At 36.2% G+C, this 57,671-nt stretch carries 52 protein-coding genes and 4 tRNA genes (2 of these 56 cut by a window edge); 28 read left to right on the top strand and 28 right to left on the bottom strand.

Translation table 11 applies throughout. From position 1 onward, the window contains the following. A protein-coding gene (locus ACLMCG_RS20365; protein WP_413960967.1) for a hypothetical protein crosses the window boundary here: on the top strand, positions 1-2,547 show its 3' portion. It extends 165 nt beyond the left edge of the window; the window shows 2,547 of its 2,712 coding nt (coding positions 166-2,712); its start codon lies beyond the left edge, outside the window; the stop codon is at positions 2,545-2,547. Positions 2,548-2,598: 51 nt separating this feature from the next. On the opposite strand, the gene ACLMCG_RS20360 is transcribed toward ACLMCG_RS20365, so the two are convergent. Continuing rightward, on the bottom strand, positions 2,599-3,096 hold the full coding sequence (locus ACLMCG_RS20360) for a DinB family protein (RefSeq protein ID WP_047380021.1): 498 nt from the start codon (positions 3,094-3,096) through the stop codon (positions 2,599-2,601). A 184-nt stretch (positions 3,097-3,280) separates the two neighbouring features. On the opposite strand from ACLMCG_RS20360, the gene ACLMCG_RS20355 reads away from it, so the two are divergent. The 8 genes from ACLMCG_RS20355 to ACLMCG_RS20320 all read left to right on the top strand — a co-directional run bounded on the left by ACLMCG_RS20355 (position 3,281) and on the right by ACLMCG_RS20320 (position 12,619). Then, complete coding sequence (locus ACLMCG_RS20355; protein WP_413960966.1) at positions 3,281-4,180, top strand: GLPGLI family protein; 900 nt, start codon at positions 3,281-3,283, stop codon at positions 4,178-4,180. A 133-nt stretch (positions 4,181-4,313) separates the two neighbouring features. Next, complete coding sequence (locus ACLMCG_RS20350) at positions 4,314-4,568, top strand: FeoA family protein (RefSeq protein ID WP_047421995.1); 255 nt, start codon at positions 4,314-4,316, stop codon at positions 4,566-4,568. After that, positions 4,568-6,601, top strand: coding sequence for a ferrous iron transport protein B (gene feoB, locus ACLMCG_RS20345; protein WP_413960965.1), 2,034 nt, complete (start codon positions 4,568-4,570; stop codon positions 6,599-6,601). Before ACLMCG_RS20350 ends, feoB begins: the two co-directional genes overlap by 1 nt. Positions 6,602-6,818: 217 nt before the next feature. Next, positions 6,819-7,835, top strand: a complete 1,017-nt coding sequence (locus tag ACLMCG_RS20340) for a DUF4421 family protein (RefSeq protein ID WP_413960964.1) — start codon at positions 6,819-6,821, stop codon at positions 7,833-7,835. A gap of 68 nt (positions 7,836-7,903) precedes the next feature. Next, positions 7,904-9,286: a phosphoglucosamine mutase gene (glmM, locus tag ACLMCG_RS20335; protein ID WP_413960963.1), complete on the top strand. Its 1,383-nt coding sequence runs from the start codon at positions 7,904-7,906 to the stop codon at positions 9,284-9,286. A 46-nt stretch (positions 9,287-9,332) separates the two neighbouring features. Continuing rightward, positions 9,333-9,914, top strand: a complete 582-nt coding sequence (locus tag ACLMCG_RS20330) for a Crp/Fnr family transcriptional regulator (RefSeq protein WP_413960962.1) — start codon at positions 9,333-9,335, stop codon at positions 9,912-9,914. Positions 9,915-10,057: 143 nt separating this feature from the next. Further along, positions 10,058-11,029 (top strand): quinone oxidoreductase family protein, encoded by a 972-nt coding sequence (locus tag ACLMCG_RS20325; protein ID WP_413960961.1) that lies wholly within the window; start codon positions 10,058-10,060, stop codon positions 11,027-11,029. Positions 11,030-11,236: 207 nt separating this feature from the next. After that, positions 11,237-12,619, top strand: coding sequence for a tetratricopeptide repeat protein (locus ACLMCG_RS20320; RefSeq protein WP_047421987.1), 1,383 nt, complete (start codon positions 11,237-11,239; stop codon positions 12,617-12,619). A gap of 46 nt (positions 12,620-12,665) precedes the next feature. On the opposite strand, the gene ACLMCG_RS20315 is transcribed toward ACLMCG_RS20320, so the two are convergent. The 4 genes from ACLMCG_RS20315 to ACLMCG_RS20300 are packed head-to-tail and all read right to left on the bottom strand — an operon-like array spanning position 12,666 to position 15,536. Next, positions 12,666-13,532 (bottom strand): hypothetical protein, encoded by an 867-nt coding sequence (locus ACLMCG_RS20315; protein ID WP_413960960.1) that lies wholly within the window; start codon positions 13,530-13,532, stop codon positions 12,666-12,668. Positions 13,533-13,579: 47 nt separating this feature from the next. Further along, positions 13,580-14,458, bottom strand: coding sequence for a DMT family transporter (locus ACLMCG_RS20310; protein WP_223598139.1), 879 nt, complete (start codon positions 14,456-14,458; stop codon positions 13,580-13,582). Continuing rightward, positions 14,445-15,098, bottom strand: coding sequence for a leucyl/phenylalanyl-tRNA--protein transferase (aat, locus tag ACLMCG_RS20305; RefSeq protein WP_413960959.1), 654 nt, complete (start codon positions 15,096-15,098; stop codon positions 14,445-14,447). The genes ACLMCG_RS20310 and aat overlap by 14 nt, the downstream gene beginning before the upstream one ends. A gap of 60 nt (positions 15,099-15,158) precedes the next feature. Next, positions 15,159-15,536, bottom strand: coding sequence for a DUF3127 domain-containing protein (locus ACLMCG_RS20300; RefSeq protein WP_413960958.1), 378 nt, complete (start codon positions 15,534-15,536; stop codon positions 15,159-15,161). Positions 15,537-15,715: 179 nt separating this feature from the next. Here ACLMCG_RS20300 and ACLMCG_RS20295 point away from each other — a divergent pair. The 5 genes from ACLMCG_RS20295 (at position 15,716) to ACLMCG_RS20275 (ending at position 17,192) form a co-directional block, all read left to right on the top strand. Continuing rightward, positions 15,716-15,797 (top strand) — tRNA-Leu (locus tag ACLMCG_RS20295). A 74-nt stretch (positions 15,798-15,871) separates the two neighbouring features. Continuing rightward, positions 15,872-15,955: transfer RNA gene (locus tag ACLMCG_RS20290), tRNA-Leu, on the top strand. Between the two features lie 120 nt (positions 15,956-16,075). Next, positions 16,076-16,157: transfer RNA gene (locus ACLMCG_RS20285), tRNA-Leu, on the top strand. 74 nt (positions 16,158-16,231) lie between these two features. Continuing rightward, positions 16,232-16,315 (top strand) — tRNA-Leu (locus tag ACLMCG_RS20280). Between the two features lie 172 nt (positions 16,316-16,487). Then, positions 16,488-17,192, top strand: coding sequence for a hypothetical protein (locus tag ACLMCG_RS20275; protein WP_413960957.1), 705 nt, complete (start codon positions 16,488-16,490; stop codon positions 17,190-17,192). Positions 17,193-17,305: 113 nt separating this feature from the next. Here the strand turns inward: ACLMCG_RS20275 and ACLMCG_RS20270 are convergent, their stop codons facing one another. The 11 genes from ACLMCG_RS20270 to ACLMCG_RS20220 all read right to left on the bottom strand — a co-directional run bounded on the left by ACLMCG_RS20270 (position 17,306) and on the right by ACLMCG_RS20220 (position 30,014). Next, positions 17,306-19,510, bottom strand: a complete 2,205-nt coding sequence (locus ACLMCG_RS20270) for a peptidase domain-containing ABC transporter (RefSeq protein ID WP_413960956.1) — start codon at positions 19,508-19,510, stop codon at positions 17,306-17,308. Continuing rightward, the gene (locus tag ACLMCG_RS20265) at positions 19,507-22,608 is read right to left on the bottom strand and encodes a lantibiotic dehydratase (RefSeq protein WP_413960955.1); all 3,102 of its coding nucleotides are present in this window, start codon (positions 22,606-22,608) and stop codon (positions 19,507-19,509) included. Before ACLMCG_RS20265 ends, ACLMCG_RS20270 begins: the two co-directional genes overlap by 4 nt. Next, positions 22,589-23,536, bottom strand: coding sequence for an LLM class flavin-dependent oxidoreductase (locus tag ACLMCG_RS20260; RefSeq protein ID WP_413960954.1), 948 nt, complete (start codon positions 23,534-23,536; stop codon positions 22,589-22,591). The genes ACLMCG_RS20265 and ACLMCG_RS20260 overlap by 20 nt, the downstream gene beginning before the upstream one ends. Before the next feature lies 1 nt (position 23,537). Next, positions 23,538-24,695, bottom strand: coding sequence for a lanthionine synthetase LanC family protein (locus ACLMCG_RS20255; protein ID WP_413960953.1), 1,158 nt, complete (start codon positions 24,693-24,695; stop codon positions 23,538-23,540). Continuing rightward, a complete protein-coding gene (locus ACLMCG_RS20250) occupies positions 24,695-25,867 on the bottom strand; it encodes a lanthionine synthetase LanC family protein (protein WP_413960952.1) in 1,173 nt (390 codons plus the stop codon). Before ACLMCG_RS20250 ends, ACLMCG_RS20255 begins: the two co-directional genes overlap by 1 nt. Positions 25,868-25,948: 81 nt before the next feature. Then, positions 25,949-26,119, bottom strand: a complete 171-nt coding sequence (locus ACLMCG_RS20245) for a class I lanthipeptide (RefSeq protein ID WP_174774463.1) — start codon at positions 26,117-26,119, stop codon at positions 25,949-25,951. A 58-nt stretch (positions 26,120-26,177) separates the two neighbouring features. After that, a complete protein-coding gene (locus ACLMCG_RS20240; protein ID WP_223598131.1) occupies positions 26,178-26,357 on the bottom strand; it encodes a class I lanthipeptide in 180 nt (59 codons plus the stop codon). A gap of 49 nt (positions 26,358-26,406) precedes the next feature. Continuing rightward, a complete protein-coding gene (locus tag ACLMCG_RS20235; RefSeq protein WP_223598130.1) occupies positions 26,407-26,586 on the bottom strand; it encodes a class I lanthipeptide in 180 nt (59 codons plus the stop codon). A 52-nt stretch (positions 26,587-26,638) separates the two neighbouring features. Next, complete coding sequence (locus ACLMCG_RS20230; RefSeq protein WP_076595230.1) at positions 26,639-26,818, bottom strand: class I lanthipeptide; 180 nt, start codon at positions 26,816-26,818, stop codon at positions 26,639-26,641. Between the two features lie 88 nt (positions 26,819-26,906). Then, positions 26,907-29,303, bottom strand: coding sequence for a TonB-dependent receptor domain-containing protein (locus ACLMCG_RS20225; RefSeq protein WP_413960951.1), 2,397 nt, complete (start codon positions 29,301-29,303; stop codon positions 26,907-26,909). 66 nt (positions 29,304-29,369) lie between these two features. Beyond that, complete coding sequence (locus ACLMCG_RS20220; RefSeq protein ID WP_223598128.1) at positions 29,370-30,014, bottom strand: hypothetical protein; 645 nt, start codon at positions 30,012-30,014, stop codon at positions 29,370-29,372. Positions 30,015-30,139: 125 nt separating this feature from the next. Between ACLMCG_RS20220 and ACLMCG_RS20215 the strand changes: the two genes are divergently transcribed. Beyond that, positions 30,140-30,898, top strand: coding sequence for a response regulator transcription factor (locus tag ACLMCG_RS20215; protein ID WP_223598127.1), 759 nt, complete (start codon positions 30,140-30,142; stop codon positions 30,896-30,898). 12 nt (positions 30,899-30,910) lie between these two features. On the opposite strand, the gene ACLMCG_RS20210 is transcribed toward ACLMCG_RS20215, so the two are convergent. Together ACLMCG_RS20210 and ACLMCG_RS20205 are read right to left on the bottom strand one after the other, a co-directional pair. Beyond that, a complete protein-coding gene (locus tag ACLMCG_RS20210) occupies positions 30,911-31,657 on the bottom strand; it encodes a ThiF family adenylyltransferase (protein ID WP_223598126.1) in 747 nt (248 codons plus the stop codon). A 204-nt stretch (positions 31,658-31,861) separates the two neighbouring features. After that, positions 31,862-32,482, bottom strand: a complete 621-nt coding sequence (locus ACLMCG_RS20205) for a helix-turn-helix domain-containing protein (protein ID WP_413961023.1) — start codon at positions 32,480-32,482, stop codon at positions 31,862-31,864. A gap of 203 nt (positions 32,483-32,685) precedes the next feature. Here ACLMCG_RS20205 and ACLMCG_RS20200 point away from each other — a divergent pair, with 203 nt between their 5' ends. The 3 genes from ACLMCG_RS20200 to ACLMCG_RS20190 are packed head-to-tail and all read left to right on the top strand — an operon-like array spanning position 32,686 to position 35,011. Next, positions 32,686-33,054, top strand: a complete 369-nt coding sequence (locus tag ACLMCG_RS20200; RefSeq protein WP_413960950.1) for a hypothetical protein — start codon at positions 32,686-32,688, stop codon at positions 33,052-33,054. A 41-nt stretch (positions 33,055-33,095) separates the two neighbouring features. Beyond that, positions 33,096-34,514 carry a PLP-dependent aminotransferase family protein gene (locus ACLMCG_RS20195; RefSeq protein ID WP_223598123.1) on the top strand — a complete coding sequence of 473 codons (1,419 nt, stop codon included), beginning with the start codon at positions 33,096-33,098 and terminating at the stop codon, positions 34,512-34,514. 11 nt (positions 34,515-34,525) lie between these two features. Further along, entirely contained in the window at positions 34,526-35,011 is a 486-nt protein-coding gene (locus ACLMCG_RS20190; protein WP_413960949.1) for a GNAT family N-acetyltransferase, read from the top strand. A 73-nt stretch (positions 35,012-35,084) separates the two neighbouring features. Here ACLMCG_RS20190 and ACLMCG_RS20185 read toward each other — a convergent pair whose 3' ends face one another. The 6 genes from ACLMCG_RS20185 to ACLMCG_RS20160 form a co-directional block, all read right to left on the bottom strand. Next, complete coding sequence (locus ACLMCG_RS20185) at positions 35,085-36,938, bottom strand: alkaline phosphatase family protein (RefSeq protein ID WP_413960948.1); 1,854 nt, start codon at positions 36,936-36,938, stop codon at positions 35,085-35,087. 415 nt (positions 36,939-37,353) lie between these two features. Further along, positions 37,354-38,022 carry an HAD-IA family hydrolase gene (locus tag ACLMCG_RS20180; RefSeq protein WP_413960947.1) on the bottom strand — a complete coding sequence of 223 codons (669 nt, stop codon included), beginning with the start codon at positions 38,020-38,022 and terminating at the stop codon, positions 37,354-37,356. A 7-nt stretch (positions 38,023-38,029) separates the two neighbouring features. Next, positions 38,030-39,184 (bottom strand): TIGR03364 family FAD-dependent oxidoreductase, encoded by a 1,155-nt coding sequence (locus tag ACLMCG_RS20175; protein ID WP_413960946.1) that lies wholly within the window; start codon positions 39,182-39,184, stop codon positions 38,030-38,032. Between the two features lie 11 nt (positions 39,185-39,195). Beyond that, positions 39,196-40,506, bottom strand: coding sequence for a DUF5690 family protein (locus ACLMCG_RS20170; protein ID WP_413960945.1), 1,311 nt, complete (start codon positions 40,504-40,506; stop codon positions 39,196-39,198). Between the two features lie 9 nt (positions 40,507-40,515). Continuing rightward, on the bottom strand, positions 40,516-43,341 hold the full coding sequence (locus ACLMCG_RS20165) for a TonB-dependent receptor (RefSeq protein ID WP_413960944.1): 2,826 nt from the start codon (positions 43,339-43,341) through the stop codon (positions 40,516-40,518). A 565-nt stretch (positions 43,342-43,906) separates the two neighbouring features. After that, positions 43,907-44,476, bottom strand: a complete 570-nt coding sequence (locus ACLMCG_RS20160; protein WP_413960943.1) for a helix-turn-helix domain-containing protein — start codon at positions 44,474-44,476, stop codon at positions 43,907-43,909. A gap of 192 nt (positions 44,477-44,668) precedes the next feature. Here ACLMCG_RS20160 and ACLMCG_RS20155 point away from each other — a divergent pair, with 192 nt between their 5' ends. The 10 genes from ACLMCG_RS20155 (at position 44,669) to ACLMCG_RS20110 (ending at position 54,069) form a co-directional block, all read left to right on the top strand. Further along, positions 44,669-45,376, top strand: a complete 708-nt coding sequence (locus ACLMCG_RS20155; protein WP_149834323.1) for a response regulator transcription factor — start codon at positions 44,669-44,671, stop codon at positions 45,374-45,376. A 3-nt stretch (positions 45,377-45,379) separates the two neighbouring features. Then, the gene (locus ACLMCG_RS20150) at positions 45,380-46,792 is read left to right on the top strand and encodes an ATP-binding protein (protein ID WP_413960942.1); all 1,413 of its coding nucleotides are present in this window, start codon (positions 45,380-45,382) and stop codon (positions 46,790-46,792) included. A 234-nt stretch (positions 46,793-47,026) separates the two neighbouring features. Further along, positions 47,027-47,521, top strand: a complete 495-nt coding sequence (locus tag ACLMCG_RS20145) for a hypothetical protein (protein WP_413960941.1) — start codon at positions 47,027-47,029, stop codon at positions 47,519-47,521. 27 nt (positions 47,522-47,548) lie between these two features. Continuing rightward, positions 47,549-48,376, top strand: coding sequence for a YoaK family protein (locus tag ACLMCG_RS20140; RefSeq protein WP_413960940.1), 828 nt, complete (start codon positions 47,549-47,551; stop codon positions 48,374-48,376). Between the two features lie 314 nt (positions 48,377-48,690). After that, positions 48,691-50,481: a DNA mismatch repair endonuclease MutL gene (mutL, locus tag ACLMCG_RS20135; RefSeq protein ID WP_223598114.1), complete on the top strand. Its 1,791-nt coding sequence runs from the start codon at positions 48,691-48,693 to the stop codon at positions 50,479-50,481. A 6-nt stretch (positions 50,482-50,487) separates the two neighbouring features. Further along, positions 50,488-51,216, top strand: coding sequence for a rhomboid family intramembrane serine protease (locus ACLMCG_RS20130; protein ID WP_413960939.1), 729 nt, complete (start codon positions 50,488-50,490; stop codon positions 51,214-51,216). A gap of 9 nt (positions 51,217-51,225) precedes the next feature. Next, a complete protein-coding gene (locus tag ACLMCG_RS20125) occupies positions 51,226-52,218 on the top strand; it encodes an endonuclease/exonuclease/phosphatase family protein (protein WP_413960938.1) in 993 nt (330 codons plus the stop codon). Between the two features lie 73 nt (positions 52,219-52,291). Further along, positions 52,292-53,263 (top strand): endonuclease/exonuclease/phosphatase family protein, encoded by a 972-nt coding sequence (locus ACLMCG_RS20120; RefSeq protein WP_223598111.1) that lies wholly within the window; start codon positions 52,292-52,294, stop codon positions 53,261-53,263. Between the two features lie 4 nt (positions 53,264-53,267). Then, the gene (locus ACLMCG_RS20115; protein WP_413960937.1) at positions 53,268-53,630 is read left to right on the top strand and encodes a hypothetical protein; all 363 of its coding nucleotides are present in this window, start codon (positions 53,268-53,270) and stop codon (positions 53,628-53,630) included. Between the two features lie 28 nt (positions 53,631-53,658). Beyond that, positions 53,659-54,069: a hypothetical protein gene (locus tag ACLMCG_RS20110; protein ID WP_047421955.1), complete on the top strand. Its 411-nt coding sequence runs from the start codon at positions 53,659-53,661 to the stop codon at positions 54,067-54,069. A 58-nt stretch (positions 54,070-54,127) separates the two neighbouring features. Here ACLMCG_RS20110 and ACLMCG_RS20105 read toward each other — a convergent pair whose 3' ends face one another. The 4 genes from ACLMCG_RS20105 to ftsZ form a co-directional block, all read right to left on the bottom strand. Next, positions 54,128-55,645 (bottom strand): GH3 auxin-responsive promoter family protein, encoded by a 1,518-nt coding sequence (locus ACLMCG_RS20105; protein WP_413960936.1) that lies wholly within the window; start codon positions 55,643-55,645, stop codon positions 54,128-54,130. Positions 55,646-55,750: 105 nt separating this feature from the next. Continuing rightward, entirely contained in the window at positions 55,751-56,161 is a 411-nt protein-coding gene (locus ACLMCG_RS20100) for a BrxA/BrxB family bacilliredoxin (protein WP_034693910.1), read from the bottom strand. Between the two features lie 456 nt (positions 56,162-56,617). Then, positions 56,618-57,064, bottom strand: a complete 447-nt coding sequence (locus ACLMCG_RS20095; RefSeq protein WP_047379989.1) for a GatB/YqeY domain-containing protein — start codon at positions 57,062-57,064, stop codon at positions 56,618-56,620. A 100-nt stretch (positions 57,065-57,164) separates the two neighbouring features. Then, positions 57,165-57,671 carry the final stretch of a cell division protein FtsZ gene (ftsZ, locus tag ACLMCG_RS20090; protein WP_413960935.1) on the bottom strand. 1,407 nt of this gene lie beyond the right edge of the window, so 507 of the gene's 1,914 nt are visible here — the last part of the coding sequence; its start codon lies off the right edge, out of view; its stop codon occupies positions 57,165-57,167.

The following is a 57,671-nucleotide window of genomic DNA, read 5'->3' as shown; positions in this document are numbered from 1 at the left end:
ACCAATTCTAAAGGGGAATATAAAGTAACCTTCACTTCCGGAGAGGCCAATGTGGATCTAAAAGTGAAAGCATTTAATCAGAAACCTCTCACAAAGCAAATCAGTAACAGCGACCAGACTCTGAATTTCAAAATGCAGTCTGAAGCGACAGAAATTAAAGAAGTTCAGCTGAAAACAAAAATGATTACAGCCAGAGGTGATACCATTTCATATGACCTTAAAGCTTTCAATTCCAAAAATGATAGGACTCTTGCTGATGTTATGAAAAAAATTCCGGGAATTGAAGTAAACAATGACGGAACAATTCTATATCAGGGAAATGCCATTAATAAATTCTATGTCAACGGAAAAGACTTGATGGAAGGCGGTTATGGAACGATTAACAATTCCCTTCCAAAAGATGCTGTACAGAAAGTAGAAGTACTGGAAAATCACCAACCGGTAAAAATCCTGCAGGATAAAGTCCCTTCAGACCAGGCCGCTATCAATATAAAGCTTAAAAACTCTGTAACCATGACAGGGAGAGGAGAAGTGGGAACAGGTTTCGGAGATCCCTGGCTTTGGAATGTAAAACTTACCCCTATGTTCTTTGGACAAAAAAGCCAGTGGGTAGTCAATTACAAAACAAATAACATGGGTGAACAGGTAGAAAATGAAGGAAACATTTTGGCATTTGGTAGCTCTTGGGAGGGAAGAAGAAGCAATATTTCTCAAAATAATTGGCTAAATGTAGAAAATGCAGAGACTCCTAATCTTCCGGTGAAAAGATATTTGATGAACAACGTTCATTACCTCTCAGCGAATTATCTCACCAATATCGATAAAAAGAAGGAATGGGAACTCAAAGCTAACGCGAACTATACTAATAATGCAGTGGAAAGAGAGTCCAATAGCGTTACCAGAGACATCCAGCAAGGAACGCAATATACAACAAGATTCCTGAACAATTTCTATACAGATAAATTGAAAGGAGAATTAATATTTACTAAAAATGCTAAAAAAGGATTCTTCAAGAACACAACCACATTCTCTCAATTCTGGAATGGGGACAGGGCTTTTGCAGAAAGAAATGATAAGCAAGGGTACAGAATAGGAAACGAGGCGCTTGAATCACCTACTACATCTTTTCAAAACTCTTTGAGTACAATCATTCCATGGAAAGAAAAAATGGTGAATTTCAAATCCTATATCAGCTATCAGAATGACAAACAGATTTTAGAAATTTCTCCAGCTAATTATTTGCAGTTTCCTTACAAAGAACCTGGAAGTAAGGATTTTACTACAATACAATTCACACCTGGAAGTACGGCTTTACAGTATTTCAGAATCAAATCTTTAGATACATCACATTCTGCAAACATAAGTTTCTCATCAAAAGGATGGACATTTACACCACAGGTAGGATTTGATCTTTCAACTGATAACCTGACAACAAACTTTGATGGAAGCACTGTAGGTAATAAACCTGATTTTGCAACATTAGCTTATGAGAATGATCTCAAGTTCACTAGAATTAATCCGTCGGCTTCTGTAGGGATTAATTATAAATCTGAGTCATGGAGTTTATTTTCAAGTTTCCCTGTAAACTTCAATAATATTAAAGCTGAAGATGCATTTAGAAATGTTTCCAAATCTTTGAGTAAAGTAACATTTACTCCTAATGTTTTTGCTCAATATTCATTTGCTTCATTCTTCAAAGCGAGTGTGAATGGAGGAATCAGTAACAATTTTGGAGATATTCAAACTGCTTATGCGGGCTATATTCTGACAAGCCCGGGAGGATTCAATGTGATGAATCCTAATAACCCGATCCCTGAAACCAATACAAAAAATGGAGGTGTAAGATTGGAATACCGAAACCCGTTGAATAATCTTTTCTTTAATGTAGGATATAGAATAAGTGATGCAAAAAATAACCTTATTGCTTCAAGTGTCGTAAATGAATCAGGTTTCAGAGTAACGGAATATTTAGAAAGAGAAAATAAAAGAACCAGCAATACTTATTATGTAGAAATAGGAAAATATTTTCCTAAGTTTAAAACTAATGCATCATTAAGTTATAACAACTCAATATCTAAGTCACAATCTATAAGAAATGATGATGATATAGATAATAAAACGAACGGAAATACTCTTGGGGTTAAATTTAACAATACCTATTTCTCATGGATGAGTGTAGACTTTAATGCTTCTAAAACATGGAATAAGACATCCAATATTTTCCTTACGGGAAATAAAGGAAAAACAGAAGGATATACCCATAACCTAAACGTTTTCTTTTATCCTTTAGAAAACCATATTATAGGATTTTATTGGGATCAGATCAATTCAAAGTCTGCAGATGTAAAATATAACAATGGATTCTTTGATCTTTCTTATCAGTTCTCATGGACAAAAAAGAAAATTGATTTCGAGTTGAAATGGATGAATATTGCCAACAAAAAAGTATTTGAAAGAATAGAAATTGATAATACTACAATAACACAGACCACGATGCAACTTAGACCTAGTCAGGTGATGTTAAGCGTAAAATTCAATTTTAAATAACAAGAAAACCAATCCATTAGGATTGGTTTTTTATTGAGATATAATAACGTATTAAAAGCTTTGCTGGTCGGCCGAAGGCCCATAGCTTCCCGGCAAAGGAATATTGTTTAATCTGTAATACACGCCCAATTGTGCTCTGTGATGGGTAATCTGATTTAAAGCATGTCGGATCGCCCCATACTTACTCCAGCTTGCCAATTCATGACCGTCATTTTTAATAGTCCAGCTGGGATTCAGATCGTCTTCAGTACTGTTTTCCAATGCAGTCTTTGCTGACTGATAATCATCCTCCAGTTTTTTCATAAGATCATCTTTTGTAGAAAGAACTGTCGGTTTGTAGTCGCCTTTACCAAAATCCAGTTCAGAAGTTTTCAAAATAGTGTTCGGCCATTCAAAAACTTCTACGAGATGGGTGGCAAGAGGCATCATTTTCATGCTTTTTTCATGGGGAGCGAAGTCATTTTTTCCTTCAGGGAACAATTCAATAAACTTTTTTGTGGTTTGAAATTCTCCCTCCAATTCGGATTTTAATTGAGATAAAGTGTCCATAATATTTTGTTTTTTAGAAACTTAAAGGTAAGAGTTTTGAAAATGAAAATGTTTTAAGAGAATCATAATTTTTCACTTGCCCTACACAGTCTGGAATACACCGATAGATTCTTAAAAAAATAAAATTTGAAAAAAATTGTAACAAAATCACAACAACCGGTACTTATTATATAAACTTGCTACAATGAAAAAGTTATTCTCCGTATTTCTTATTGCTCTTTTTGCTTTTGCAGGAGCTCAGGAGTCAAAAGAAACAGCTAACCGTTTCTTTTATGAACTGACTTTTAAACCGAAGAAAGATTCAGCCAGAATGGATAAAATAATAACCATTCTCGATATTACACCTAAGAAATCAATATACCAGGATTATACAATGCCGGCTCAGGATTCTATCATTAAAATACAGATAGAAGAAATGGAGAAAACCAAATCTTTTAAGGACATGACTAAGCTGATTAAATGGCCTAAATTTTCCTATAAAATCATCAAAAACTATCCGGATATGAAAGTGCAGTATGTAGATAGAATCAGCAGAAATCTATTCTCATATGAAGATGATCCGAAATTACAATGGAACATTTTACCTGAAAAACAAAAAGTGGGAGAATATAATGCTCAGAAAGCTACAACAGAGTTTGGAGGAAGAAAATGGACTGCATGGTTCAGTTCAGATATCCCTTTTCAGGATGGACCGTATAAATTTAAAGGACTTCCAGGCCTTATTGTAAAAGTTGAAGATGCCGATAAAAACTACTCATGGCAGCTAAGCGGAAATAAAAAAATAGAGAACTACGACGAATTATCTTATGCTGATAAAATCAATGCTAAGATGGGAATGATGAGCAATACGGTAACTCCTACCAGCAAAGAGAAATTCCTTAAATCTTACGAAGGTTATAAGGCGGATCCGTTTGCTGAGTCGCGCCCATATATGACCGCTGAAAATATGAGCAGACCAATGCCGGGCACAGATGGAACAGTAGGAGATTTCATGAAGAGGCTGGAAAAACAGGTGAAAGATTTCTTCGGATCCAATGATAATCCAATAGAAAAAGAACAGCCTTCTGACAAGAAGAAAAAATAAGCATTCATATCAACTAAATTATATTTTGAATCACCCCAGATACAGCAATGTGTTTGGGGTGATTTCTTTTATGTCAAAACGTTATTTAGATTAAATTTAAATAGCGTATATTTGCAGGACTAAAAATTAGGCTTTGAAAGAGAAAGGATTACATAAATTAAGTGGATTCCCTAAAAACAAAATGGGGAAGATATTGGGGTATGATAATGACCATCTTAAAATGCCCAATAAAATCATTGAAATGGGGCTTCTTCCGGAAACCGCTTTCAGGATTTTGTATCAGGCTCCGTTCAATGGGCCCATGTATGTAGAATTTGGAGCAGAAAAAAGCCGGATTGCTCTTCGCGAGGAAGAAGGAGATTACATCATTGTTGAAGAATTGAATTAATGCAGGAAAACAAGAAAAAACAGATACTTTTAGTCGGAAATCCTAATGTAGGAAAGTCAACGGTTTTTAATACGCTTTGCAACAAAAAGCAGAAGACCGGAAACTATGCCGGCGTTACCGTTGCAAGCCATTCTGGGAACTATACCTATAAAGATCAGGATGTTGAGGTTATTGACCTTCCAGGTTCTTACAGTGTATATCCGAGCTCAGAAGATGAAGCTATTTTTTCCAAATACCTTATTGATGAGCAGAAAAACTATGCAGGTGTTGTTTATATTCTTGAAGCATTAAGTTTAAAAAGAGGACTGCTTCTGTTTCAGCAGATTCAGGACCTTGGTATTCCAATGATTTTGATTGTCAATCAGATTGATCAGGCAGAAAGAAGAGGGATCACCATCGATATTCAAAAATTTTCCGAAGCATTAGGCATTAAAATTATCCAGACCAATGCCAAAGAGCAGATCGGAATAGATGAAGTAAGAGAAGCTGTTTACAATAATGAGTTTGTAACAACAAATAAAGTTTCTTTTGAAACACCGAACGAACACAGAGATTTTATTCAGAAACTGGCAGCACATAAAGGTTTCGATAATGAATATAAAGCCTGGATGAGTCTTTCACTGGGTACAGACCTGGGTAGAATAAGTTCTGTAATGGAACAGCTGAATGAAGCAGATACAAAAAGCCTGGTTCCAAAAAGATTACAGGTTCAGGAAACAGTAAGAAGATATCAGAATGTAGACAGAATACTGGAAGATGTAATTTCTAAAAAAGTCCAGTTCAAAGAATTATTAACCGAAAAACTGGATAAAGTTTTAGTACATAAATTCTGGGGATATGTAGTCTTTTTAGCCATTCTATTGATTATTTTCCAAAGCGTTTTCTTTCTTGCAGAATATCCGATGAACTGGATTGAAAGTACCTTCTCATGGCTGGCAGCATTCACTAGCGAACACCTTCCTGAAGGACCTATAAATTCATTGATTTCAAACGGAATCGTTCCGGGAATCGGAGGAATTGTCGTTTTTGCACCGCAAATTGGAATCCTGTTGTATTTCCTTTATTTACTGGAAGACTCAGGATATATGGCAAGAGTTGTATTTCTGATGGATAGATTGCTTCGCCCGTTCGGCCTTAATGGAAAAAGTATTGTTCCGCTGGTATCAGGAACGGCTTGTGCTATTCCGGCTGTGATCTCAACAAGAAACATTGAAAATGTAAAAGAAAGATTGCTGACGATATTGGTAACACCATTTATGACATGTTCTGCGAGACTTCCGGTGTACAGTATTATTATCGGGCTGATTATCTCAGAAGGAACATTTTTAGGGATAAAATATAAAGCACTGGTTCTGATGGGGATGTATCTTCTGGGCTTCCTGGTTGCTTTATTCTCAGCAGCAATCCTTAAAAGATTTATTAAAAGTAAAGGAAAAACATATTTGGTAATGGACCTTCCTGCTTATAAAAAACCACTTTTCGGGTATGACTTTAAAATGGTTTTAGGAAAAGTATGGGATTTCATCACGGGAGCAGGGAAAATCATTTTCATTGTAAGTGTCATCATCTGGTTCCTGAGCTATTTCGGACCAAGCCAGAAAACAAATGAACTGGTCGCTACGGACGTTCATCTGGATCATTCTTACCTTGCCAAAATGGGTAAAGGAATAGAACCTGTTATTGCTCCTCTGGGCTACGACTGGAAGATGGGAGTAGGAATTCTTACAAGTTTCGTGGCAAGAGAAGTGTTTGTGGGAACAATGTCTACCCTTTACAGTCTTGAGGATGATGCTCCGGAAGTAAAAGTAATTGATAAAATGAGAAGAGATGTGAAACCAAACGGAGAAAAAGTCTTCAGCTTTGCAACCGGAATCTCGGTTCTTCTTTTCTATGCATTTGCAATGCAGTGTGTTTCTACACTTGCAGTAGTCTACAGAGAAACCAAAAGCTGGAAATGGACCGGCTTTCAGGTGGTCATGATGACAGGTTTGGCATATTTTGTGTCGATGATAGTATATCAGATTTTAAAGTAATGGAATCATCATTAATTATTCAATATGTACTTATTGCATTAATTGTAGCATTCGCTTGTTACTCTTTATTTAAAGTACTTAAAAAGAATTTCGCCCCTAAGAAATTCAGCTCCAAAAGAACAAACTGCGATAAAGATTGTGGCTGTTCTTAATATTAGGTTCATCAGGTAATTGAAAAAAATGTAGTAAATTCATCTTTCTAATGTAAATTATTAATTTGAATTTCTTAAAAACAGGTTCTCTAGTCTTATTTTCTTTATTTGGGGCTCAGGGTAAAGCACAATCTGATACCACAAATACCAAGTCTTATGCAGACCAGGTAATGATTCGTGTGAATCTTGATACCAATATCGAGAACTATGTTTTTTCATCAGGAGAAGGTAAAAATGCCTTCGAAATGGACCTGTCAATCAACAATAAAACCAAAACATCATTTTCAGTTGATTATAGAATAATAAGTGCGACTATATCATTTGCTCCCAGATTTTTAGATGGAAATAATGATGATGAAATGAAAGGGGAGAGTTCTTATACCGATTTTAGTTTCAGGTTTTTTCCCGGAAGATTTATCCAGAATGTTTATTATAAAAATGTAAGTGGTTTTTATGTAGAAAACATGAAAGACCTATCTCCGGAATGGCAGGAAGGAACAGATCCTTATATTCAGTTTCCTGATTTAAGGGTACAAACCTTTGGAGGATCTACCTCCTATATTCTCAATAAAAACTTTTCAGCAAGAAGTATCTACACGCAGGGAGAATGGCAGTATAAAAGCAGCGGAAGCTGGGTTCCTTTTGTGGACTATGACCTTACTATTTTCAGAAATAAAATTGATGGTGTAAAAAGCAAAGAAACACAATATAATATCGGAGGGAATATCGGATATTTCTATAATTGGGTAATTGGAAAGAATGTCAATATCTCACCTTATCTGGCAGCTGGAATTGGAGGAAAATTCTCCAGCTACAGAGATTTTCAGAATGGAGGATCCAAAGAAAGTGCCCAGTATGCAACGATAAGAATGCAGGGAGGGCTTCATATCGGTTACAATACAGACCGGTTTTTATTTGGAGGCAAAATGAATTTTAATACACATGCCTACGACCAGAAAAATAACCAGACGATAGAAAATAATAACCTTTATGGACTGTTATATATAGGCTATCGTTTTGCACCACCGAAAGTTGTAAAAAATACCTATGATAAAATCCAAAAAAAGATTCCCGTTTTATAAGTTGAAAGGTCTTTTAAGTATCTTTGCGTTGGAAAATTTAGAAAGAACAAAATAAAAGTAAAAACATCATGTCATTAATAAAATCTATTTCCGGAATTCGCGGAACCATTGGCGGTAAAGTAAATGATAACTTAACACCGCTGGATGTAGTAAAATTCGCTTCCGCATTCGGAACCTGGCTTCAGAATAATAAAAATAAAAAAGATCTTACCCTCGTCATTGGAAGAGATGCCAGAATTTCTGGTCAGATGGTTTCTTCTTTGGTAACTGCTACATTGCAGGGATTGGGGATTAATGTGGTAGATCTTGGTCTTTCTACAACGCCAACAGTTGAAATAATGGTTCCTGAGCTGAATGCAGACGGAGGAATCATCCTTACCGCTTCCCACAATCCAAAGCAATGGAATGCACTAAAGCTGCTAAATGAAAAAGGAGAATTCATCACCGGGGAAAATGGTGCTGAAGTACTGGCTTTGGCAGAGAGTGAAGATTTCAACTATGCAGAAGTGGATGATCTTGGAAAATATGAAACAAGAGATGATGCTTTTGATATCCACATCCAGCAGATTCTGGATTTACCAATGGTAGATGTGGAAGCAATCAAAGCTAAAAACTTTAAAGTAGCCCTGGATGCGGTAAACTCTACAGGAGGTATTGCAATTCCTATGCTTTTGGACAAATTAGGTTGTGAAACCATTAAATTATACTGTGAGCCTACAGGTCACTTCCCACACAATCCTGAACCTTTGAAAGAACATTTGGGAGACATCTGCGAATTAATGAAAAAAGAAAATGCAGACGTAGGAGTTGTGGTAGATCCGGATGTAGACAGATTAGCCCTGATTGATGAAAAAGGTGAAATGTTTGGTGAAGAGTATACATTGGTTGCAGTTGCTGATTACCTATTAAAACACAAAAAAGGAGCGGCTATTTCCAATCTTTCTTCCAGCCGTGCTTTGAGAGATGTAGCCCGTTCGCATGATTCAGAATATTTTGCCAGTGCTGTGGGAGAAGTAAACGTTGTTACTTTGATGAAAGAGAAAAATGCAGTGATTGGAGGAGAAGGAAACGGGGGAATTATCTATCCTGATTTACATTACGGAAGAGACTCTTTAGTAGGAGTAGCTTTGTTTTTAACTCATTTGGCCAAAGAAAACAAAACAGTTTCTGAGCTGAGAGCAGGATATCCAAGCTATTTCATGGGTAAAAAGAAAATAGAACTGACTCCGGAGATTGATGTAGATGCTATCTTAAGCAAAATGGAGCAGGAATATCAGAATGAAGACGTTTCTACAGTAGACGGCGTTAAAATAGACTTTGAAAACAACTGGGTTCACCTTAGAAAATCTAATACAGAGCCGATTATCAGAATTTATACAGAAGCTCATTCTCAGGAAGAAGCAGATCAGTTAGGTGATGATATCATTGCTAAAATTAAAAGTTTAATCTAAAACATAGTAAGAACGGACATTTGTTCCGTTCTTTTTTATATCAGGCATGTTTGAGCATATTAAAAACAGGTTTCCTTTTCCTAAAGAAAAATGGAGGAAATTTCTTGGCAGCTTTGAACGTATGGAAGTTCCAGCCAAAACCTTGCTTTTAAAGGAAGATGAGGTTTCCTGCAATGCCTATTATATTGAAAAAGGAATAGTAAGAGCCTGGTATAATAATGACGGAAAAGATGTCACTTTCCAGTTTTTTCTTGAAAATACAATGTTTTCTTCCCTTGAAAGCTTCAAAAAAGGATTGCCGAGTATGGTGTCATTTGAGACTATAGAACCGTGTATCCTGTACAAAATCAACAAACCCGATGTAGAAGCTTTTCTGGAAGAAGTTTACGAAAATCCTGAACTCAGAAACCTTTTTATGGATGCCCTTTTTGAAAGGGTATTTGATTATATGAAACACTTCTTTTCATTCATTAAAGACACGCCGCAGCAACGATATTTGAATTTGATTAAACAAAAACCGGAGATCATTAAAAGGGTTCCGCAGCATTATATTGCATCCTATCTCGGGATTACTACAGTACATCTCAGCAGAATCAAAAGCAAAATATTGAAAGAGAGACTGGGATAGGCAGGGAGTATCCTTCACTTTCAATTCTATTTCCAGATTTATAAATTTCCAGCCTCTCTTCCTATAGCTTCCTCCCCAATTGATAACAAATGTTATTGCTGCACAGCATTCATCCCTCATAATTTTGTATAAAAATTAAAAGAATGAAAGCAGCAGTAGTATTTGAAAAAGGAAGCCTCCCTCAATACGCAGACTTCCCGGAACCGGAAACAATACAGGAAAATGAAATTTTAGTATCTGTAAAAGCAGCGTCTATTAAAAATCTTGACAAAGCCAGAGCAGGAGGAAATCATTATTCAACAGAAAATAAGGAACACAAGCCTACGATTATAGGGACCGATGGAGCAGGATATCTGAAGAATGGAAATAAAGTATATTTTTTCAGTAAGAAAGGAACCGTAGCTGAAAAAGCTGTAGCCGATAAAAAAATGATGGTCCCGATTCCAGAAGAACTGGATTTTTCTATAGCAGCAGCATTACCCAACGCGGTCATGGGATCAGCAATGGCTTTAAAATTCAAGGCGGGATTGCAACCTGGAAATACAGTATTGATCAATGGAGCAACAGGGATTACAGGAAGAATAGCCGTTCAGATAGCCAAATTATATGGCGCCCGAAAGATTATCGTTACAGGAAGAAATGAAGAGTCCTTACAGGCTTTACGTGAGTTGGGAGCTGATGAGGTGGTTTCTCTCAAACAGGAAGATCATGATTTTAAACAAAAAATAAACGAAATTCACCGGCAAACCCCTATAGATGTTGTTTTGGATTATATCTGGGGCCATTCTGTAGAAATGACCTTATCAGCTTTCAAAGGAGACGGAACGTTTTCCCATAAAACAAAACTGGTAACAATAGGAGGAATGAGCGGTGATACCATTCAGCTGTCTTCACAGATTCTCAGAGGAACTGATATTCAGATTTCAGGATCGGGATTGGGCAGCTGGACCAAAGAAGAATCTACACTTCTGTTTACCGAAATCATTCCGGAAATGTATCAGGCAGCTCTGGAAGGAAAAATTAAAATAGAAACGGAAGAGGTTGATATTAAAAATATCGAAACGGTATGGAATGCTGAGATACAAAGCGGAAAACGTCTGGTCATAAGAATTTAACCCCAATTTCCATTTTTTTATCCACAATCCTTTTATCGGTTTTCTTTTTTTACTATTTTTATAATAGAAATTTATGAACTAGAAAATTCAAAAAAAAGTTGCAACTTTGCATAAATATTTGAATATCAGTTTCAGATGTATTATTAACTAAACGTTTGCCGAGGTTTGTAAGCAAATTCAGACATCAGGCCGACAAAGAGGACACTATTGGAAGAGTATTTTGGAAATGAACTTGTAAAAAAGTTCGAGGAAATGATGGAAAACAATGACGAATTCTACTTTGATACAGAAGAGTTAGAAGACATTATTGTTTATTATTTGGAGCTTGGTGATTTTAATTACGCTGATATGGCTGTTAATTATGGACTAAAGCTTCATCCCAATTCATTGGATATCAAGATCAAAAGACTTGAGATCCTTTTGGAATGGGAAGACTATAATATGGCGAAAGAACTTATCAACGAGCTGAAAGGTGCTTCTATGGAGAACACAGACTTTTTGGTTTGTTACGCCAAATATTATTCGAGCTTAGGAAATCCCAGAAAATCCATTGAAATTTGTAAAAAAGCTTTGACATTAGAGGAAGAAGAAAACTTTCTCCACAACTTTATTGCGGATGAATATGTGAATCTCGGAGATCCTTTTAACGCACTTAAACATTACAGAAAAGCACTGAAAGAAGATCCTACGGATGAATATTCGCTGGAAAACTGTATGGTGTGCTTCAGTGACCTGAATAAGAGCGAGGAGGCTATAGCCTTTCTTAATGAATATTTAGATGAATTCCCTTATTCTGAAACCGCCTGGTTTGAATATGGACAATTCTATTTCAACAGAAAAAATTATGATGAAGCCATAAGAGGCTACGATTATTTATTGGCAATCAACTCAAACTCTGTAGGGGTATATGCTAATAAATCAGCCTGTTATGAAGCTATGGGACAATACCAGAAAGCTATCGAGACTTATGAGGAAATGCTGGAGCTGGAATACACAAAAGCATTTACTTTTTATAAGATCGGATTGTGCAATAAGGCATTAAAACAGCCTATTTTAGCTTTAAATGCATTCCAGAAATCATTGAGAGAAGACCCTCAGTTTTATCTTGCAATGATGGAACAGTCCTATCTTTATGAAGAAATGGGCGGAATGTCTGAAGCATTGCATTATGCCAAAGAAGCTACCCAGCTGAATGAAAACAACCTTGACTATCAAAAAAGATTAGCGTTTCTTTTCATCGATTCAGGGAAGTTTGAAGAAAGTCTTTCCTGTCTTAAAAAACTGGTGGATGCAGAACCTACAAGGTTCTACAACTGGTATGCCTACTCAGAAGTTTTGATGTTGGTAGGAGAGTACGAAGATGCTGTAACTGTTTTGAACAGTGCTATAAAAAAGCATCACAGAGCTGAGCTGTTTTATCAGTTGAGTAACTGTTTTTTCAATCTGAAAGATCAGGATAAAGGAACAGAATCACTTCAGAAAGCGTTAGATCTTGATCCGTCTTTAGTTAAGGATATGCAGAAAAAATATCCGTTCATTAAAGATGAAGTGAAAAAGGTTAAAGCGACTAAAGTGAAGAAAAAGAACTAGATTAATCTAAAAATAATAGAAAAACCTGCAGAAATGCAGGTTTTTTTTATTGATAATTGTACTCGTAAATAAATTTATCTGGAGCACTTGTATTGGGGTTCCCATTGATATCAAGAGACTGCCTGTCTTCAACAGACGGATAACCTGCGGTGTTAAAAATAGTGGTATATTTATGTGAAGTTGTTCCCGTTCCGGTTCCTCCGCCCGCAGTGGTGTTGGTAAACTGTCCTTTATAAGTACTTAAGCTGTTCTTTATATTTGAAAATAACATGCTTACCCCGTCGCTTTCATTTCCATTGAATATGATTTTATCAAAGCCTTTTACATTCTTAAAAGGATAGTTTTTATCCGTATAAGTGTAAGTTTCTTTTTCTGTGTAGTTGACAGTGTTTCCATTTACGGTTCCAGTTCCTGAGCCTACGTTGCTTACCATATTTCCATTGTTGTAGGTAAAAACACTGTTGATTACAGAAGACCCTGCAGCCCCGGAATTCGTTTGTTTTTTTACGTTAATTTCTGTAGTACTTGCATAAGTATAAGTAAATGTAACTGTGTTTTGTACCGTACCGGTAAGAGAATATTCTTTGGTAATGGCAGAGGCCATACGACCGTTGGAATATCCGTATTCAGCCGTACTTTCAAGAACGTTGTTTTCGTAATGTTTAATCCCAGTAACATATTCGTCTGTGTAAGCGAATTCAATTCTTTGCCCATGATTAATGTTGTTAATCATACTGATGATTTTGGTTCCGTTGTAATTGATTTTCATTACAATACCGTCCATAATCATTTTTGTAGGAAGAATTACGTTTTGAGTGGAAGGATCACTGTTGTCAAAAGGAACATCATCACGCGAAGAAGAACACGAAAGTGTTAATAAGGCTATTGAGCCACAAAGTAGAATTTTTTTCATAGTTATAAGTTAAATCGGTCAAATATAATTTAATTTATAATATGATTTTATTTTTTCGGATTTGTTCTTAAAAATATGAGACCACCAATAATAATTCCTGCTCCTACAAATTGTAAATAAGTCAGTTTTTCACCATCTAAAATGCCCCAGATAATAGCCACAATAGGCATTATTAAAGTAACTGTAGAGGCAAAAAGAGGAGAGGAAACCTTCAGTAAACGATAATTCATGGTCATTGCAAGGCCTGTTCCGAAAACAGATAAAAGGCTCACAAACATAAGTCCCATCAGAGTATCCCTGGAAAAGCTAAATTCAGAAAAGAATCCCGTACTTGTCAACGCTATTATGGATGGAAATAATAAGACAAATGAAAATACAAAAGCAGAGAGAATCGTAGATGAAACCTCCATAAGCTTTGATTTTACGGTTGTTGTACTCATTGCATAGCATAGGGTAGCCAATAATAACAATAAGATCGGAATCATTTTCAGTTCTCCGCTGTCACCACCTCCGAATGCAAGAATACAGACTCCGGTGAAGCTTATGAATGTTCCTATAATTTGTTTTTTGGTTGTTTCAAACTTCCATACCAATGCTCCTACAATAATCACAAAAATAGGCATCATAGAGTTGATGATCCCCGCAATACTGCTGCTTATTTCGGTTTCGGCAATGGGAAAAAGGAACATTGGGATAAAATTTCCGGTAAAAGCTGCCAGAATTAACCATTTCAGATGCTTTTTAGGAAAAAGTTTATAATTGGAAATCGCAACCGGAAGTAAAATAATCCCGGCAATCAGAACTCGTAAAGATCCTACCTGAAAAGGATTAAAATGCTCCAGAGATTTTTTGATCAAAATAAAGGATGATCCCCAGATAATACTCAGGATAACCAGAAGAACCCATTTTTCTTTATCCGCGTTCATTATTTTCGTGTAAGATTTTTAGAAATTCTTTTTTAGGAATCATTTTAGCCCCCAGACTTTCAAGGTGCTCTGTATGAGATTGACAGTCAATTAATTCAATAGTATTTTTATTGCTTTCTACAAAGTGAATAAATCCTGCTTTTGAAGCATTACTCACTTTAGCAAACATGCTTTCTCCGCAAAAAACGTTTCCAATCTGCAGTCCGTAAAAACCACCCACAAGTTCTTCATCCTGCCATACTTCAATACTTTTGGCCAAGCCATATTCATGAAGCTGGATAAAAGTATTCATCAGCTCATCAGAAAGCCACGTCCCGGACTGGCCTTTTCGGTTTGTCTTTTGACAGTTTCTGATTACTTCCCTGAAATTTTTATTCTCTGAAAAAGTAAAAACATTTCTGTTTAATATTTTCCTCATTGATTTTGAAACCTTTACTTCTTCCGGGAAAAGAACAAATCTTGGATCAGGACACCACCATAGAATTTCTTCTCCGGGATTGTACCAGGGGAAGATACCGAGTTGATAAGCAAACCAAATGCGCTCTACAGACAAGTCACCTCCAAAAGCAACCACTCCTTCATGACCATCATACAGCTCAGGGTCAGGAAATGAAATCTCGTTTTCGTCTAATCGAACCATGCTTAGAAAAAAAATCCCACTTCAAAAAGCAGGATTTATATTTGATCTTATATTCTTTAATTAAAAAGGTAAATCATCATCATCATCTCCGGCAAACGGATTTTCGTTTGAAACTGGAGTTGCAGATTGCTGAGACATTGCCTGAGTAGGTTCTGAAGTATTTTCAGAAACTTTCTCTACTCTCCACCCTGTAATAGAGTTGAAGTATTTAGTTTCACCTTGAGGAGAAACCCATTCTCTACCTCTGATGTTGATTCCTACTTTTACGTTTTCTCCTTCTTTAAGGTTATCTAATAAACTGATTTTATCAGATAAAAATTCTATGTTTATCGGCTGTGGATACTGTTCTTGAGTTAAAATAACCATTTCTCTTTTTTGAAATCCGCTCGCAAATGTTTGAGCATCAAAAAGTTTCTTTACCGTTCCTTGTAATTCCATATCGTAAATATTAACGATGTAAAAGTAAGAAAATGAAATGTAATAAAAGGTGCCGTGAAAAAAAAATATAGAAATTTTAATTTTTTTTCTTGAAAAGTTTGGTAGTAAAGGAAATTGCCCTATATTTGCACTCACAAAAACGAAGCAAGCTCTTTAAAACTTACAATATAAAAAAACCAGCGGATGTGGTGTAATTGGTAGCCACGCCAGACTTAGGATCTGGTGCCGTGAGGCGTGGGGGTTCGAGTCCCTTCATCCGCACTATTCTAAAAGATTTTAGAATCATTGAGAAGGTTGGAACCTCTGGTTCGGATCTTTTTTTTTGCCCACACCATGCCCTGGTGGTGGAACTGGTAGACACGCAGGACTTAAAATCCTGTGTCCGCAAGGACGTACGGGTTCAAGTCCCGTCTGGGGTACAAGACCCTCTGTAATATCTTACGGAGGGTTTTTTGTTTTAATAGAGAGTGTTCTTTAAATAAAATTTTTATATTTGTAAGAAATATAGCCTGAATCTGTAAATTCAGATCAGTAAACCAGCGGATGTGGTGTAATTGGTAGCCACGCCAGACTTAGGATCTGGTGCCGTGAGGCGTGGGGGTTCGAGTCCCTTCATCCGCACTATTCTAAAAGATTTTAGAATCATTGAGAAGGTTGGAACCTCTGGTTCGGATCTTTTTTTTTGCCCACACCATGCCCTGGTGGTGGAACTGGTAGACACGCAGGACTTAAAATCCTGTGTCCGCAAGGACGTACGGGTTCAAGTCCCGTCTGGGGTACAAGTCCCTCTGTAATATGATTACGGAGGGATTTTTGTTTTAAAATAGCTCTGGAAATGTAGCCTCTCTTTTTGCAAGTATAATCTCTCATTTTATATTTCTAAAATAATCTCTCAAAAAACAAGGACTTGAAATGTCTTTTGGTACATTTGCTTCAGAAAAATAAATAACCATGAAATTATTGAATACAATTGCAATAGTTAGTATGATAACAGCTTCTAACCAATTGTTCTCACAGACATCCAGCGAAAGCAAAGCCAAAGAAATTATAGAAAAAGCCATTCAGGCAGAAGGCGGTAAAAAACTTCTGAGCAGCATAAAAACGCTGTATTCTAAATCTGAAACAGTAATGGACGGACGAAATGTGAATTGGATTACCAAAGAAATGGTTCCTAATAAAGGAAGTTTTGAAATTGAGTATCAGGGAAGAATTGTTTACAAATCATGGTTTGATGGCAAAACTGGTTATGAGCTGGTCAACGGAGAGAGAAAATTAGCTGATCCTGCTGAGTTTAAAGATAAAGCAGACAGAAAGTACATTATTAATGAACTTGCCTATATAGATCCCAAATTGTATAAGATTGAACTTATTGAAGAAAACCCGGATAAGATCTATTATAAAATAAAAGCAACCTATATAACAGGAAAGGTGACTTATCTGTATTACGATGTAAAGTCATTCTTTCTAAGCAAAGAAGAAACGGTAGAAAATGGTGAAAAGAATACTTTTTCTACGGTTTTACAAAGCGATTATAAAAAATTCGGGGATCTTTGGTATGCTACTAAATCTACTTTTGTTTCTGAAGATGGAAATCAGGAAGCTAAACTTGTTGATTTATATTACAATAAAGATATTCAGGATAAAGATTTTAAATAAAGTTTATCCCGACTCAAATAAAATCCTATGCAACCTGGCTGCAGAGGATTTTTGTTTAAACATAAAAACCGTTTCACAATTCGTGAAACGGTCAAAAATATATTGAGAGGTGATTAGTTGCCTAATTCAAGCTGATTTTTTACAAGACTGTAGTAATCTGCTTTCTTGTTGACCAACTCCTGGTGGTTTCCTTTTTCAACTACGGCTCCGTTTTTCAGGACGATAATCTGATCTGCATTTTTTACGGTGCTTAAGCGGTGCGCTACAATAATTACCGTTTTTCCTTTGAAGAATTCCTGAAGGTTGTCATGAATGATCTTCTCATTTTCAGCATCCAGAGCGGAAGTTGCTTCGTCAAACAGGATAAAATGAGGGTTTTTATAGACTGCTCTTGCAATAAGAACTCTTTGCTTTTGTCCTCCGGAAATTCCGTTGCCGGCAGCTCCTATTTTTGTACTGTATCCTAATGGAAGATTATCAATGAAAGAAGAAATGTTGGCAACTCTTACCGCATTTTCCATCTTTCTGGTATTGATTTCCACTTCGCTGGTAGCAATGTTTCTTTCGATGGTGTCAGAGAAAATAAACCCGTCCTGCATTACAACTCCATAGTTTTCTCGTATACTTTTAGGAGATAAGGTGAGGATATCGTCTTCGTTATAATGAATGGTACCCTGCGTAGGATTGTAGAATTTCAGTAACAGCTTCATTAAAGTAGTCTTTCCGCTTCCGCTGGCACCAACAATAGCGGTAACTTTGCCTTCAGGGATAAACAGATTGACATCTTTTAAAACAAACTGAGATTTTGGACCTTCATACTGGAAAGAAACATTATTTAAAGTAATTCCTCTCTCTTCTTCTGAGTGTAAATTATTGATTTCAAGTGCTTTCATGCCTTCTTTTTCCTCTTCTTCATGATTCTGAACCTCATTTAGTCTTGAAAGACTCAGCTTTGCATCCTGTAATGAACGGAAGAAAGAAATCATTTGGTTAACAGGAGAGTTCAGCTGTCCGATGATGTAAGATATTGCCAGTAGCTCACCGATGGTCATATTTCCTTTTACAACCTGCAGTGCAGCAAAGAAAGTAACAAAGATATTTTTTAGCTGATTAAGAAATTCAAATCCTGAAAATTGATACTGATCTACCTTTAAGATCCGAAGAGTCGTTTTGAAAAGCTTATTTTGAATCCCTTCCCATTCCTGTCTTTTATAGTCTTCAAATTGGTTTAATTTCATTTCAGAAACTCCATTCAGGATTTCATAAACACTTTCCTGGCTCTGTCCTTTTTCTCTGAATCGGTAATAATCCAGAATTTCTCTTTTCTTTAACCAATACTGCGCCCATACAAGAGATAATGCAGTAAGAGATGAGTAAATAAGTACAATCGTTACATTATAATACCAAAGCACTCCGAAAAACACCAGAAAAGTCACCATAGAGAAGAAGGTCATAAGGCTCTGAGAGGTAAGAAAATCTTCTATTCTCTCATTATCCTGAATTCTCTGGGTAAAATCTCCCTTCATCTTGGTATCAAAAAAGCCCATTGGAAGGAGAAGCATTTTCTTCAGAAAGTCTGAAATAATGGAAATACTAATCCTGGTCCCAATATAAAGCATCAGCCAGTTTCTGAGAATTTCTATGGTAATGCTTCCTAAATATAATACAACCTGAGAGATCAGAATGATTGTAATAAGGTCTATGTCTTTTGTGTTAACTCCCTTATCAATAAGTGTTTGTGTAAGGAATGGAAAGACAAGGCTCAGGCAGCTTCCGATAAGAAGCATACCAGACAAAAAGAGGAATTTGTTTTTATGCTCTTTGAAATATTTCATAGCAAAAGAAATGCTCAGTTTATCTTCTTCCGGGAAAGTCTGCTGATAAAAACTGTTGGTAGGACTTACAAAAAGAGCAATTCCGGTTTCGCCGTCTGATAGCCAGCTTTTAAGAAAGTCTTTTTCGCTCAGCCAGATCATTCCATGGCTTGGATCGGCAATTTTATAGCGTTTTTTTCCTGAAATAAGGCTTTTCTTTACATCAAGAAGCACTACGAAATGGTTTTTATTCCAGTGAAGAATGCAAGGCAGGCTGCCATTTTCATCCAGGGTCTGCAATGTCAGTTTCGCAGGATAGGTTTCAAATCCGATATCTTCGCACAGTTCACTGATACTCAGCAGGCTAACTCCTTCTCTGGATAGATTAGCATTTTCTTTTAAAAAATGTAACGGAATCTGCTTACCAAAGTAGGAAGCCACCATTGCGATACATGCAGGACCGCAGTCCATTTGGTCGTGTTGAGGGATAAATTTTAGCTTCATGATACTAGATATTTTCTTTTGCCGATTTTCATTTTATAATACTTTTCTACAATGCCGTAGATGATCAGTTCGTGCATTCTGTGCCTGGATCTGATCAGTCTGTTGATATGCATATGAATAAAACTGCTGACTAATCTTTCTTTTTGAATGGTCTTCAGATTTTCTATTTCTTTGCAGTTGTCTTTCATAGAAGTGACGAACTCTGAGAAATACTGATTGTCATCCGATTCTACAATCTCGCTGATGAGATTCAGGTTCGTTCTGTATTTCAGATCCAGCTGTTTCTTAAGATTGCTGTCTACATTAAACTCCCGCTGAAACTGGTTGTAGATTTTATTGATCACCTCATATCGCTTATCCAGATCAAGCTGGAAGACATCGAAATATGTATCAATACTTTTGATGGAGTATAACCAGAGGTCATCATTATTAGGAATGTTTTTAAGCAGATTAACAGTCAATTGGCTGTCATAATGGAAGATATGCTCTGCGGTATCAATAAATTCGCCTTCATATCTTTCATATTCTCTGTCATAGGTTCCCATTTCCACTTTATTAATGATTCCTTCGCTGATATATTTATCAAAATAACCGTTGAAAGTGGTAATAATCTGGGCGGTGTTGGTGAGCTTATTATCATTGATTTCCAGTCTCAGTCTGATATGATTATCGGGATCGCTGTATCGTATGTAGAACCATTTTTTGATCAGCTCTTCTTCACTCAGGTGAGGTAAAAGATCCGGAAATACATCCTGTAATATTTTGTCTGAAAACTTGTTGCCGCAATAGATTTTATAGTACAGCCATTTGTTCCCCGGGATAAATTTATTATCAGAAATATTGACATTGAAAAGATGCTGGTCCAGCTCTGTTTTAAATGCTGTATAATTTCTGTTAATCATGGGAATGATAATCTCGTTGTTGAACTCATCAGTCTCAAGATCGTAAAGACATTCTGTAAGGGTTACGGTTTCCTTAGATCTCAGTTCATCAATAAGGAATAATAAAAGGTTGTCATTTTCGGTATCGATCAATAGCTTGTTATCTCCCTGGGAAATAAAGAAATACCGGTTTACTTTTTTATCTGAAAGGTATTCTTTTACCGTTTTAATGCTTTCAGTATTGTTTTTGGTCTTTATTCCAGATACTTCATTTTGGTATAATCTCCATAATGCCGGTGTGAAGATGATATCATCACCATGCGTGATCCGAGGAATATAATCATACATCAGGTAGTTGGTGTCTCCAATATTTAAAACCAATGCAGTAGAAACATCCTGATGCTGAAGGTCGCACAGAAACTGATACACCGGAAGCGAATTATAATCAAAATTATGAGCGGTAGAATGGAAAATTTTAACTTCTTTATTCAGCTCTTTATGGAATAATACGATTCTTTTATCAATCATTTTAATGTAAAGATCCGTCAGGTTAATGGTATTTTCCGAAGCTGAAGACTTGGTAAGATAAGAAAGCTGATTTCCTCTTTTTACCTGTCTCAGTAAGATATTTCCTACTCTGTTGTCTGGCAAATGAAGCAGTTCAGCATAGATAAAGTGATTATCATTCTGTTCTTCTTTGATGATTCTGTTCATCGGAGCCAGGATTTCTTCATCTTCATTGGAAAATCTCGCAATAAGGTTGGCACCGCTTGTTCCGCCTACAGAAGAGATGGCTATTTTATCAGATACCTTTTCAATCATGACAGCCATTGATCTTGCAAGGCTTACCTCATCTGCATTCTGAAGGCTGTTGATGTCATGCTGGCTAAGGTCTATAGCGGTATTTCCATTGATGTTGGCTTTGTTGATGATTCTTCTCCAGAATTCATGGATCTTTTTATTGTAAGTGATAGAAAATGAATCATTACTGGAATTGGGCCAGCTCAACGTATCCAACAGGGAAGAAAAATCGTTTTCGCTGTTTTGTTCCTGGATGTATCCAATGCCGCTTTCGTTGTCCAGTACTTCAACCAAAGGCACCAGGCTCTCTTCATATCTTGCATAGAAGGCAGACTTGAATTTTTCTAAATTTTCATTCACCGTTTCACTTCCTTTGTCCCAAAAGCATGATAGGGTATTGATTCCCTTTTTAATTTTGGAAAGGTCTTCTCTGGTAACAGGTGAAAAGTCAAGGTTCCTTTTTAAGGATGAATTGATGAGATATTTTCTGTCATACAAAATAGAGAACTGGTTGGCAAGTGCAAATATTTCGTTGTAATATTCCTGAGATTGTCCTACTCCGGAGTTCAGCAATTCCATATAGTTTTCCATTTTGATCAGGATTTCCAGATAACGGTCAAGTTCAGGATAGATTCCTTTTTTTGAACTTAAATATTCAATAATCTGAGACAAAGGAGAGTGCTCATTCAGGCAGATATCAAAGTTACTTTTAAAGAACTGGGCATCAATCAGGCTGAAAATATAGTATTTTGCATCTTCTTCGGAAACTCCTTCTACATTTTCTGCAACCAGAGCCACCAGATTGTCAAAAGAATAAGATTGGGCAGCCACCGTTTCAACCAGAAAATCCAGAAGTTCATCTTTTTCCAATGAGCTTAAAGTATAGACTCTTTTTTCGTTTTGTATTGCGGTTTCGATATATCGGTAATAATCACCTAACTTATAGATTGAGTCATTAAGCGCATATTCATGAACCTCTGGAAAGTCTCTGTTGATTAATACTATAACCTGAAAAAGGAAAGAAAGATCCAGCGTAGTATACCGGAGGATAGCGTTCATATTTCCTGCTTCAATATTTTTATTTTCTGAGCTGAGTTCAAAAGCAGAATGGGAAGCAAAAGTTCCGAAAGGAGTAGATCTGGTGGTAATTCTGATGTAATATTTAAGAATAGAATTGTTGATTCTGTTTCTCTTTACCAGAGATAAAGACGGATCATCCTGGCATAATCTTGCCCATTCGCTATACAGCTCATAAGATGCTAAAAAGATAGATTCTCTGAAGACCTCATCATTCCATAATTCCAGGATAAAATGATCAAGATCTGCTGTATTTTTTGGTATATTGTTATATTGTTTGAATGAGTACAGAGAGTTTCTCATAAAACCAATATTGATGTTATCTAACTGCGTTTTCATGTTGAATAGATTGTAGGTTGTAATGGTTGCTTATCATTTCAGCGTTTTCTGTTTTCTTATCACTGTCAGGTTCTGTATCATATAAAATGAATTCATCAACAGCCAGTTTTTCATCCAGTTTTTCAATCAGTTCAAAAAGCTCTTCAAAGTTGAGGTTGAGGATTTTGAAAGATTCGGATTCATCTGCATCGGATTTTATTTCGTTGACTTCTGAAAGGTTGATCGCCAGAGCCAGTGATATTTTAGGAACAAATCCGTTTTGCTGTGCAAAAGAATCCCTGTATCTGTTGATCTCTTCTTTTTTATCTTCAAGATTTTCAAGGAATTTTCCGCTTCCGTGAAAGGCTGAAACACAATAGTTTGAGTGTAAAGTGATTGCTTCGTCCAGGTTGTTCAAAGAAGAAGAAAGATACCAGAGATCAGGGATCAGTCCACCGTAAGGAGGAATTAAAATTCCTTCTTTTTCGTTCTTTTCAGCTTCAGAATAAAACAATTCGTGGATTTCATTGGCATTTTCTTTGAAAACCACTCCGGTACCTCTTTCAAGGATGTCCGGATTCAAAAGGTTTTTGGTGTACTCACTTTCAGGAATCCCTTTTGACAGTCCAAGGTCTATTCTTCCGTTGAATATATTGTTGATGAGTTTATAATTGGTAGCGACAGCGTAAGGAGAATAACTGGGAACTGAAGTTCCTGCAGATCCTACTCTTATTTTTTCTGTCATTCCGGCGATCATGGCAATCACGATATCCGGATTTGAAAATGCAAGATTCTTGAGGTGGGAATAATGATGCTCTGCCAGCCAGAATCTGCTGTATCCTAATCTCTCTGCATGAAGGGCATAATCAACTACATCGTTAAGAGCTGTGATTGAATCTTTGCCGCTTCTGTATCCTAGTTCTAGTAATCCTATGCTTTTTGTTTTCATGTTACAGTAAAAATTTTAGGTATTTAGTTTTGTCTATTTTGTCATTCAGAGCAATCAGGGCTCCTGTTTTTCCAAAGAGTAAATTACTGTCCTGTTCGGTGAATGGCTGGTCCAATTCGTTTTCCAGGATTTCCAGTGATCTTTTCATCCAGAAGCTTTTGGCTTGTTTATAATCCGGATGGGCGTCTTTTTCATGAATCTCGTGATACAGCTGTACAAGTCCTGAGGTTCCGTGGCAATACTGGATAAATTCTACACCTGTATTGGCCATTACTTTTCTTTTTGTAGTTTCTAAACCCAGTTCATGGGCCATATCTCTGTATTTTGTTTCCTGCAGGGTTTCACCTGTTTTATAAAGGAGATAAGAGAAAGAAAGATCGCTGTTGCACCAGCAAAGTCTGTTGTTGTGAAAAGGCTTCAACAGATTCTCTGCTATTTTGTAGTTGTAAGGTTTATATATTCTGGCATTTTCTACTTCATGGACATCAAAATTGGAAATAATGAAATCCAAACAGGTGTCAATAATGTATCTTGCTTTTTCCGTCATTACCGGAAGACCCAAAAGATTATTAACAATAGAAAGATAGCCATAGTTGAACCCTAAGTTAATTCCATCTGCATAGCTGTCATTCAGCTTGTTTTCAAATGGAGTGGGATGGGAAATGCATTCATCATAAAGGATGTTTACAATTTCGCTGCTGTACTGTTCGTTTCTGATGGTGTTGAAATAATGGAGATTTCCTATTGGGCCATCAAAAAAAGTATAATTGTCTTCCTTCAGCATGGTAACGGATTGCTGGAAGATCAGTTCCCCGATGTCAGTAATCTGGTCATCAAAATCGTCTTGTATTAATCCGTCTTTTTTTAATAAATCCAGGATAATGCCTAGTCCGGTCATTCCTTTGGATAGATTCGGGAGCGTATATACGTTGTTTTCTTTTTGCATGTTGCCATTCTCAAAGACTTCTTCAAGGATAGCTCCGACTTTGTTTACGTAGATGTCATTTCCTGAGATTTGATATTGTGTTAAGAAATAGAGTAATAGTCCCAGTTTTCCATAAAGCAATCCATCAGGTAAATTTCCATAATCAAAATCAAGCAGTTTTTGATCGTATTCATGAAGAATGGTCGTGATATTTTGAGATTGTAGAGTTTCCATTATAGATCGTAATTATAGAATGAAACGTAGTTGTGATTGGTTTTAATGACATTGTTCATCAGGGTAATCCCGATTCCTGCTATGCCCTGACCCAGGGCCATATTGATATTGTCAAATTCTGCATTGTAATAGGCTTTGAATCCTGCCCATGTTTCACTTTCATTATTTTTTGACTGCAGAAGATGTTCGTGCCAATATTCTTTGGCTTCTAAAAATGCATCCTTTTCAGTAAGGAGATAAAGTTTTTTGTATAATGCGGATAATCCGGCAGAACCATAAATTAATCCCGGCTCCAGGATAGCGGACTGATCAGTATCTTTAAATTTTGTAGTATTGAGTAAGATATGAAGTCCTTTGTCGCAATAGTCCTTATTTTCTAGGAGAATTCCTGCGTTGTAAAAAGTATAGCCAATTCCGATTTCTCCGTATGCGAGATTGTGATAATCTATATAGACATCTTCAAAAGCATTGAAGGGGAAAAGCGTAATATTGTCAGTACTGCTTTCTTTACAGCTCCAGATAAATGATAATCCTTTGTGAATGAGTTCTAAAGATTCTTTTGTGTAGATCTTATTTTTATAAAGGAATAACAAATAGTTGATTACTCCTGTTGTTCCGTGTCCTAAGCCCAGTTCCACATATGGATTTTCCTTATCCCGAAGATCAAACTTCCAGTAGTTTCCGCTGTCATGGTTTTGAGTAAGTTCAATGACTTTATCCAGGGTTTTCTCTATCAGGTATTTTTTGTCTTTAAGATTTCTCAGTACGAAATACTTGGCAAAACTCGGAAACCCGCTCGTTAAATCAAGGTCTCCCTGCTCTGTTTTCTGGATCAGTATTTCTTCCAGTATTTCATCTATATTTTCCAGTAGAGAATCAATTTCGCTATCTAAAACTTCTTCCTGTTTCAGGAACATAAGATATAATCCCAGCTCTCTTATCTCATCATTAAAATGAAGACTTTTATAATCCTCTGTTAAAACAGACAGAGACTTTTCAATGTAGTGTGTTACCAACTCCAAAGATTCTGATTCTTTGGTCATTAGATAATGATAATAATAAAACATTGAAGCGCTTAGAATCCCGTTATTAAGACCGATTCCGGTAAGGGAAGTATCTTTTTTGCGGATACATTCTTCTATTTCTGAGATGATTAGTTTTTCTTTTTGCATGATCTGAGAGCTTTGAGATTATATAATTTTTTTTAAAAGAGGGAGTTTTATCAAAAGTGCTCCCTCTTTTATAGGAGAAGATTACTTCGCTATTCTTGTTTGTACTACTGTGTTTCCACCGCAAGAACACTGTCCGCAAGACTGCGCTGCTGCCTGAAGACTGTTAACACCTCCTTTTAGGCTATTCATTTGCTCTTCTTGTAATTTGCTGATTTGCTCTTTGTTGATTTGAAGACCCTTAGTTAGTTTCATTTTGTTCATGATGTTTAATTTTAAATTGTTATTGTTTATTTTAAATGTGATGGGCTGATTAAGATGCTACTCTTGTTTTTACGATTGTGTTTCCACCGCAAGAACACTGTCCGCAAGACTGCGCTGCTGCCTGAAGGCTGTTAACCCCTCCTTTAAGGCTGTTCATTTGCTCTTCCTGAAGCTTGCTGATTTGTTCTTTGTTGATTTGTAGACCTTTTGTTAATTTAATTTTGTGCATGATGTTGATTTTTAAATTGTTATATAAATATTTTAAATTTTTGTGAGAATTACTTAGCAACTCTTGTTTGTACTACTGTATTTCCACCGCAAGAACACTGTCCGCAAGACTGAGCTGCTGCCTGTAGGCTGTTAACCCCTCCTTTAAGACCATTCATTTGCTCTTCCTGAAGCTTGCTGATTTGTTCTTTGTTGATCTGTAATCCTTTAGATAATTTCATTTTGTTCATGATGTTTGATTTTAATTGTTATTGTTTATTTTAATGTGATTTTGGAAGCTGATTATTGAGCTGCTCTTGTTTTTACAATTGTGTTTCCACCGCAAGAACACTGTCCGCAAGACTGCGCCGCTGCTTGAAGGCTGTTAACCCCTCCTTTAAGGCTGTTCATTTGCTCTTCCTGTAATTTGCTGATTTGCTCTTTGTTGATTTGTAGTCCTTTTGTTAATTTAATTTTGTGCATGATTTTAAAATTTTTAGTTGATTGGTTTTTGGTTATCTTTTCAAGTCATAAAACCTTTATTGGACCCTACTTGCAAGTATATATTTGATTAATTAATTCTGTTTCTTTCGTCCTCGTTTCCGAAGTTTCTCTGCTGTTCAGATTTCAGATTCTTGTTTCCGAACTTGTAGCTTAAAGAGACCCTTACTCCCCTTGTGTCGCCATAGCTGCTGAAGTCTGTTTTTATACCATTAGACTCATAAGTGATCAGAGGGCGCTGGCCGTTTAAAAGATCCATGCCGGTAACAGTCAACGTCAGTTTCTTATCCAGCAGCAGGAATTTCATAGAAACATCCAGGATATTCATGGTTGAGATATGAAAGATCTGATAACGTCCCGGAAGCTGAAGACCGTAGTTGGCACTGAAGAATATAGTTTTAGACTCATTCAATGTAAAATCGTTATTAGAATAGAAATACGCATTGTAACCATCTATTGAACTGATGAAATCTGTTTTTGACTTTACATTCTGATAATTCACATTAAATCCTGTAAAGCTGTTCCACCAGGTCCATCTATTAAAATTGTAATACGTGGAAACCCCGATCTGATACGTATTGGCATAATTCAAAGGTGTGCTTCGTGTGATATTGGTATTCCGGTCCAGAATAGCAAGGTCCTGGCTGAAATCCGATACCTGAGAATAATACACCGAGGATACCCATTTCTGATTTCTTACATACGAAAACTCCAGATTATCAATGATAGAAGGTTTTAAAAACGGATTTCCTTCCGAATAATAATAAGGGCTTGTACGCACCACAAACGGATTCAGATACTCAAAATTCGGTCTGCGGATTCTTCTGCTGTAGTTCAGTGAGAAAGAATTCTTGTCATCAGGATTATAGGTCACATACGCTGTCGGAAATAATTTGACATAATCATTTTTGTTGGTTTGGTTCAGATTATGCGAATATCCGGTTGTCTGGGTTGCTTCCATTCTAAGACCAGCCTGGGTTTCCCATTTTTCGCCCAGCTTTTTGCTTGCAGAAACATATAATGCTTCGTTATGCTCCTTATAATTAAAGATGTTCGACTGATCGGTATTTAAAACGGGAGTACCGGTCTTATGATCCAGAACAACAAGGTCATTGTTCGTATTTGTATAAGTATATTTCCCTCCGAAGCTTAAAGAAGCCCATTTCAACGGCATTTCCACATCCACTTTTCCGGAATAGTTTTCAATACGGTTCACATTGGTATTCGTAGCTGAGAAAAAGCTTCCCGGCAGAATATTCCTTTGAGGATCCAATTCATTTCCTGCATAAAAGTTGTAATCACTTTTTCTGTAGTGGAAATAATCAAAATCAGTGGTGATTTTGGTCCCTGCAGAATCTATTTTAAAGGTATTGTACCAGTTAAGAGAATTCATATTAGGCTTATTGTTGGCATCCACATCAGATGTAATGTAGGAATTCACAGCTCCGGCAGAATTAAACCTTGAGGTAAAAGGACTGTTTGATGAGGTGTTTCTGGTAAAACTGCCCAGATATTTTGCCCCTGTTGTCCATTTATCCGATATTTTGTAGTCAATGCCAAGTCCCAACCCAAGATTGTTCTCTTCAGATTTATTTTTGACATTCAGGATCCATAGCTCATCCGGATAGTAAATTTTACTGTCAGATGTGGTGCGGAGTCTCTGAGAATTGGTATTGGCGGTTAGCTGTAAAGACAGCCTGTTGCGGTTATAATTAAATGCTCCCTGAAGACCGCCTCCTGCATATGTTTTTTGAGTATAGCTGCCTCCAATGTTGGCATTCCAGGAATTCGGTTTTCCTCTTTTTAATTTGATATTGATCAGTCCGCTGTCACCCTCTGCATCGTACTTCGCTGGTGGAGTAGTGATGACTTCAATAGACTGGATATTGTCTGAAGGAATTGATTTTAATAAACTTGACAAATCATCCTGAGACATTCTCTGAATACGATCGTCTATCATGACCAGAACTTCCCCTTTTCCAACGATTGAAACCTTTTCATCCTGGATGCGAACCAGTGGAGTTGTTTTTAAAGCGTCCAATGCAGTGCCTCCTGTTGCTGCAACCGAATTTTCTACATTGAAAACAAGACGGTCTATTTTTCTTTCAACCAGTTTTTTCTTTTTTGTCAGACTGATTGCCTGGATTTCTTTACTTTCCGGCTGGTTTTCTTTAATCGTATAATTTCTTGTAATCTCTCCTTCTATTTTTTCATTTCCTTCGTATACTTTGCTTCCATTCAGGAAAAATTCCATTTTATAAGAATCGGCTTTTGGAAGTTTGATAGAGAAAAGTCCGTTTTCATCAGTGATCGTTGAGAATTTATCATTTCCTGCTAATAAAACTACTTCCACATAAGAAATATTGGCTGCCTTTTCATCAGATACTTTACCCGAGATACTCTGAGCATTAAGGTGAATGCCCATTCCTAAAAAGGATAATAACGGTATTAAGTATTTCTTTGTCATGATTGTTATTTTATATTTCAAAAGTAGAATGTTGTGTTTTGAATGCTGCTACACGGAAGTGTAGTTTTAGGCGGTTTGTTGTAATACTACACTTTGGTGTAGGGCGCTTACTTCCGGTGTTGACATCAAATGATAGTTCTTATCAAGGAATTTTTTTAGTCCGTTATAAGTAAGCATTACAGGGATTGTTTCAGAACCCAGATAATGAATGGGCTCTGCTAAGGTAATAGCCTCTATTCCCATAAGCTTAAGGACTTTCAGAAGCTTGGCATCACATTCAGCGATAGCAACAGAATTTTTATTCTGACAAACCTCGTTGATTGCATAAGCCATTAGTGTTTTGAATATTCCGAAACCTGTTTTATCAATTCCTTTCTTAATAGCAAATCTCCCAATGTGCCAAATGTTGGTCGTTTTATTTTTAATAAAAGAAGACGGATTGATATGGAACAGTTTCTCCAAAGGAAGAACATCCTTATGATTCCATTTAAAAACTCTTATAGAACCATTAATCTTATCTTCGTGATCTCTGGAAACAAAAATCTTAGACTTTTTAAAGTTCTTTTCCTCATGATAGATATCTTCTACTTCAGCCTTAAACTGATCCGTATCAGAATAACTTTCATGATGATTAAAGTTTTCGGTAACAACAAATTCTGCTAATTCGTATAAGTTTTTATTACTTAAAGAATAAAAGTTAAGATGTTCCATATTTTTTTTATCTTTATAGTAAAATTATTACACTGAATAGTGGGATATGCTACACTTTAGTGTAGATTCCTTAAAGTCTACACTAAAGTGTAGTAACCTAAAAACTGTACCTTAAAAACTTAACTATGGAAGAGATTGGAAAATTCTTTTCAAATAAAAACAGTATTGATACAATCTCAGAATCAGAGAATAACCAGACCTCTGATTATCTTGAAGTGATTAAAGCATTTGCTAGGATCACTTATATGAGTTTGTATGTTATAGATTATCAGAAACAGAATTTTGAATATGTCTCGGATAATCCTTTATTCCTTTGTGATCATACTCCCAAAGAGGTAGAAACAATGGGCTATGCCTTCTATTTCAGGCATGTGAAAAAAGAAGACCTGGATTTGCTGTTTAAAATCAATGAAGTAGGATTTGAATTCTATGAGAATCTGCCCGTACATGAGCGAAAGCTCTATACAATTTCTTATGATTTTCATTTAGTCAATGAAAGTAAAAATACCATCCTTATCAACCACAAGCTCACTCCTCTTTTCTTATCTTCAGAGGGTAAAATGTGGAAGGCTATGTGTATTGTATCATTGTCGCACAACCATGCATCCGGAAATATTTCTATTGTAAAGCAGGGAACAGATGAAATCTGGAACTACGACCTGAAAGACAACAGATGGATAAAAGAGGAAAAAGTGAAGCTCTCAGAAAGAGAAGCTGAGATATTAAGATTATATGCCCAGGGGCTTACCATCAATGAAATTGCAGATAAGATCTACGTAACAGGTGATACGGTAAAGTTCCACAGAAGAAAGCTATTTGATAAAATGGGCGTAAGTAATATTACTGAAGCATTATCCTATGCGACAAATTACAAGTTGATTTAAACGCACAGGTAGCTATTCGGAAATCGCATTCATATAAAACTGTGGGAAAGTTTTATGGGGTTTTCCGGTGGCTATTTTGAACATTACGTGTGTACACATTCCCGCAACGATCCATGAAGCAATGGCCAATTGGGGAGGAGGAAGATTTTCTTTTTCCTTCTTATAATCGTCTATAATATTTTCAAGCCACTCATTGGGAGTTCTCCAAAATCGCAGATAACCGGCGATGTATTCTACCATTTTGAGCTCATTGAAATTATCATCAGAAAGGATGTCAAGTGCAAGCCCATTAGGTTCTATTACTGCTACTAAACCTCCCCATCCGAGATTATAAGGATGCAGAACATGCATTCCTTTTTCCTGGCATATTCTGTCAAATACCACAGGGATATTACTTGAAAAATCCAGGGCGTTGATAGCAATATCATGATCACCAATGATTTCATGAACGTTATCCGGTGTGATAAATTCGCTCCGATACCGGATATTGGCCTTTGGATTAATGCTTTTCAGCCGATGGTATAATGTTTCTGCTTTGTAGGAAGAAATATCCTGATGGGTGTAGTTTTGCCGGTTCAGATTAGACTGTTCAATAGTATCACCATCCACAATGGTAATATTTTCAAAACCAAAACGAAGCGCACATTCTGCAATATTGCTACCTATACCACTTCCTGCAAGGAGAATAGAAAAATTCTTAATTGCTTTTTGCTCTTCTTCCTGTACGTATAACCTGTTTCGAGAATATTTTGCTTCCATTGCTGTTATTTTAATACAAAAATAGGTTTATGCCTCCTAATTTTGACTACACAATGGTTTAGTTTTGAGTCTGAGAATCAAAATAAAAGCATGCAAAACATAGATAAAATATAGGATTTATATGAATCACAATATTTTATTATTCAATAGATGGTGATTAAAAACAATTAGAAAACTTATTAAAGGTTACATACCATATACCCATCAACTTTTGAATTTATTCTCAAGATTTTCCAGTCTTTCAAAAATACCCGTAAAGATATTCTTGTTAGCTGTTGAAACATATCCCACAATCTTATAGTATTCTTGAATATTTTCGTTTATTGTTTGATTATCAGTTATATAATAAATGTTTTCATTTGTGTAAACCAGTACTTTATGAATAGGATCAGTATTCAGATTGGTTTTATTTAGAAAGATAATATCTCCGTATTGATATTGTGGTAATAGATGCTTTTCTGTAGTAAATTCATAGATCAAATCAACGGATGCTAATATTTTTTGCAAAACTGATACATTAGAGCTATTACTTTCCGTTATTACTTCCTGTTGATTCCGGATAGAAAATTCCGGGAAAAGCATAAGTTGATCCGTATTTGAAACACCTCCCAATTGATCTGCCTGTAGGGTTTCTGTCAGAAATTTGTCAAGATTAAGATTAAAATGATTGGCAACTTTCAGTATTGTTTCGATTTTTGGTTCTGCACGTCCTTCCTCATAAGAGCTTATCACCCCTCTGTTTAAATCAAACAAGTCTGCAAAAGCCTTTTGGCTTAGACCTTTTACTTGTCTTATTTTCTTAATATTACTTCCAAAGAAGCTCATGTTGTCTAAAATTTTTTGCAAATATAAAGAATGTAGTATAAACGATTGATAAAAATATTTGCAATCCAAAATATACTGCAAACTTCTATTGACATAAAAAATTCCAGCCATTACAATATAATCTGTACCCGCAATATTGTATAGTTCTGTATCTGTATCCAAACTCAAAGACTCCATAATTTTGTTAAGCAAGAAGAGTACTTATGGAAACAATAGTTCAACGTCAGGAACAGATTCAGTATGCCGAAGCTTATATTTCGGATATGCCGGAACTGAAAAAGATTTTCCTACAAATGAAGGAAGCAAAGAAAGTAGACTCCAATTTCGGACTTCCTTTTATGTTGGTGAAAAAGAAAAATGAGACCGTTGCTTTTGCCAGTCTTATTGTGAATGAAAAGAATGAAATCTCTTTTAGAATATATGATAAAAACAGAATGTCAGAAGCTGAAAAGAGAAACTTTTTTTCTAATACTGAAAGATATTTTAAAAATAATAATACCCCTAATTTCAGGAATCCGGAACAACTGAAAAGCAGTATAAAGCGTATGACCGGCTGGCTGAATCTTGAATAAAGCCATGAGAAAATTGTACATTTACTTAAAACCGTAATGTAATGCCGAAAGATGTTCTGTACCTTAAAATAGCCAACTCTGTCACAGAGCAGATCAAAAGTGAAACCCTCCAGTTTGGAGACAGGCTGCCTTCACTGAGAAGTGCCCAAAAACTATACAACGTAAGCCTGAATACCGTCAAACAGGCTTATATGGAACTTGAAAGCAGGTCTCTGGTAGAATCACGCCCTAAATACGGATATTATGTAAGTCAGACTTCCCAGCGGAAACTTGCTCTGCCTTCTGTAGCCCAAATGAAGCTTTCGGAAGGGAAAAATACCCCTCAGGATCTTTTTGATAAAGTATTCGGAACGATTGCGGGTACGGATGTAACGCAGTTTGCTCTTGGAATTCCCGGGAAAAGCCTTCTTCCGGTAGCCAAGATGAAAAAATGCATGATTGATGTAGTGAAGAGGAAAAGTGACAGCGGAGTCAATTACGAATCGGTGCAGGGAAGTGAACAGCTTCGGCGTGAAATTGCCAAATGGGCGATGGTAATGGAAGGCAAAATTACAGAAGATGACCTGGTGATTACGTCCGGAGCCATGAATGGAGTATATAATTGTCTGATGGCAGTTACCAAACCGGGAGATTGTGTAGCGGTGGAAAGTCCGGTCTATTTTGGAATCCTTCAGGCCATTCATTTATTAGGATTGAAAGCAGTAGAAATTCCTACTCATCCTATTACAGGAGTGGATCTGGATGCTTTAAAAAAAGTACTCCCAAAACTTTCTGCATGCTGCTTTGTGGTCAATTATAACAATCCGTTAGGATTTCAGATGCCTGATGAGAACAAAAAAGAACTGGTAAAAATGCTTACTGAACAAAATGTTCCGCTGATTGAAGATGATGTCTATGGAAATATTTATTTTGGAGCAGGAAGACCAAAACCCTGTAAATTTTATGATGAAGCAGGAATTGTAATGTGGGTGGGATCCGTTTCCAAAACATTAGCTCCCGGTTTTAGGACAGGGTGGGTAGCTCCGGGAAAGTTTAAAGACAGAATTATCCGTCAGAAACTCGTGCAGACCGTTTCCAGCCCGTCATTATTTTCAGATGTGATCTCAGATTTTCTTGCCCATGGACGGTACGATCATCATCTGAGAATGTTCAGGAAAAAACTCTACGCCAATTATCTTCAGATTCAGAAATCCGTGATTGAGTATTTTCCGGACAATACCAAGATCTCAGAACCAAAAGGCGGTTTCATGCTCTGGCTGGAACTGGACAAGAGAATTTGTACAGAAGATCTTTATGATGTGGCTTTTGAACAGAAAATAACCTTTGCACCCGGAAGAATGTTTTCACAATATAACCAGTATCAGAACTGCATGCGTTTGAACTATGCACTGGAATGGACAGACAGAGTGGAAAGTGACCTTGAAAAACTGGGAAAAATGATAAAAAACAGAATTAAATAAACCCTATAGCGATGAATGATAATAATAATGAAGTAAAAATCGTAACCTATGAACCTCAGTATAAAGAAGCTTTCAAGGCTTTGAATGAAGAGTGGATCAAAACATTTTTTGTAATGGAAGCCAGTGATTATAAACTGCTGGATAATCCGGAAGAACATATTTTAAATAAAGGAGGGCATATTGTTTTTGCGCTGTTAAATAATGAAGCTGTTGGAACCTGTGCATTGGTGAAAAGAAAGGATAACCCTCTTACTTTTGAGCTGTCAAAGATGGCGGTAAGTCCTAAAGCTCAGGGTAAAAAAATAGGGTATTTGCTGGGAACAGCATTAGTAGATCTGGCAAAAAACCTGCATGCTGAAAAAGTAGTCCTGGAAACAAATTCTGTTCTTGTTCCTGCGATAAAACTTTATGAAAAGCTGGGGTTTAAACATGTTCCCATTGTAGATGCCGCATATGACCGTGTAGATGTACAGATGGAATTGAATCTGGACATATAACAAAAAAATATTAGAACTCGGATAGGAATATCCTTGTTCTAATATCAAATTTAAATCTAATTGCTTTACTGTTTTATTTCTTGATGAAAGTCTTGGTCAGTGACTTTTTGCTTCCGTTGATTTTAATAAAATATACTCCTGAAGGAAGATTTCCGATATTGATTTTTTCATCGTAATATCCTCTTGAAGACTGTAGAGATGTAGCGGAAACAATTGATCCCTTACTATCAATGATTTCTGCTTTAATTTCTTTATCCTCAGACTTGTACTGGATTCCGATGAAAGCTGAAACAGGGTTCGGATAGATTTTAAAATCCTCAACGGTTACCTTCGTCTCTTTTGCTGATAATATTTCTTTGGAACATGCCGGAATTCTGTTGGTTCCATCAATTCCCCATGAAGACTGTACCGGAATACAAAGCCAGTTCAATACAGTAGGGAAGTGATCTGTTTCTCTTGTTGTAGAGGTATAATCAAACACTTTAAAATTGTTGACAGTATTGGCATTATACGTCGGAGAACCGATAATGGCCATGTTATTTGCATTTGGACTTGAATCCGTCAATGTATTTCCTGAAGTTCCATTACATTTCCAATTGGCTATTAGTTGAGAATAATAAGGATGCGAAGATGTAATATCCTGATTTGCCCAATTCACAATCACATCATTTGGAAGCGCAGATTTCCATATTCTTACATCTTTATAAGAGGCCGCGAGATTAATCCCATAAGCATTCGTTCCATCCTGATTTAAAGTTAAAGGAAGCCCGGAATCAATATTTCCGATGGTATTCATTTTAGCAAAAGTTACCGGAACACCATCTTCATATAAAGTTACAAGGCCATCTCTGTCAAAGCTTGCAGCAATATGTTTCCATTTATTGGTTTCCACTTTTCCGCCCACAAGATCAATTCTGTTCGTTCCGTCACCAATATTCATCTTGAAAGTCTGCCCGGAATATCCTGAGAAAACAAATCCTTTATTTTTCCCGTTAGCCCAGTTTTTATTACTGATCATCACCGGATCACTGGAATAAGATGCATTAGGTTTTACCCAAAATTCAACCGTAAAATCCTGATTCGCGCCAAAATTAAAAGGAGTCTGGTTTGCCGGTTTTGCATACGTTCCTGCCGGAAAATTCAGCTGATTAAATGTTTTATTTGATTCCAGTACCGTTTTACTGATCTGCTGAGGAATAAATCCGGGATTAGAATACACTGTAAAAATATTTCTTTCAGAAAGGTTTCCGCCACCATGAGAACTGTCAACCGCTCCATGATCTGTAGTCAAAACCACTAACCAATCTTCGTTGTTATAAGAAGGCCTGTTTTTCATAGCTGCGACAATCTCTCCTATATAAGTATCAGTAGTTTTAATAGAAGAAACATACTGAGGAACACTTGATGAGAATCCATAAGAATGTCCTGCGTGGTCTACATCATCAAAATCTACAAAGAGAATATCAGGATTATCATTCTGCAAAGCCATTACAGCAGCATTTTTTACTGCAAGATCTGTTGCCAGATTAGTCTTTACATCCGCATTCTGTATGATTTTATCATTGATTGGTGCCCAGTGAGTTAGAGAAATGGTTCTCAAATTCGGATTGTAAGTTTCCGCTCTTGTTATAAAATCGGGGTAATTGGCGTAGTTAGGGCTTGTAAAATTATTGTCCTGAACATTGTGTTTGGTGTGCCATACTCCGGTAAGCATCGTACTCCAGCCGTTTCCGCTCCAGGTAGTGGCAGCGCAAAGACCGTCAACAGAATAGATTGACTGGTTGATGAGGTTTTGAATGTTGGGCGTAGGTGTAGACATCATTACGTCTGCTCGACATCCGTCAATTCCGATAAAAAGGACTTTTTTTGTCTGAGCTCCAAGAAAGCAGCTCATTACAACAGCCATTGAGAATAGTTTTGTTTTCATAGGGAAAAAGAGTTTTTTGAAGGTAGAAAAGTTTACAAATAGTAATTTATTTTTAATTATTGTAAAATTAGTTTACTATTTGTAAACACGTGTGAACTGAAAATTAATTAATTGATAATTAAAAAGTTCAAGAAAAAGAAGGCTGAAATGCTTAACCACAAAAGTCACAAAAGAAAAATTACATTACTTATTTTAAGCTACAGACTTTGCGGATAGAAAGTTCAAAAAAGTTTGCCGGAAGTTTAGGTTATAACAAATATCAAATGATCCGTACGATATTCCCATCCTCTGGAGGGGTGTCGAAAATTCAAAGAATTTTTGACGGGGTGGTAAAAAACACAAACATTCTCAATAGAAATATCCATGAAAACGTTTGTGCCAAGAAGTACTAAAAAATAGTTTGAAAAAGAGGTATTTAAAGAAGATCTTCAGCCTCCGAAATGGTATTCAGAATATAATCAGGGGAGGCCTTTTCAAGTTCTGCCTTGCTTTGAGCTCCCGAAAGTACAGCTACCGTCAGCCCACAGCCTGCATTTTTGCCCTCTTCAATATCAATCACAGAATCGCCTGCCTTTAAAACTTTATGCGCTTCAGTGATATTGAATTTTTTCATCGCAAGAAGGATCATTTCAGGGCTTGGACGGCTTTCCGAAACATCATCAGCAGTAATCAAAGCATCAAAATGAATGCTTTCTTTCCAGTTGAGTTTATTCAAAAGCTGATGAGCGATTTCAGAAGTATATCCGGTATTTAAAACAATCTTCTTGTTCTGAGACTTCATACTGAGCAGGAAGTTTTCAGTTCCATTAATGGGTTTTACGTCCAGATTTCGATAAGATTCTTTCAGCTGATCAGAAAAATTCTCAAAAATAGCAGGAGCATCCTCTTCATTTCCATTGATTTCCTTTAGAAGACTTGTAATAGCTTCCAGTTTTTCCATTCCGGCACAGCTGGATAATACTTTTTCAAGGCTTACAACATAGCCATAATCATTCACAGCGCTGGTAAGTGTTTTGTATACTACATTGTCCTCATCAATTGTTGTTCCGGCCATATCCAGAACTAATAATTCTATATTTTTCATTTAAATTTTATGCGTAAATTTTTTCAATATTAAACTTGGAGAAGCCACCGCTTCCCGTCATTCCTTTTCCTCCGATACCCGTTACAATATGAATATTCGCAGATGGGCTGTGCTCGAAAATATCTTTGGTTTTGCATTGGGAATAAATTCCAAACCACCGTCTCTGGATTTCATACGTGGGAAGATCAATGATTTTCTTAGCTTCAAGAATCATAAATTCATCAATCTCCATATTAAGATCATACCCAAGATCATCTGAATTTTTAGCGTCTGCATATTCATGAGAATCTCCGATGATGACAGAACCGTCCAGAGCCTGTTTGAATAAAATATGAACTCCATATTTCTTTTCAAATGAGTTTGGGTCTTCTAAAGCTTTGATTTTCTGGAAAGAAGGGCACTCACTGAATGATTCATATCTTCTCACAGAAAGCCCGGTAAGAATATTTCCCTGAAGAGAATAAATCCCCTGTGGTTTGGTCTGAAGCATCTGAAGCTTGCTGACTTCCAGATCGCTGTCATTGAATACTTTAGGATATAAAGTTTTAAACTCATGCCCGCCGCAGATAATGATTTTAGAAGCGTTGAATGCTGTTCCGTCTGCAGCTACTGCAGTACATTTCTGATCATCTTCATGGGTTTCAAGAACTGTGGTGTTATAGAAAATCTGCAATCCCATCTTTTCCTGAAGCAGTTTATGAAGTTTTACAATCATGTCTGCAGAATCTACTGAAAGTTCCTGAGGGAAAAACAAACCTCCTTTGCAATAATCTGAACGAAGACCGTCATATTTCTTGATACAGTCATTTTTTGATAATAAAACAGATTCGTAATCATTGTTTCTGTTGATTTCATAAAGTTCTTCAATCAGCTGAAGTTCCTCGTCATTGGAAGCGATATATACAGATCCGTTTTGTCTGATGGTAAGGTCTGCCTGCGTGTGAAGTTCATGATAGATGGCAAGACTTTCTCTTCCGAAATTCTGCCATTTCAGATCCATTCCGGAAGGTACTACCTGTCCGAAATTCCTTACAGTAGCGCCTTGAGGAACAGAATTTCTTTCCAGTATGGCTACTTTAAGATTTTTCTTCAGCGCATGATAAGCATGGAATGTTCCTAAAATTCCACCTCCTACAACGAGTAAATCAAATTTTGTTGTCATTGTATTATTTATTATAAAATTTTCGACGTATCGAAATTGATGAATTGATTAGAATTTGAGTTTAAGTTTGATTTCGGCTTTGATTTGTTCCTGAAAGCCAGAAAAGCAATCACCGAAAGAATAAAAACCGTAACGGTGATGATATAATTTAAGTTGATGTAAAAATGTAACCATGAAGTCTGGGCAGAGCCAAAGTTTTTATATAAAAGAATCAGAACACTTCCCAGATACCCGAATGAATCTACAATATAGATCAGAAAACCTACATTTCCTTTGATCTCAAAAGCGGCAATCATCCGGTCAAAATAAATTCCGTTAAAAGGAATATAGCAAATATACATTCCAAAACCTGAAACCGTCATCCATAAAAAAGGAGACAAAGAACCCTGCTGAAAAAGATAAGTAGAAAGGCCTACAGTAAGAATTCCTACAAAAAGAATATAATGATAATAAGCAAATGCTTTTTTATTGTTTTTCACTTTCACCATAAAACTTAAGATCAAAAGAACCATCACCGCAATCGGAATCTCCGTTAAGGTAAAAATAGAACTGTCGAAACTAAAATGCAATCCGTCCCAGATTTCCCGGTTGAAATTATCTCTGAAATCCCTTAAAACAGTTAAGCTGATATACAGAAATATAATACACACAATCGGAACAAAAAACTGCTGGATCAGTGCTTTTCTTTCCGAACCATTCAATGGCTGTCTTTTGTTTTTAAGCAAAATATCTTCGTCCGAAGGTTGGGGAATTTTTTCAAGAAGCAGACCGAAAAGAATCAATGGAATAATAAAAATAAATCCTGCTGAAAACGGCATCCAGAATTCGGAAATTGAGAACGTATCCATTAAAAACTTCCCTACAGATTTTGTAAATCCTGAAGAAACCACAAAGCTTGAACATAGAAAAAGACCAATGATTTCTGTGGTTTTACGTCCTTCAATATAAGAGAAAACAATTCCCCAGATCATTCCCAACGGAATTCCGTTGATGAACATAAATATAATATTGTAAGGAGCGGGAACAGCTGCAAATCCTAACAATGCAAGTTCTGCAATGGCAATGAAAGTAAAGAGATAAGCGATTCTTTTCTGAGGTTTCAACTCCGAGATAAATTTGATTCCAATGAATTTGGAGATAAAATATCCTACAGCCTGTGCAATGATAATCAGAATCTTATAATCTACTCCAAAATAGGAAAGTCCCTCGAAAGAAGCTACAGTAAAAGGCTTTCTGAAGCCGTACATGCAGAAGTAAACACCAAAAGCAGCAAAAGCGGCCTTCAGTGTTACTAATGTTTTTTTATTGATTGCTCTGGCCATGATAATGGTTTAGAAGTTCAGTTTTACTCCAAGATTGAATCGTACTCCGTAATATTCTACCTGTTCAGGACGGTCTTCGTTTTTACCGAAGTGATAGATCAGAGGTTTGTTCAGGATATTGTTCACATCCGCATACAAAGTCAGATATTTTGTAAACTGATAAGAACCTCCGAAGTCAAGATTACTGTATTTACCGTAATAAGAATCATTGATGTCTTCCTCAGCGTATTCTACAGCATATTTCCCTTTATAATTGTAAGCCAGTCTGGCATTGAATCCTTTTTTCTCAAAGAAAAGCTGTGCGTTATACAATTCCTTTGCCTGATAGGGAAGAGCAACCGTTCTTCCGTTTGGTTTTTCCATTTCAGAAGTCATGAATGTAGCATTCAATTGTACTCCGAAGTACTGTAAAAATCCTGGAAGAAAATCAAATCTCTTGTTGATTCCCAGTTCAATACCTCCCAACCATGCTGCTTTTCCGTTATTTGGTGCGGTAAACTGTACTCCGTTGTTTCCATTATAATTTCCGATAAAAGAATCCTGGAAAATAGGATCTGTAATAGATTTATAGAAAACTCCTCCACTTAAAATCCCTACGTTGGAGAAATAGTATTCTCCCATAAGGTCAAAGTTCAAAGAATAGGTAGGATTAAGGTTGGGGTTTCCTCCTTTAAACTCGTTATCTGCTTCAATATAAGTTCCTCCCGGCGTAAGATCTCCAAAATTCGGTCTTGAGAAAGTTCTTGTTGCTGCAAAACGGAGGTTGGCTTTATCGTTTAAAGTATATTTCAAATGAATCATCGGAAGAACAGCCAGGTAGTTTTTGGTATTTTCTACAGGAGTCAGTACATTATCATTTACGCTGTATCCTCTTACTTTGGTATTGGTATTTGATAGTCTGATTCCTCCTAAAATGATGATCTTATCATTCAGTTTATACGTTGCCATCCCATAAGCATCTGCATGTTTTTCAAACACATCAAAGTTTCTTCCTAATGCTTTATTATATTCCAGTGCTTCAGAATCAGCAGTATTAATTTTTAGATTTCCCTGATTATCGTACCAGAACTGATTCATTCCATTGGTGGAAAGGACCGGCCCGAAAGTATTCCCGATGTGAGCGTTCATTTCACTTAAATATTTCGGTCCGTTGGGCTGTGTCGTTATATATGGTAAAAACTCAGACAGAATCGGGGCTGTTCCGTTGCTCCAGTTGTAGAAAATATCAGAGAACTTTGCATTACGTTCTTTATCTCTGTATTTAAAACCATACTTTAAAGTCAGTTTATCAGAAGCATTAATCTCATGGTTGAATGCTGCAACGATTTTATCCTTTTCCTCTACAAAAACTTTATAAAATTCAAGATCTGTAAATCTCATCTGGGAGGCGTCCATCTTAAAGTTCGGATCACTGTAAAAGCCGAATAATGCATCCGGATTTTTATAATCTAGTTTTCCACCATCCGCTTTCCAGTAAGCTCTTGGGCCATTTCCATGATTGGAAATATAATCAGGATTGATCCCTACACCAGATTGGGTATACTTGATGACATAATAAGAATTGTTCTGCTTGTCAGGGATATTTCCATACTTGAATTTGTTGTCATAATAAGAGAGATCCCAGTCGATTTTTCCTTTATTTAATTGATGAACCGCTCCCAAAGAAACTGAAGTAAGTTCTGTGATCAGTAAATTGTGGATGTTCTGAAGTTCAACCCTCGCTGTATTATTGGCACTGCTGAACTTATCAAATCGGATTCTGTGTTTGTAATGAGTTTCGTCATCCGACAATGTACCATACATTCCTTTTAAATAGAAAGTGGTTTTTGGAGATAATACATATTCAAAGGCTGTATTGATCCCGGTTGTCTTTCTTACCCCGTTATAATCACGGAGTTCCAGTCTGAAAACACCCTCGTCTCCACTTCTTCTTGCCTCGAAATTATCTGTAGACCAGTTTCTTATGAAATGAGCGAAATTGAACAGGTATCCGAATTTTTTATCTTTTGTTCTTCCTCCATACAAGAATCCAAGGTTGTAAACGCCTTTATCAGACTTTGTATTATATCCACTTCCAATTGTTGCTTTGAATTCTGTTTTCATAGGTGGAGTTTTCGTGATAAAATTAACACCGCCACCAATTCCGTCTGCTTCCATATCAGGGGTAAAAGACTTGTTTACATGTACATACGAGATCAGTTCCGTAGGAAAGAAGTCGAAAGCTGTAGCTCTGGAAGTTGTTTCTTCCTCAGCCGTTGGAAGTCTGTTTCCATTGATGGTTGTAGACGCCCAGAAAGGAGGAAGTCCTCTCAGGGAAACAAATCTTCCTTCACCCTGATCTCTTTCAATAGAAACTCCCTGTACGCGCTGTACCGTCTCTGCTGCATTTCTGTCCGGTAATTTCCCAATCCCATCTGAGGCGATTACGTTGGTAATATTGATGGCATTTTTTTGAAGGTTTAAAGCTCTTGCTTCTGTATTTTTCAACGTTCCGGTAACCACTACTTCATCGATGTTTTTTCGGGACTGGGAAAGTTTGATGATTCCTAGATCAGCTGTTTGTTCCGGTTTCAGATCCACGTTAATGTCTGTAGATTCATAACCTATATAGCTTATTTGTAAAGTATATTGGCCTTCTTTGATATCATTGATGGTAAATTTTCCTTCAATATCAGTTGTTATATTTCTGGATAAGCCTTTTATTTTGACTGTGGCCCCGGGAAGAGGCTGGCTGCCGTCAAGAACAGTTCCTATAATTAACTGTTTCTGCGCTGAAACAAATACAATGAAACAGGCAAAAACAAGGGTAAGTAATTTCTCTAAATTTGTTTTCATTTTTACATATATTAAATTTTTTATGCAAATCACGCTAATAATTTTAATATATATAAATATTTCATGTTAAGTATTGTTTAACAAATAGCGACTATTTGTTACAGCTATTTTACTTGAAAACGCATTGGAGTTGACCTTTGAAAATAGGCCAGAATAAGTTTTAAATACACTATTTCAACACTTTTCGTAAATATTCCCTAAAAATAAAAGGAATAAAAATCTGCTGAAAATAGATGTGTTTTAGTTAATATTTCGTTCATCCTAGAAGAAAATGTAAAAACAAAAGTTGCATATTTGTAAACTTTTATATTAAGATAGAAACCCAAAATTGAATAGTAATGTATAAAGTGACTATTATTTAAACGCAAAACTACTACTATAATGTCATATTATAAGGATGTAAAGTTTGCGACGTTGTTGCTGATGAAGCTTATCATATGCATGCGCTTAGAAAGAATCTTTCTCAGGATTGTCATTCTGAATGAAATGAAATGTAATGAAAGAGATTCTTCCTTCGTCAGAATGACAAAAGCGAAAATAATAAAAATGATTAAAAAAGATGTATTTAAGCAGTATAAAAGTAAAGAACAAGCATCACACAGCTTTCATCACTAATACTTACCGGAACGTGAGGAAATTTTCCGTTGAAATATAAAGAGTCACCCTCTTTTAAGATGATTTCTTCATTATCAATCACATATTTCACTTCTCCTTTCAAAATGTATTTGAATTCCCAGGCATCTGTAATAACCTTCTCTCTTTTAGAATTAGGTTCGAGAGTTAGGAGTACAGCTTCAAAACCCAAAGAATGAAGACTTTTGCTGAAGATGTGCATATACTTGAATCCTTCAGCTTCTACTTCTTTTTCGATGATTTGCTGGCTTTCTTTTGGAACATAAATGAATTTGGCGTTGGATTTTTTCTCAACCCCTTCAAAAAAATAACTGGCATCAATCTCAAGAGATTGAATCAGATCTAATAAAACAGGAAGTGAAGGAATCGTTCTCCCATTTTCAATCCTGGAAACAAGACCATTGCTTACATTTGCTTTGAAAGCCAGTTCATTAATGGTTAAATTATTCTTTTTTCTAATATCCTTTAATCTCTTGCCAATACCTATTAAAAAGTCGTTCATACGCTGTGCAATTTAACCTGAATTATTTTTTCATCATTATATTCAAACAAAGGTAATATTATTCTATAGAGTTTAGGTACGGGAGGGAATCAATTCATTGAAAATTATTATTTGCTACTTGATCCTCTGAGATTCTTCACTTTTTCTCCCCAGGAAAATTTCCCTATTTTTGTAAAACTCCTTATTTCATTTATGAAAAAAATTATTCTTATCGAAGACGAAACCAGTGTAGTATCTTTCATTAAAAAGGGACTTCAGGAAAATGGATATGAAATTTCTGTAGCTTTTGACGGGCGTACAGGAGTACAGTTGGTGCAGGCTAACGATTTTGATCTGGTAATTTTAGACATTATGCTTCCGGAAATGAATGGTCTGGATGTATGTAAAGAAATAAGAAAAACGAATCAGAGTGTTCCGATTTTGTTTTTAACGGCATTGGGAACTTCTGAAAATATCGTTCTCGGACTGGAAAGCGGAGGAGATGATTATCTGGTGAAACCTTTCAAATTTATTGAGCTGGTTGCCCGTGTGAAGTCTTTGCTAAGAAGAAGTAACAACAATGGTCCGCAGGAAATCACTGAACCGGAGCCGGATAATGAACATGTTTTTCAATTTTCGGATCTGATGGTGAATGATTATACAAAGAAAGTAACCCGTGCGGGAGAAGACATTTCTCTTACTTCCACAGAATATAAACTCCTGTTGTATTTCCTGAATAATCCTGAAAAAGTAATTTCCAGAGCAGAAATTCTGGATGCAGTCTGGGGAGTAAACTATGAGCTGGGAACCAATGTGGTAGATGTATATGTCAATTATTTAAGGAAAAAACTGGATAGCCAGGATGATAATAAGTTGATACATACAGTAATAGGAATGGGGTATGTGTTGAAAAAAACATAATAGATGTTTAATAAAGTCATTACAAATCAGACCAAAACGATGGTGCTTTTAATGTTGGTTTTTACAGCCATCATATTGTTGTTCAGTGGTTTGGTGTACTTTTCTATCGTTAATTTTTCACATCAGAGGTTTTATGAACTCCTGAAAATCAGGACAGCTACCATTGTTCAGATTGAGAAAAGCAAAGACCATCTCGACCTTCCGGAAAACTATGTGCTCAACAGTTTGAATGATGAAGAGCTTCCGATGGAAAAAGATTATGTTTTTGCCGTTCCTACCGATTCCAATTTCAAAAAAATATCTCAGGAAGTTCATATTCCTGCTTATTTCTTTAAAAATATCATTAAAGAAGGAGAGTCCAATTATAATGATGAAGAATTCTATTATATAGGACAGAGTTTCAGGTATGATGATAAAGATTATATCGCAATCGCTTCTGCCAAAAACCATTATGTGGTTTATTATCTCGGATTTTTAAAAAGAACACTGATTACATGTATCGTACTTTCATTATTCTTTAGTATGATCTTCTCTTTTTATCTGTCCAAAACGTTATTCAGACCCATTTTAAAAATTACAGGAAAAGTAAAGGAAATAAGTTCTGAAAACCTTCACTTAAGATTGGAATCACAACCTGATAATAAGGAACTTAATGAATTGGTGGATACCTTTAATGATATGCTCAACCGTATTGAAACTTCTTTCGAGACCCAGAATCACCTGATCGGAAATGTTTCCCACGAATTGAGAACGCCTCTTACATCCATCATGGGAGAAGCCGATGTTGCCCTTTCCATCAGCAGAACTGCCGACGAATACAAAGAAACTCTGGGAATTATTCTGGACGAAGCCGAAAAACTGGATAAAAAGATTAAAGCATTATTAATGATTGCCCAAACCGGATTCGACGGAAAGATCCAGAAAATGGATAAGGTAAGAATTGATCAGCTTCTTTGGGACGTTATTGAAACACTTAGGAGAATTGATTCCCGAAACAATATCTATCTTGATATCAGTATGCTTCCCGATAATCCTAAAAAACTAAAAGTTCAGGGGAACGAACAGTTATTGCATCTCGCGGTAGCGAATATCATCAGTAATGGCTGTAAATATTCTAATTTTCAGCAGGTTAAAGTTTCTCTCGGAGCCACCAATACAGATGTGTATATTATTGTAAAAGATAATGGAATCGGAATTCCGGAAGTAGAAATGAACAAAATCTACGACCCATTCTTCAGAGCCTCTAATACGAACAATTATGAAGGCTACGGAATAGGACTTCCGCTGGCCAGAAACATCGTAAGAATGCATCATGGTGAACTGATTGTAAGTTCGCATGAGAATCAGGGAACAACCGTACAGATGAAGTTCCCGAATTTCTATAGTATGCAGAAAGGGGAAGAAATAAACAAGTAAGAATCTCTATTCTAGTTTTTTTACTCATTTTTAATTTATTTTATTCTGAAAAACAGATGTTTGTCTCCTTTTTTTGATTTTAATTTTTTCCTATATTAAGTCCTCTTAACAATTTTCTAATCTCATTTTAATCTCTTTAATCACATTTTAATTCCATTCCAAAGATCTTCTAATTTGGTCGTTCTAGTTTTGTATCATCAAAAAAGATAAACACAATACAAAATAATAAAGAACATGGCTAAAACAATTTTAATTGCGACAGATTACTCTCTTGAGTCATTGAATATATTGAAAAAAGTACTTAAGGAGAAAGATGCATCAGAAGATCAGAACCAATATAATATCCTTCTGACTTCCGGATATGATGCCGGAGATTCTATCAGAGACCTTTTATTCACGACCAAAACATCTGTTTTCAATAAAATCAGACCTACAGAATTCTGTGATGCTTTTGGAATTATCAGTAATAAATATCCTCATCTGGTTAATAAAATCATCTGTGATGTCTTTACGGGAAGTTTCCAAAGAACATTCAATCAATATGTAAAGGCAGAAAATATTGAAGAGGCATATTATTCTCCATCTATCAAAAGTAAAGGAAAAGGTAAGTTTGATTTGATTCCTTACATCAAAAAATGCAAAGAGCTGCAATCCCATGAAATTACCGTTGAAGTAAGAGAAAGACTTCCGGAAAGAGGAAGACTGGCAGAGATCTTTGTAGAGGTCTAAATAAACACAAATTTAAAAAATAAAAAAATGTTAAGAAATTATAGTAACAGCAGGACACTGGGAGACAATATCAGGTTGGGGACGCTGACTGCCTTCACGGCGGGTACTATAAACATTGCTTCCCTATTGATATTTCTTTCTTTTACATCGAATGTAACGGGACACTACGCTATTTTAGCGGCAGAAATAAGTAAAGGAAACTGGACACAGGTAGCTGTGGTAGGCGCATGGATCTTTTTATTCTTCTTCGGAAGCTTCCTGTCTAACTTTATTGTAATCAACTTTAATAAGAAAAGTAAATATTTTGCCCATTCTATGCCCATTGTGCTGGAAATCATATGTCTTCTGTTTGTAGGAGTATATGGGCAGTTTTATTACCAGAAAACATTAGAAGAAACAGAATATTTAGTAGCATTGATGCTTTTCGCTACCGGACTGCAAAACGGTCTTACCGCAAGTATTTCCAACTTCTCTGTGAAAACAACCCACCTTACCGGGACAACCACCGACTTAGGAATCCTGGTGTCTATGTTTACACAGAAAAAATACAGAAAAAACGGAGAGCTGATTGGCAGAGCAAAACTTCTGATGAGTATTATGCTTGCTTACGTAATGGGAGCGGTATTCTCAGGATTGACATATTACTATCTGGAATTCAGAGTGTTCTATGTGATTAGTATATGTTTGTTGATTGTAATCGGGTATGATGCCTATAAAATTCATATTCGTCACTTCAACACAAAATACAGATACAGCAGGATTTATAAAAAACCGAATCTTTTTGCTTACCTGTACGATAAAATCCATGGAATTCCTAAAAGAGAGAAGAAAAGAAAGCTTGTCTTTGAGGATTAAAATATAAAACACACTATTAATTTTTTGTATAAACTAGCTGTAAGTGCCCTTATTTTATTATAGAATAGGGGCATTTTTCTTAAAAATTAACTTAAATATCTCTGAATGTCTTGTTTTTGTCCTGTTTTTCATGGCTGCTGGAATGAAAATTTTCGGATTGAAGCAATTAACTTGCTAACGCCCTTCATTACAAACATTAAAAAAATTGATTGGGGATAAACAGGCAAAAATGTTGATAATTAAATATTAAATCACGGTTTTGGTATTTTAATTCCCGTTTCCATTGACTATTTTTGTAAGTTGATTTACGTTTTATGTCAGATATTATTCAGCTTTTACCGGATCATGTAGCCAACCAAATTGCAGCGGGAGAGGTGGTGCAGCGGCCTGCATCCATCGTGAAAGAACTTTTGGAAAATGCTATTGATGCAGATGCAACGAAAATTGAACTGATCATCAGAGATGCCGGTAAAAACCTTATTCAGGTGGTAGATGACGGAAAAGGAATGTCCGAAACAGATGCCCGTATGGCATTTGAAAGACATGCCACCTCCAAAATCAAAGGAACTGAAGATATCTTTAAGATCGCTACAAAAGGTTTCCGTGGTGAAGCGCTGGCATCTATTGCAGCAGTTTCTCAGGTGGAGCTCAGAACGAAACAGAAAGACACATCTATCGGTACCAACATTTATATTGAAGGAGGAGTGTTCCAGTTTCAGGACCCGGTTCAGACAGCAGACGGATCAAATTTTTTAGTGAAAAATCTTTTCTATAACGTTCCTGCAAGAAGGAAGTTTTTAAAAAACAATAATATTGAATTCAGACACGTAATTGATGAATTTCAGCGTGTTGCACTAGCTCATGAGAATCTGGAATTTTCCCTCTTCCATGATGATGAAGCTGTTTTCAGGTTGAGAAAAGGAAGTCAGATGCAGCGCATTGTAGATGTTTTCGGAAGAAAACTTCAGCCGCTTTTGATTCCTATTAAAGAAGATATTATCTGGTGTAAGCTTCATGGGTTTGTTGCCAAGCCTGAAGGAGCCAAGAAAGCAAGAGGAGAGCAATTTCTTTTTGTGAACGGAAGGTATTTCAGAAGCCCATACTTCAATAAAGCAGTACAGGAAGCCTTTGAAGGATTGCTTCAGCCTGGATATGTACCTTCATTTTTCCTTTTCCTGGAGCTTGATCCGGAGAAAATTGATGTGAATATTCATCCACAGAAAACCGAGGTGAAATTTGAAGATGAACATCTTATTTTTGCTTTACTGCGCTCAACCATCAAAAGATCTTTAGGAATTTATAATGTTTCTCCAAGCCTTGATTTCGACAGAGATCCGGAATTGGATGAAATGATGAATAAACCCATTCCAAGCAAAGGAAACGGTGGTGGAAGTGGCTTTGTAAAGATGCCGGAAATTATCGTAGATAAAGATTATAACCCGTTCCTTGAAGAAAAAAATGTAGTGCACCCGGAAGAAATTCAGAACCTTACGGAAATGTATCATCAGAATATTACTGCTGAGCCTTCAAAGATCAATTTATTTGAAGATGAAGATTTTGATGAAGACCTGATGAGGCTTCCGAACGGCTACTGGCTTTTCAATAAAGGAGATGTGACATTGATGCTGGATCTCGGAAGAATGCACAGGTTATTGGTTTCTGAAGGAAATAAATCTACCAGAAAATCAAACACAAACAGCCACGCTCTTCTTTTCTCTCTGGAATACCATATGAATGAAATTGAGAAGGCAAAATACAATTCGTTCAAAAAATATCTTCCGGAATTAGGGTTTGACATGAAAATTGCTCATGAAAGTGTACTTCGAATAGATTCTCTTCCTGAAGGACTGAAAGAAACCCAGGCAATGCAATTCCTGGAAAACCTTTTTGAGATCCTGGAATATAAGACAGAAGAAGAATTTTTGCAGTATTACCATAATCAATGGAACAAAATGCAGTCGAAGTCAAGATTCGACTTTATTTATAAAAAAGATGCGGAACAGCTTATTAAAGACTTTACAGCATTAGGCTTCCCGGAATTTTTACCGGATGGAAAAAGATGCTATTACGAAGTTCCGTTTAATGATTTTAAAAACAAATTTTAAAAAATTATGTTTAACAATATACCGCCGATTACAAGAAATATTATTATTATCAATGTTATAGTATTTATTGTTACTTATTTTATGGGTAATCAGATGATTGGTTATCTCGCGGGCTTTTATCCGTTCTCACCTTTTTTCCATTCATGGCAGGTTATTACCCATATGTTCATGCACGGAAGTATCATGCATATTTTATTTAATATGATGACTCTTTTTAGTTTTGGGCCCATTCTGGAGCAGACATTAGGAGACAAAAAGTATCTGATTTTATATTTTGCTAGTGGTTTAGGAGCATTTTTCCTTTTTAATTTGTGGAATTTTGTTGAAGTTCAGCAGCTTTCGCGTGAGCTGGAGCAGCTTGGATTTAATGTAAATGCATATTTGTCTGGTGCCAGTGTTGAGTTTGCTGGGAATACAGATTCCATTCTTAAGCAAAAAGAATTACTGGAAAGTTTCAAAGGTATTGTAGCCACGCCTATGGTAGGTGCTTCCGGTGCTATTTTCGGTGTCGTGGCGGCATTTGCAACATTGTATCCGGATTCTAAAATTGGAATCATGTTTATTCCGGTTCCGATTAAAGTAAAATATCTGTTGCCTATCATTGTTGTTGTTTCCGTATATCTCGGGCTTTCCGGCAATGGAGGCGGCATTGCTCACCTTGCTCACGTAGGTGGAGCTTTAGTAGGTTGGCTGCTGGCAAGAATCTGGAAAAAGCATTTATACCGTTTCAATTAAAATAATATTGTGAAGGTTTTCCGACTCATACTATTTGTTCTGCATCTTGGGATTCTATTTTTGCTGCTGGGCACATTATTGAATGCATATGTTCCACCGAAGGTTTTTCCGTGGTTTAATCTGCTTTCCTTAGGTTTTCCGGTGCTTATGATCCTTTATATCATTCTGACGATATTCTGGGTTTTCAGCTGGAAAAAAAGAGCGTTTGTATTTATGTTTGCAGGTCTTGCTTTTATTAATCCTGTAAAACGTTGGGTCAATTATTCATCTCCTGAAAAAGGTAAATCTGAAATAAAAGTCGTTTCGTTTAATGCTAGAGCTGGTTTTTGGGGAAGAAAAAATATAGGGGCTTATTTGAAATCTCAGAATGCCGATATTATTCTTTTACAGGAAGATGGTGCCGGCTTGTATGAGTTTAAAGGGTATCAGAAAGTAAAACCGAGTGGTATATTTGCTATCCTTACCAAACATAAAATCATTAACGAAAAAATAATACAACCCCCAAATGAAGATTTGAGAATTCCGGGGATATTTGCTGATATTGAAATAAATGGAAAAGTTTATCGGTTTATTGATGTATACCTTAATCCTTTCCGGTTCGAAAAAGAGATGATAAAACCTGGCAAAGATGCTGACACCAATGAAAGAAAAGTAATAGGTGTGGTTAAGAAACTCATTCCCACCTTTAAAAAACATCAGGAACAGGTAGCGCTCATTCGCGAAGTAATTGAAAATTCACCTTATCCGGTCATCCTTGCCGGAGACTTTAATTCTGTACCCAATTCTTACGAATATTACCATTTATCAGATGGGCTTGAAGATGCATTTTTAACGGCTGGAAAGGGCAGTGCAACCAGTTTTCACGACTATAAATTTCCAATCAGAATCGACTATGTTTTTTCTTCAAAATCATTAGAGGCAATATCTTACGAAGTTGACCGTTCTATAAGTATTTCAGATCATTATCCTGTCATCGTGAAATTTTCCGCGGAGAATAAATAATCATAAAAAGAGTTAAAATTGTCTGCTTGGTAGGATTTTTGTTGAAAGAAAACCGTACCAAGACCGTTTTTTCATGAAGTCGAATCAGATATTACTATTTATACATATCGTTATTGCTGTGTTGCTGTTAAGCACATTAGGGAATGCATGGATTCCGCCTAACCTTTTGGGCAATCTTAATCTTCTCTCACTTGGTTTTCCCTATCTGATACTGGCGCATATAATTCTTACACTGATCTGGATTTTTAAGAAACAAAAAATAGCAATCGCATTTGCATTAGGTACACTTATTTTCTATAACCCAATCAGACGATGGATCAACTTTTCTCCAAAAACGGAAAATGGGAAAACAATTCGGGATATTAAAGTATTGACATTTAATGTGAAATATGGAGAATACGGTTGGGATAAAGTGAAAAATTACATTAAAGAACAGGATGCAGATATTATTCTTGTACAGGAAAAAGATACCAACCGCGCTATAAAAAGAGACCTTATAAAATACCCATCAGTTATTCTTAAAACAAAACATAAAATTGTAAGACAGGCAGAACTGATTGATGAGAAAGCAAGAGGAAATTCATTTTATGCTGATATAGATATTAATGGAAAAGTAATCAGAATTATTAATGTTTATCTTGAACCTTTCAGACTTAATAAATCTATGTTTACGAAGCTTGACGGCTTAGGTTTTGGAAACGTTTCTCAACTGCTTTCGCATATGACCCCTACATTTCAGGCTCATGAAGATCAAGTGAAAAGAATCAGAAAAATGGTAGATTTATCGCCTTACCCTGTTATTTTAGCCGGAGATTTTAATTCTGTTCCCAATTCTTATGAATATTATAATCTTGGAAAAGACCTTCAGGATGCCTTTTTGGTGGCGGGAAAGGGAAGTGCAAGCAGTTTTCATGACTATAAAGTACCTTTGAGAATTGATTATATTTTCAGTTCAAAATCCATTATTCCTTTAAGCTATAAAGTAGACCAGTCTGTGAAATTATCGGATCACTATCCTGTAATTGCAGAATTTCTGCTAAATTAGTTCCATGAAAAATATACTGTCTGCGATTTTTATTTTCACAATCCTTTTCACTGCATGTTCCAAGAAAGAAACTCCGGGATTTGCTGCTGAGCAGGAAGTTAAGATGAATTATGATACTGTTGCTATTGATTCCTTTTCTACAGGAGCTGTTTCAGTAGATATTGCCCGCAAGATAAGAATGTCTTCTCCTCAATATCTGGATTCTGTAAAACAGGCTAAAAAACTTCAGGAAGAAGAGAATAAGCTAAAAGCAGAACTTGAAAAAGAAAATAAAGCAAAACAGGAAGAGGAAAAGAAAAAAGCAGACGCAGAAAAGAAACAGAAACCTGCAGAAACACCTTCAACTCCAGACTCTAAAACACAATAATGCCAATATCATTAAAAAAATATATAATATGAAAAAACAAATTCTTGCCGCAATAGTGATCTCAGTATTCACTGTAGCATGTACAAAATCAACAACAAAAACAGAACAGGTAGAAAACGCTGATGGGTCAGTTACTACAACTACTACCACCGTTACAGAAACGCCAAACACTGTTGATACTGCAAAAATTAACAATGCAAAAGAAGATGTGAAAGCAAAAGTAGATGCCGCTGGAAATAAGATTGATGATGCAGCTCAAAAGGCTAAAGATAAAATTGATGCAACAGCCGATAAAACGAAACAGGATCTTCACAAAGCCGGACAGGATATCAAAACGGAAGCAAATAAAGTAGGACAGGATGCTAAAGAAGCCGCCAAAAAAGGAGCTTCAAAAGTAGAGGAAGCTGCAAAAAAAGTGAAAGAAGACTTAAGCAAATAAAAATGAAAGCCGTAATTCAATTACGGCTTTTTTTATTAATTAACTGAAAAGAAAATTTTTAGTTTTTATTCATTTCCAGCAGAGGCTCAATATATTCTCTGTCGTTGCTCAGTCTTGGAACTTTATTTTGTCCGCCAAGTTTTCCTTTAGCTTCCAGCCAGTGATAGAAAAGATTAGTTTTCGCGATGTGTACGATAGGCCTTTTAAGGGTCATATTGTTGTATCTCTTCGCTTCATAATCAGAATTAATAGTCTTTAAATGCTTATCAAAAGCGTCAATAAAGTTATCCAGATCATCCGGATGCTGGCTGAATTCAAAGATCCATTCATGGGCACCTCCTTCGTTTCCTTTCATAAAGACAGGAGCTCCTGTGAAATCCGTGATTTGTGCTCCTGTAACTTCACAGGCTTTTGAAAGAGCAGATTCCACATTGGTAATCATCAGTTCTTCACCAAAAGCATTGATATAATGTTTGGTTCTTCCTGTTATTTTAATTCTGAATGGATTGGTTGATGTAAAGACTACAGTATCACCAATCAAATATCTCCACAAGCCGCCGTTGGTTGTAATAACCATTGCATAATTTTTTCCTACTTCCACATCTTCCAGGCTTACCACTTTCGGATTTGAAAAATGGAACTGATCCATAGGAATGAATTCATAAAATATACCGTAATCCAGCATCAGCAGCATTTCATCACTGTCTGACCTGTCCTGTATTCCGAAGAAGCCTTCAGAAGCGTTGTAAATTTCGTAGTAATTGATGTTTTTTCCGATGATCTGCCTGAATTGCTCCCTGTAGGGCTTGAAACTGATTCCACCGTGAAAAAACACCTCCAGATTCGGCCATAGTTCTGAAATACTTCCGATATTGGTTTCCTTTAATACTTTTTGAAGAAGAACCATCATCCAGCTTGGTACCCCAAGGATACTTCCCACATCTTCATTTTTTACTTCAGAGGTAATTGCTTTCAGTTTGCTTTCCCATTCTCCCATCAAAGATACCTTCTTGCTTGGAGTCGTGGTAATTTCTACCCAAAATGGGAGATTATCAATTAAAATAGCGGATAAATCGCCAAATTTTGTGTTAAAGTCAGCATACAATTCAGAACTTCCTCCTAAACGTAAATTTTTATAATTAAAAAGCTGGTTTTCGGGATGGTTATTGGCGTAAATGGATACCATATCCTTTCCTGCCTTCATGTGACAGTATTCAAGGCTCTCTGCAGAAATAGGGATGAATTTACTTTTGGCATTGGTGGTCCCCGATGATTTGGCAAAATGTTTAATGAGCCCGGGCCAGCTTACATCCTTTTGCCCCTGTCTTGCTTTTTCAATATAAGGCTCCATTTCTTCGTAGGTAACGATCGGAACTTTGTTTTTAAAATCCTGATAACTTGATATAGAGTTGAATCCGTATAATTTACCGTATTCCGTATCTTCAGCATGAAACAGCTGAGAAAAGAGTATACCTTTCTGAGTCTCAATGGGATGGTCCATGAAATTCTGTATCTGATCTATCCTTTGACGGATGAACCAGTTAACTACGGTATTGAAAAGTGCTTTGGTTGCCATTCCAACAAATATAATGATATTTGAATTTTCTGAGAATTTTTTACAGGATTAAATAAAAAAACCGTTACAAAATATGTAACGGTTTGATATTTAGATTATTGTTTCTTAGCAATATTCATCATATGCAGCCTGAAGGTTTGCTGCGATAGCTCCTGCAGGGTTCCCTTCGATGTGGTGTCTTTCCAGCATGTGAACCAATTCACCATCTTTGAAAAGTGCTACACATGGAGAACTTGGAGGGAATGGAGCAAGGTGTTTTCTTGCCTCTGTTACAGCCTCAGTATCAAATCCTGCAAATACAGTTGTTAAATGATCAGGTTTCTTATCTCCAGTCAAAGAGTATACAACTCCTGGTCTTGCAGCACCTGCAGCACAACCACATACGGAGTTAATAACCAATAATGTAGTTCCGGACTGCTTCAAGGCATCTTCTACCTGAGTTGGAGTTGTTAAGTCCTGGAAACCTTTATCTGTAAGCTCTGCCTTCATAGGCATTACTAAATCTGTTGGGTACATATATTTTGTTTTTATCTGTACAAAGTTACGCATTTCTTTGCGTTTGTTCAATATATAAAAACTATCAATCGATTAGTCATATAAAATTAATTAAATATTAATATTGTAATAATATTCAAAAAAATGTGAATTAAGACTAGGAATAATGGAAAATTATTATTAATTTTGAAATGATTCTGAAAAACAAACGACCATGAAAAAAACATTTAAGGCTTTCCCTCAAGCAATCAATCACTTAAATACGCTATAAAATATGGTAGTATCTTAATTCTTTTTGCAGTTTAGAATCAAAACTGATTAACAAACTTTAATATCCAAAGAAAGTGAAGCCCGGAACTGAAAAGTTCCGGGCTTCTTTAATCAAATCGATATGCAAAGGTTGTATATCCTAATATAAATAGTTGATAGAAAATAAGTTGAAGGGTTATGGATATGCCATCAACGGTTAGCTTTCAACTAAGACAGCAGCTTTTTGGCCATCTCGGAAATACTTTTTCCGTCTGATTTTCCGGCTAATGCTTTTGATGCTGCTCCCATTACCTTCCCTAAATCTTTGATAGATTCGGCTCCGGTTTCAGAAATAATATTTTTAATTTCTGTTTCAAGTTCTTCCGCAGAAAGCTGTTTAGGTAAAAACTTTTCAATTACTTTCATCTGAGCTTCTTCTACTTCTGCAAGGTCCTGTCTCCCCTGAGCAGAAAACTGCTCAAAAGAATCTTTACGCTGCTTGATCATTCTCTGAAGAATAGCAATTTCCTGCTCTGCAGAAACTTCAGCACCTCTTGCTTCTGTTTGTAAAAGAAGAATCTGAGATTTTACAGCACGAAGAGAGTCCAGAGCTACTCTGTCTTTTTCTCTCATGGCTGTTTTTATAGCTTCGCTTATTATATTTTCTAAACTCATGTTATTTTTATTTGTACTAACGTAAAAAGTATTAATGTATAGATGAATCGATATGTAAAATCATTAATAAATTTTACATCAATACATTAATACGCTTGTTTTAATCTACGTCTTTATTTAAAAATCTGTTTTCTCTGATCTGCATAGAACCATTGTTATCAGACAGATACGTGTTGATGTTCTGATCTGAAGCATTGGTTCCGTCAATCGAAATATTTTTTCTTTTGAAAGCAGGAATAGATTCAAATTCACTCGTGCTGTCAAAACTTTGGTAGCGGGAATTGAATTCTTTCAATTTATTTCTTCTTTCAATCACTCTGTCCTGGTCAATCGTTTTATTCACAAAAGTGAATTCTGATTCTTCAGTTTTCGGAGCTTCAATTTCTGTTTTGTTCTCAAAAGAAGTTCTTGTTTCAGCTTTTGGTTCTTCCTGTTTTTGGTAGAAGGTTTCAATCTTCTGAGCCGGTTCAGCTACAGCAGCATTGCTTGGGTTGTTAAACTCTGCTTTTGGCTGTCCGAAATCGGTATTAGGCTCATTTCTGACAGGTTCGTTTACAAAGAAACTGAATTCAACAGGTTTTTCTTCTGCAAAAGAGCTGTTGAAAGT

This window comes from Chryseobacterium sp. S90, from assembly GCF_047444895.1.
In the GTDB taxonomy this organism is placed as follows: Bacteria; Bacteroidota; Bacteroidia; order Flavobacteriales; family Weeksellaceae; genus Chryseobacterium.
The sequence above is the reverse complement of the archived record's forward strand: the minus strand, read 5'-3'. Positions and strand labels throughout refer to the sequence as shown.

Bases quoted from the DNA above. Each gene is read 5' to 3' on its own strand.
- ACLMCG_RS20360 (WP_047380021.1), bottom strand. From the start codon at position 3,096: ATGGACACTTTATCTCAATTAAAATCCGAATTGGAGGGAGAATTTCAA.
- ACLMCG_RS20355 (WP_413960966.1), top strand. From the start codon at position 3,281: ATGAAAAAGTTATTCTCCGTATTTCTTATTGCTCTTTTTGCTTTTGCA.
- feoB (WP_413960965.1), top strand. From the start codon at position 4,568: ATGCAGGAAAACAAGAAAAAACAGATACTTTTAGTCGGAAATCCTAAT.
- glmM (WP_413960963.1), top strand. From the start codon at position 7,904: ATGTCATTAATAAAATCTATTTCCGGAATTCGCGGAACCATTGGCGGT.
- ACLMCG_RS20330 (WP_413960962.1), top strand. From the start codon at position 9,333: ATGTTTGAGCATATTAAAAACAGGTTTCCTTTTCCTAAAGAAAAATGG.
- ACLMCG_RS20325 (WP_413960961.1), top strand. From the start codon at position 10,058: ATGAAAGCAGCAGTAGTATTTGAAAAAGGAAGCCTCCCTCAATACGCA.
- ACLMCG_RS20315 (WP_413960960.1), bottom strand. From the start codon at position 13,532: ATGAAAAAAATTCTACTTTGTGGCTCAATAGCCTTATTAACACTTTCG.
- ACLMCG_RS20310 (WP_223598139.1), bottom strand. From the start codon at position 14,458: ATGAACGCGGATAAAGAAAAATGGGTTCTTCTGGTTATCCTGAGTATT.
- aat (WP_413960959.1), bottom strand. From the start codon at position 15,098: ATGGTTCGATTAGACGAAAACGAGATTTCATTTCCTGACCCTGAGCTG.
- ACLMCG_RS20300 (WP_413960958.1), bottom strand. From the start codon at position 15,536: ATGGAATTACAAGGAACGGTAAAGAAACTTTTTGATGCTCAAACATTT.
- ACLMCG_RS20275 (WP_413960957.1), top strand. From the start codon at position 16,488: ATGAAATTATTGAATACAATTGCAATAGTTAGTATGATAACAGCTTCT.
- ACLMCG_RS20270 (WP_413960956.1), bottom strand. From the start codon at position 19,510: ATGAAGCTAAAATTTATCCCTCAACACGACCAAATGGACTGCGGTCCT.
- ACLMCG_RS20265 (WP_413960955.1), bottom strand. From the start codon at position 22,608: ATGAAAACGCAGTTAGATAACATCAATATTGGTTTTATGAGAAACTCT.
- ACLMCG_RS20260 (WP_413960954.1), bottom strand. From the start codon at position 23,536: ATGAAAACAAAAAGCATAGGATTACTAGAACTAGGATACAGAAGCGGC.
- ACLMCG_RS20255 (WP_413960953.1), bottom strand. From the start codon at position 24,695: ATGGAAACTCTACAATCTCAAAATATCACGACCATTCTTCATGAATAC.
- ACLMCG_RS20250 (WP_413960952.1), bottom strand. From the start codon at position 25,867: ATGCAAAAAGAAAAACTAATCATCTCAGAAATAGAAGAATGTATCCGC.
- ACLMCG_RS20245 (WP_174774463.1), bottom strand. From the start codon at position 26,119: ATGAAACTAACTAAGGGTCTTCAAATCAACAAAGAGCAAATCAGCAAA.
- ACLMCG_RS20240 (WP_223598131.1), bottom strand. From the start codon at position 26,357: ATGCACAAAATTAAATTAACAAAAGGTCTACAAATCAACAAAGAACAA.
- ACLMCG_RS20235 (WP_223598130.1), bottom strand. From the start codon at position 26,586: ATGAACAAAATGAAATTATCTAAAGGATTACAGATCAACAAAGAACAA.
- ACLMCG_RS20230 (WP_076595230.1), bottom strand. From the start codon at position 26,818: ATGCACAAAATTAAATTAACAAAAGGACTACAAATCAACAAAGAGCAA.
- ACLMCG_RS20225 (WP_413960951.1), bottom strand. From the start codon at position 29,303: ATGACAAAGAAATACTTAATACCGTTATTATCCTTTTTAGGAATGGGC.
- ACLMCG_RS20220 (WP_223598128.1), bottom strand. From the start codon at position 30,014: ATGGAACATCTTAACTTTTATTCTTTAAGTAATAAAAACTTATACGAA.
- ACLMCG_RS20215 (WP_223598127.1), top strand. From the start codon at position 30,140: ATGGAAGAGATTGGAAAATTCTTTTCAAATAAAAACAGTATTGATACA.
- ACLMCG_RS20210 (WP_223598126.1), bottom strand. From the start codon at position 31,657: ATGGAAGCAAAATATTCTCGAAACAGGTTATACGTACAGGAAGAAGAG.
- ACLMCG_RS20205 (WP_413961023.1), bottom strand. From the start codon at position 32,482: ATGAGCTTCTTTGGAAGTAATATTAAGAAAATAAGACAAGTAAAAGGT.
- ACLMCG_RS20200 (WP_413960950.1), top strand. From the start codon at position 32,686: ATGGAAACAATAGTTCAACGTCAGGAACAGATTCAGTATGCCGAAGCT.
- ACLMCG_RS20195 (WP_223598123.1), top strand. From the start codon at position 33,096: ATGCCGAAAGATGTTCTGTACCTTAAAATAGCCAACTCTGTCACAGAG.
- ACLMCG_RS20190 (WP_413960949.1), top strand. From the start codon at position 34,526: ATGAATGATAATAATAATGAAGTAAAAATCGTAACCTATGAACCTCAG.
- ACLMCG_RS20185 (WP_413960948.1), bottom strand. From the start codon at position 36,938: ATGAAAACAAAACTATTCTCAATGGCTGTTGTAATGAGCTGCTTTCTT.
- ACLMCG_RS20180 (WP_413960947.1), bottom strand. From the start codon at position 38,022: ATGAAAAATATAGAATTATTAGTTCTGGATATGGCCGGAACAACAATT.
- ACLMCG_RS20175 (WP_413960946.1), bottom strand. From the start codon at position 39,184: ATGACAACAAAATTTGATTTACTCGTTGTAGGAGGTGGAATTTTAGGA.
- ACLMCG_RS20170 (WP_413960945.1), bottom strand. From the start codon at position 40,506: ATGGCCAGAGCAATCAATAAAAAAACATTAGTAACACTGAAGGCCGCT.
- ACLMCG_RS20165 (WP_413960944.1), bottom strand. From the start codon at position 43,341: ATGAAAACAAATTTAGAGAAATTACTTACCCTTGTTTTTGCCTGTTTC.
- ACLMCG_RS20160 (WP_413960943.1), bottom strand. From the start codon at position 44,476: ATGAACGACTTTTTAATAGGTATTGGCAAGAGATTAAAGGATATTAGA.
- ACLMCG_RS20155 (WP_149834323.1), top strand. From the start codon at position 44,669: ATGAAAAAAATTATTCTTATCGAAGACGAAACCAGTGTAGTATCTTTC.
- ACLMCG_RS20150 (WP_413960942.1), top strand. From the start codon at position 45,380: ATGTTTAATAAAGTCATTACAAATCAGACCAAAACGATGGTGCTTTTA.
- ACLMCG_RS20145 (WP_413960941.1), top strand. From the start codon at position 47,027: ATGGCTAAAACAATTTTAATTGCGACAGATTACTCTCTTGAGTCATTG.
- ACLMCG_RS20140 (WP_413960940.1), top strand. From the start codon at position 47,549: ATGTTAAGAAATTATAGTAACAGCAGGACACTGGGAGACAATATCAGG.
- mutL (WP_223598114.1), top strand. From the start codon at position 48,691: ATGTCAGATATTATTCAGCTTTTACCGGATCATGTAGCCAACCAAATT.
- ACLMCG_RS20130 (WP_413960939.1), top strand. From the start codon at position 50,488: ATGTTTAACAATATACCGCCGATTACAAGAAATATTATTATTATCAAT.
- ACLMCG_RS20120 (WP_223598111.1), top strand. From the start codon at position 52,292: ATGAAGTCGAATCAGATATTACTATTTATACATATCGTTATTGCTGTG.
- ACLMCG_RS20115 (WP_413960937.1), top strand. From the start codon at position 53,268: ATGAAAAATATACTGTCTGCGATTTTTATTTTCACAATCCTTTTCACT.
- ACLMCG_RS20110 (WP_047421955.1), top strand. From the start codon at position 53,659: ATGAAAAAACAAATTCTTGCCGCAATAGTGATCTCAGTATTCACTGTA.
- ACLMCG_RS20105 (WP_413960936.1), bottom strand. From the start codon at position 55,645: ATGGCAACCAAAGCACTTTTCAATACCGTAGTTAACTGGTTCATCCGT.
- ACLMCG_RS20100 (WP_034693910.1), bottom strand. From the start codon at position 56,161: ATGTACCCAACAGATTTAGTAATGCCTATGAAGGCAGAGCTTACAGAT.
- ACLMCG_RS20095 (WP_047379989.1), bottom strand. From the start codon at position 57,064: ATGAGTTTAGAAAATATAATAAGCGAAGCTATAAAAACAGCCATGAGA.